The 57671-nt window shown below is 67.9% G+C and carries 47 protein-coding genes, 2 pseudogenes and 1 CRISPR repeat array; of the genes and pseudogenes, 21 read left to right on the forward strand and 28 right to left on the reverse strand.

Features of this window, described 5'->3' with window-relative positions:
• Nucleotides 1–924: 924 nt before the first annotated feature.
• Nucleotides 925–1719, reverse strand: coding sequence for a hypothetical protein (locus ACIRSS_RS23800; protein WP_400898383.1), 795 nt, complete (start codon nucleotides 1717–1719; stop codon nucleotides 925–927).
• Nucleotides 1720–1930: 211 nt separating this feature from the next.
• Nucleotides 1931–2137, reverse strand: a complete 207-nt coding sequence (locus ACIRSS_RS23805) for a hypothetical protein (RefSeq protein WP_400898385.1) — start codon at nucleotides 2135–2137, stop codon at nucleotides 1931–1933.
• A gap of 234 nt (nucleotides 2138–2371) precedes the next feature.
• Here ACIRSS_RS23805 and ACIRSS_RS23810 point away from each other — a divergent pair, with 234 nt between their 5' ends.
• Nucleotides 2372–4690 (forward strand): tetratricopeptide repeat protein, encoded by a 2319-nt coding sequence (locus tag ACIRSS_RS23810; protein WP_400898387.1) that lies wholly within the window; start codon nucleotides 2372–2374, stop codon nucleotides 4688–4690.
• Nucleotides 4691–5357: 667 nt separating this feature from the next.
• Here the strand turns inward: ACIRSS_RS23810 and ACIRSS_RS23815 are convergent.
• Genes ACIRSS_RS23815 through ACIRSS_RS23825 form a run of 3 tightly spaced genes read right to left on the reverse strand, consistent with a single transcriptional unit; the run spans nucleotide 5358 to nucleotide 7788 of the window.
• Nucleotides 5358–5603 (reverse strand): hypothetical protein, encoded by a 246-nt coding sequence (locus ACIRSS_RS23815; protein ID WP_400898389.1) that lies wholly within the window; start codon nucleotides 5601–5603, stop codon nucleotides 5358–5360.
• Nucleotides 5604–5608: 5 nt separating this feature from the next.
• Complete coding sequence (locus tag ACIRSS_RS23820) at nucleotides 5609–6859, reverse strand: helix-turn-helix domain-containing protein (RefSeq protein WP_400898391.1); 1251 nt, start codon at nucleotides 6857–6859, stop codon at nucleotides 5609–5611.
• A complete protein-coding gene (locus ACIRSS_RS23825) occupies nucleotides 6856–7788 on the reverse strand; it encodes a sigma factor-like helix-turn-helix DNA-binding protein (RefSeq protein WP_400898393.1) in 933 nt (310 codons plus the stop codon). Before ACIRSS_RS23825 ends, ACIRSS_RS23820 begins: the two co-directional genes overlap by 4 nt.
• Nucleotides 7789–8337: 549 nt before the next feature.
• Between ACIRSS_RS23825 and ACIRSS_RS23830 the strand changes: the two genes are divergently transcribed.
• A complete protein-coding gene (locus ACIRSS_RS23830) occupies nucleotides 8338–8637 on the forward strand; it encodes a hypothetical protein (RefSeq protein WP_400898395.1) in 300 nt (99 codons plus the stop codon).
• Nucleotides 8638–9274: 637 nt separating this feature from the next.
• Here the strand turns inward: ACIRSS_RS23830 and ACIRSS_RS23835 are convergent.
• From ACIRSS_RS23835 to ACIRSS_RS23870, 8 genes are all read right to left on the reverse strand, one after another.
• Nucleotides 9275–10042 carry a hypothetical protein gene (locus ACIRSS_RS23835; RefSeq protein WP_400898397.1) on the reverse strand — a complete coding sequence of 256 codons (768 nt, stop codon included), beginning with the start codon at nucleotides 10040–10042 and terminating at the stop codon, nucleotides 9275–9277.
• On the reverse strand, nucleotides 10039–10371 hold the full coding sequence (locus tag ACIRSS_RS23840) for a sigma factor-like helix-turn-helix DNA-binding protein (RefSeq protein WP_400899762.1): 333 nt from the start codon (nucleotides 10369–10371) through the stop codon (nucleotides 10039–10041). Before ACIRSS_RS23840 ends, ACIRSS_RS23835 begins: the two co-directional genes overlap by 4 nt.
• Before the next feature lie 391 nt (nucleotides 10372–10762).
• Complete coding sequence (locus ACIRSS_RS23845; protein ID WP_400898399.1) at nucleotides 10763–11422, reverse strand: AAA family ATPase; 660 nt, start codon at nucleotides 11420–11422, stop codon at nucleotides 10763–10765.
• Nucleotides 11423–11540: 118 nt separating this feature from the next.
• On the reverse strand, nucleotides 11541–11771 hold the full coding sequence (locus ACIRSS_RS23850; RefSeq protein ID WP_400898401.1) for a hypothetical protein: 231 nt from the start codon (nucleotides 11769–11771) through the stop codon (nucleotides 11541–11543).
• Nucleotides 11772–12971: 1200 nt separating this feature from the next.
• Nucleotides 12972–15071, reverse strand: coding sequence for a xanthine dehydrogenase family protein molybdopterin-binding subunit (locus ACIRSS_RS23855; protein WP_400898403.1), 2100 nt, complete (start codon nucleotides 15069–15071; stop codon nucleotides 12972–12974).
• Nucleotides 15068–16063 carry an FAD binding domain-containing protein gene (locus ACIRSS_RS23860; RefSeq protein WP_400898405.1) on the reverse strand — a complete coding sequence of 332 codons (996 nt, stop codon included), beginning with the start codon at nucleotides 16061–16063 and terminating at the stop codon, nucleotides 15068–15070. The genes ACIRSS_RS23855 and ACIRSS_RS23860 overlap by 4 nt, the downstream gene beginning before the upstream one ends.
• Nucleotides 16060–16599, reverse strand: a complete 540-nt coding sequence (locus tag ACIRSS_RS23865; RefSeq protein WP_400898407.1) for a (2Fe-2S)-binding protein — start codon at nucleotides 16597–16599, stop codon at nucleotides 16060–16062. Before ACIRSS_RS23865 ends, ACIRSS_RS23860 begins: the two co-directional genes overlap by 4 nt.
• Before the next feature lie 173 nt (nucleotides 16600–16772).
• Nucleotides 16773–17672, reverse strand: a complete 900-nt coding sequence (locus ACIRSS_RS23870; RefSeq protein WP_400898409.1) for an AraC family transcriptional regulator N-terminal domain-containing protein — start codon at nucleotides 17670–17672, stop codon at nucleotides 16773–16775.
• A 555-nt stretch (nucleotides 17673–18227) separates the two neighbouring features.
• Between ACIRSS_RS23870 and ACIRSS_RS23875 the strand changes: the two genes are divergently transcribed.
• Both ACIRSS_RS23875 and ACIRSS_RS23880 read left to right on the forward strand, forming a co-directional pair.
• Nucleotides 18228–19463, forward strand: a complete 1236-nt coding sequence (locus ACIRSS_RS23875; protein WP_400898411.1) for an MFS transporter — start codon at nucleotides 18228–18230, stop codon at nucleotides 19461–19463.
• Nucleotides 19464–19648: 185 nt separating this feature from the next.
• Nucleotides 19649–21028, forward strand: coding sequence for a diguanylate cyclase (locus tag ACIRSS_RS23880; RefSeq protein WP_400898413.1), 1380 nt, complete (start codon nucleotides 19649–19651; stop codon nucleotides 21026–21028).
• A gap of 61 nt (nucleotides 21029–21089) precedes the next feature.
• Here ACIRSS_RS23880 and ACIRSS_RS23885 read toward each other — a convergent pair whose 3' ends face one another.
• The 5 genes from ACIRSS_RS23885 to ACIRSS_RS23905 form a co-directional block, all read right to left on the reverse strand.
• Nucleotides 21090–21608 carry a hypothetical protein gene (locus tag ACIRSS_RS23885; protein ID WP_400898415.1) on the reverse strand — a complete coding sequence of 173 codons (519 nt, stop codon included), beginning with the start codon at nucleotides 21606–21608 and terminating at the stop codon, nucleotides 21090–21092.
• A gap of 109 nt (nucleotides 21609–21717) precedes the next feature.
• Nucleotides 21718–22470 (reverse strand): hypothetical protein, encoded by a 753-nt coding sequence (locus ACIRSS_RS23890; protein ID WP_400898417.1) that lies wholly within the window; start codon nucleotides 22468–22470, stop codon nucleotides 21718–21720.
• Nucleotides 22471–22472: 2 nt separating this feature from the next.
• Entirely contained in the window at nucleotides 22473–22823 is a 351-nt protein-coding gene (locus tag ACIRSS_RS23895; protein ID WP_400898419.1) for a hypothetical protein, read from the reverse strand.
• A 12-nt stretch (nucleotides 22824–22835) separates the two neighbouring features.
• A complete protein-coding gene (locus ACIRSS_RS23900; protein ID WP_400898421.1) occupies nucleotides 22836–23546 on the reverse strand; it encodes a hypothetical protein in 711 nt (236 codons plus the stop codon).
• A 221-nt stretch (nucleotides 23547–23767) separates the two neighbouring features.
• Nucleotides 23768–24397: a hypothetical protein gene (locus ACIRSS_RS23905; RefSeq protein ID WP_400898423.1), complete on the reverse strand. Its 630-nt coding sequence runs from the start codon at nucleotides 24395–24397 to the stop codon at nucleotides 23768–23770.
• A 366-nt stretch (nucleotides 24398–24763) separates the two neighbouring features.
• Between ACIRSS_RS23905 and ACIRSS_RS23910 the strand changes: the two genes are divergently transcribed.
• Both ACIRSS_RS23910 and ACIRSS_RS23915 read left to right on the forward strand, forming a co-directional pair.
• Nucleotides 24764–25300 (forward strand): hypothetical protein, encoded by a 537-nt coding sequence (locus tag ACIRSS_RS23910; RefSeq protein ID WP_400898425.1) that lies wholly within the window; start codon nucleotides 24764–24766, stop codon nucleotides 25298–25300.
• A gap of 655 nt (nucleotides 25301–25955) precedes the next feature.
• Entirely contained in the window at nucleotides 25956–26411 is a 456-nt protein-coding gene (locus tag ACIRSS_RS23915) for a hypothetical protein (protein ID WP_400898427.1), read from the forward strand.
• A gap of 48 nt (nucleotides 26412–26459) precedes the next feature.
• Here ACIRSS_RS23915 and ACIRSS_RS23920 read toward each other — a convergent pair whose 3' ends face one another.
• Nucleotides 26460–26759, reverse strand: coding sequence for a hypothetical protein (locus tag ACIRSS_RS23920; RefSeq protein ID WP_400898429.1), 300 nt, complete (start codon nucleotides 26757–26759; stop codon nucleotides 26460–26462).
• Here ACIRSS_RS23920 and ACIRSS_RS23925 point away from each other — a divergent pair.
• Nucleotides 26743–27777 (forward strand): pentapeptide repeat-containing protein, encoded by a 1035-nt coding sequence (locus ACIRSS_RS23925; protein WP_400898431.1) that lies wholly within the window; start codon nucleotides 26743–26745, stop codon nucleotides 27775–27777. The two genes, ACIRSS_RS23920 and ACIRSS_RS23925, sit on opposite strands and share 17 nt — an antisense overlap.
• A 723-nt stretch (nucleotides 27778–28500) precedes the next feature.
• On the opposite strand, the gene ACIRSS_RS23930 is transcribed toward ACIRSS_RS23925, so the two are convergent.
• Nucleotides 28501–29022 (reverse strand): hypothetical protein, encoded by a 522-nt coding sequence (locus ACIRSS_RS23930; RefSeq protein WP_400898433.1) that lies wholly within the window; start codon nucleotides 29020–29022, stop codon nucleotides 28501–28503.
• Between the two features lie 478 nt (nucleotides 29023–29500).
• Between ACIRSS_RS23930 and ACIRSS_RS23935 the strand changes: the two genes are divergently transcribed.
• The 3 genes from ACIRSS_RS23935 to ACIRSS_RS23945 all read left to right on the forward strand — a co-directional run bounded on the left by ACIRSS_RS23935 (nucleotide 29501) and on the right by ACIRSS_RS23945 (nucleotide 32154).
• Nucleotides 29501–29695 carry a hypothetical protein gene (locus tag ACIRSS_RS23935; RefSeq protein ID WP_400898435.1) on the forward strand — a complete coding sequence of 65 codons (195 nt, stop codon included), beginning with the start codon at nucleotides 29501–29503 and terminating at the stop codon, nucleotides 29693–29695.
• 216 nt (nucleotides 29696–29911) lie between these two features.
• Nucleotides 29912–30058, forward strand: a complete 147-nt coding sequence (locus ACIRSS_RS23940) for a hypothetical protein (RefSeq protein ID WP_400898437.1) — start codon at nucleotides 29912–29914, stop codon at nucleotides 30056–30058.
• An 812-nt stretch (nucleotides 30059–30870) separates the two neighbouring features.
• Nucleotides 30871–32154 carry a pentapeptide repeat-containing protein gene (locus ACIRSS_RS23945; RefSeq protein WP_400898439.1) on the forward strand — a complete coding sequence of 428 codons (1284 nt, stop codon included), beginning with the start codon at nucleotides 30871–30873 and terminating at the stop codon, nucleotides 32152–32154.
• A gap of 11 nt (nucleotides 32155–32165) precedes the next feature.
• Here ACIRSS_RS23945 and ACIRSS_RS23950 read toward each other — a convergent pair whose 3' ends face one another.
• The 4 genes from ACIRSS_RS23950 to ACIRSS_RS23965 all read right to left on the reverse strand — a co-directional run bounded on the left by ACIRSS_RS23950 (nucleotide 32166) and on the right by ACIRSS_RS23965 (nucleotide 37866).
• On the reverse strand, nucleotides 32166–32696 hold the full coding sequence (locus ACIRSS_RS23950) for a hypothetical protein (RefSeq protein WP_400898441.1): 531 nt from the start codon (nucleotides 32694–32696) through the stop codon (nucleotides 32166–32168).
• Nucleotides 32697–33020: 324 nt separating this feature from the next.
• Nucleotides 33021–35204, reverse strand: coding sequence for an Ig-like domain-containing protein (locus ACIRSS_RS23955; protein WP_400898443.1), 2184 nt, complete (start codon nucleotides 35202–35204; stop codon nucleotides 33021–33023).
• Nucleotides 35205–35247: 43 nt separating this feature from the next.
• Complete coding sequence (locus ACIRSS_RS23960; protein ID WP_400898445.1) at nucleotides 35248–37152, reverse strand: hypothetical protein; 1905 nt, start codon at nucleotides 37150–37152, stop codon at nucleotides 35248–35250.
• Nucleotides 37153–37182: 30 nt separating this feature from the next.
• A complete protein-coding gene (locus tag ACIRSS_RS23965; RefSeq protein WP_400898447.1) occupies nucleotides 37183–37866 on the reverse strand; it encodes an IPT/TIG domain-containing protein in 684 nt (227 codons plus the stop codon).
• Nucleotides 37867–38724: 858 nt separating this feature from the next.
• Here ACIRSS_RS23965 and ACIRSS_RS23970 point away from each other — a divergent pair.
• From ACIRSS_RS23970 to ACIRSS_RS23990, 5 genes and pseudogenes are all read left to right on the forward strand, one after another.
• On the forward strand, nucleotides 38725–39213 hold the full coding sequence (locus ACIRSS_RS23970; protein ID WP_400898449.1) for a hypothetical protein: 489 nt from the start codon (nucleotides 38725–38727) through the stop codon (nucleotides 39211–39213).
• Nucleotides 39214–39263: 50 nt separating this feature from the next.
• Nucleotides 39264–39754, forward strand: a pseudogene (locus ACIRSS_RS23975) (DNA ligase D); the annotation flags it as partial.
• Between the two features lie 73 nt (nucleotides 39755–39827).
• Nucleotides 39828–39917 (forward strand): hypothetical protein, encoded by a 90-nt coding sequence (locus ACIRSS_RS23980; RefSeq protein ID WP_400899764.1) that lies wholly within the window; start codon nucleotides 39828–39830, stop codon nucleotides 39915–39917.
• 221 nt (nucleotides 39918–40138) lie between these two features.
• Complete coding sequence (locus tag ACIRSS_RS23985) at nucleotides 40139–40366, forward strand: hypothetical protein (protein ID WP_400898451.1); 228 nt, start codon at nucleotides 40139–40141, stop codon at nucleotides 40364–40366.
• Nucleotides 40367–41382: 1016 nt separating this feature from the next.
• Nucleotides 41383–42336 carry a hypothetical protein gene (locus tag ACIRSS_RS23990; RefSeq protein WP_400898453.1) on the forward strand — a complete coding sequence of 318 codons (954 nt, stop codon included), beginning with the start codon at nucleotides 41383–41385 and terminating at the stop codon, nucleotides 42334–42336.
• 518 nt (nucleotides 42337–42854) lie between these two features.
• On the opposite strand, the gene ACIRSS_RS23995 is transcribed toward ACIRSS_RS23990, so the two are convergent.
• Nucleotides 42855–45167, reverse strand: coding sequence for a hypothetical protein (locus ACIRSS_RS23995; protein WP_400898455.1), 2313 nt, complete (start codon nucleotides 45165–45167; stop codon nucleotides 42855–42857).
• 240 nt (nucleotides 45168–45407) lie between these two features.
• Between ACIRSS_RS23995 and ACIRSS_RS24000 the strand changes: the two genes are divergently transcribed.
• Nucleotides 45408–45608, forward strand: coding sequence for a hypothetical protein (locus ACIRSS_RS24000; protein WP_400898457.1), 201 nt, complete (start codon nucleotides 45408–45410; stop codon nucleotides 45606–45608).
• A 530-nt stretch (nucleotides 45609–46138) separates the two neighbouring features.
• Here the strand turns inward: ACIRSS_RS24000 and ACIRSS_RS24005 are convergent.
• On the reverse strand, nucleotides 46139–47458 hold the full coding sequence (locus tag ACIRSS_RS24005; RefSeq protein WP_400898459.1) for a recombinase family protein: 1320 nt from the start codon (nucleotides 47456–47458) through the stop codon (nucleotides 46139–46141).
• Nucleotides 47459–47668: 210 nt separating this feature from the next.
• A pseudogene (locus tag ACIRSS_RS24010) lies at nucleotides 47669–47878 on the reverse strand (hypothetical protein); the annotation flags it as partial.
• A gap of 1191 nt (nucleotides 47879–49069) precedes the next feature.
• Here ACIRSS_RS24010 and cas3 point away from each other — a divergent pair.
• The 5 genes from cas3 (at nucleotide 49070) to ACIRSS_RS24035 (ending at nucleotide 56684) form a co-directional block, all read left to right on the forward strand.
• The gene (gene cas3, locus ACIRSS_RS24015) at nucleotides 49070–51280 is read left to right on the forward strand and encodes a CRISPR-associated helicase Cas3' (protein ID WP_400898461.1); all 2211 of its coding nucleotides are present in this window, start codon (nucleotides 49070–49072) and stop codon (nucleotides 51278–51280) included.
• On the forward strand, nucleotides 51280–52005 hold the full coding sequence (cas5c, locus tag ACIRSS_RS24020) for a type I-C CRISPR-associated protein Cas5c (protein ID WP_400898463.1): 726 nt from the start codon (nucleotides 51280–51282) through the stop codon (nucleotides 52003–52005). Before cas3 ends, cas5c begins: the two co-directional genes overlap by 1 nt.
• Nucleotides 51996–53921 carry a type I-C CRISPR-associated protein Cas8c/Csd1 gene (gene cas8c, locus ACIRSS_RS24025; protein WP_400898465.1) on the forward strand — a complete coding sequence of 642 codons (1926 nt, stop codon included), beginning with the start codon at nucleotides 51996–51998 and terminating at the stop codon, nucleotides 53919–53921. The genes cas5c and cas8c overlap by 10 nt, the downstream gene beginning before the upstream one ends.
• 13 nt (nucleotides 53922–53934) lie before the next feature.
• On the forward strand, nucleotides 53935–54810 hold the full coding sequence (gene cas7c, locus ACIRSS_RS24030; protein ID WP_400898467.1) for a type I-C CRISPR-associated protein Cas7/Csd2: 876 nt from the start codon (nucleotides 53935–53937) through the stop codon (nucleotides 54808–54810).
• A gap of 55 nt (nucleotides 54811–54865) precedes the next feature.
• A CRISPR array of direct repeats spans nucleotides 54866–55992; the repeat unit is 20 nt; unit sequence CGGCGAGCGAGGATCGCAAC.
• Between the two features lie 293 nt (nucleotides 55993–56285).
• The gene (locus ACIRSS_RS24035; protein WP_400898469.1) at nucleotides 56286–56684 is read left to right on the forward strand and encodes a hypothetical protein; all 399 of its coding nucleotides are present in this window, start codon (nucleotides 56286–56288) and stop codon (nucleotides 56682–56684) included.
• A gap of 294 nt (nucleotides 56685–56978) precedes the next feature.
• Here the strand turns inward: ACIRSS_RS24035 and ACIRSS_RS24040 are convergent, their stop codons facing one another.
• The gene (locus ACIRSS_RS24040; protein WP_400898470.1) at nucleotides 56979–57356 is read right to left on the reverse strand and encodes a hypothetical protein; all 378 of its coding nucleotides are present in this window, start codon (nucleotides 57354–57356) and stop codon (nucleotides 56979–56981) included.
• Nucleotides 57357–57671 lie beyond the last annotated feature (315 nt).

A 57671-nucleotide genomic window follows, 5' to 3' on the forward strand; every position in this document is an offset into this window, starting at 1 on the left:
CCTTCCGTCAGCGCCCGTCCAGGCGAGACCTTGTCCTCCAGTGAGCCCGTTAACCGCAGCGGCTTTGCCGACCGCTACGCGCGCTCCCCGGAGGACCTGAGCAGGGTCATCATCCACAACTGCGCCCGATAGGGCAATTACCCGAGCCTTTTTGTATATCCACCGTGACTCGCATCAAGATCGCGCGATCATTCTATTGTTTATTCCTTGGCTCACTATCAGCCTAGGATGAGAACGCCTCGTCGGGATTCCCCTGGTCAGGCGCATGGCCGGGACCGTAGTTGTTTCCTCTTTGCGTCAAACTCAACACAAAGTCACGTGAAAAGTGGAACGTAGTGCCGTCGCAGTCTCCTCAGCATCACCGTCCAGGCGAGACCACGACACGAGGCGGGTCGTTTGCCGCGGCCCCCCTCATCAGCTTCTGCCCGTGTGCGTACACGGCCGGGGCGGCATGTCCCGGCCGCCCGCACGGACGAGCTCGGGAACCGTACCTGGTCAACGAGCACCCCCCTTCGCTTGACGTGGTCGGTTCCACGTCGGCCAGCGCAGTTCGATACTCAACCCGACTGCGCTGCGGCCGCGCGGCGGATCCTGGTCGCCGCCGAGGCCGAGGGATCCCGCGCAATGAGGTCCTCACCGTCGTCAAGGCGGTGTAGACCGTCCGGACCGGCGGCGTAACGAGGGTGGCGCTGATCGACGGGCCGACGTTTCGGCGCCGGCGCCTGGCCCACGTCGTCGGCATCGAGCTGTACGACGCCACCCTCAACCCCGAGCAGGTCTACAGCGCGGTGGTCGGTGAGCTGCCGCCACGACGGACCTCGACGAGTTCATCGAGGTGCTGCTGGAGAACGTCGACGAGATGCCGGACGTCCCCGCCGCGACCAAGGAGCACGTACGGGTGTGGCGGACCTTGATCGCCCAGCGTTACGTCGAAGCCTTCCGAGGCGAGGCCGGGGTGAACGGCCGGTTGGGCCGGTTGGCCAGTGACCGGCGCGTCGTGGCCACGTCGAAGGTGTGCCGGCCGCGGGAGAGCGCTGCGGCGAGCCGGTTGAACGTCGCCTTGGACGGCAGTTCGACCACGCCTTCGCCGTGCTCGGCGTCCAGGCGCGCCTTCACCCGCCGCCGCAGGCGGTCCCGGGTCCCGGTCGACTCGTCGGTCTCCGCCTCGATCGCGGCCGCCATCGCCGCCAGCAGCCGCTCGTTGGCCCGGCCGAACGGCGAGCGGGTCCGCAAGGCCTGTTGGTCCAGCAGGCCCCACAACCCCTGGGCCCGGTAGCGGCCGCGCATTCGCTGCAAGGACCGCAGCGACGCGGTCTCCCCGGCCGCCCGGAGCTCGGCGTCCTTCGTCCGCTCCCGCTCGGCCAACGTCGTGGCCGCCGGGTCGAACCCCGCCCGCGGCGGCTCGGCTGGGTCGGCGCCGGGCAGCCGCCCGGTCTCGACCTCCACCACGTGCCGCTCCCAGCGCTGCGCCGTGGCGAGCACCGGCTCGGCCACCGCGTCCAGCAGCCCGACCGGCGGCAGCACCGGGCCGTCTTCGCCGCCGGCGACCGTGAAGTCCGGCGCGGTGAACAACGCCATCAGCGTGACCACCGTCGAGCCGCCGAGCAGGTTGTCCAGCCGGACGGTGAACCCGTCCAGTGCGGACACCGTGTGCTGCAACCCGAACGCCGTCACCGAGTCCCCGATCCGCAGCGTCCGCTGGGCGCCGATCGGGTTCACCGGGCCACCGCCGACGCGGTCCGGACCGGCATGTCTTTGCTCGGACGGATCCGGAAGCCTTCGACGTAACCCCGCGGCAGCACGTCCCATGCGGATTCGGCCTGCGCGGACTCAGTTCGGTTGAGATCACCTCGGGCGGGCGGGGCCTCGCTGGATACTGTGGCCTGTGAAGCGTTCCATCTTGATGATCGGTTCGGCCGACGTGTCGTTGTTACAGCAGTCCGGCTTGGTGCAGGTGGATCACCGCCGCGAGCACGCCGCTGCTACCGAGGAGAGCACCGAGCAGGATCTTGAGCAGGGTCATCGCCCGCACGGCACGCTGATGGTCGGTGGTCGTGAGCGCCACCACTGCGGCGGCGCCCGCGGCGGTGAGCAGCACCAGCGCGATGAGGGTGATCAACGGCGTCCACACGATCATGTCCTGTTCTCCCGGGTCGCGAGCCCGGCCAGTCCGTGCTCGAGGACCAGCCGACCAGCCCGGGACGGGGTCCGGCATGCGCTCCGAACCGACCCGGACGGCGGATCGCCCGGTCGGCGCGCAGCGACGGGCTGACCAGGAAGAATGCAGGGACACGCTGGCGGGAGTACGGTGTCCGGCACTGGCCGGCGACTGTCGCCGGACACCGTGTCGAGCAGTACCGCGGGGGTGGGCATGGATCCTGCGGAGATCACGACGCTGGCCCAGCTGGCCAATGCCCTCAAACAGCTGCGTGGGTCACTGTCACTGCGCCAGATAGATGCTGCCGCTGCAGAACTGCCGCTACGAGGCGGGCGGCAACCAGCGCTCCCGAAATCCACCGCCAGCAACTTGCTCAACGCCGAATCCGTGCCCGAGGCCGAGACGGTGGTCACGTTCCTGGCCGTCTGCGGCATCCGCGACACGGAGGCGCAGCGGCCGTGGCTACAGGCACTGCAGCGGGTGGCAAGCCAGCACCACAGGCGCCCGCCGGGAGCGATGCGGGTCCGCGAAGCGCGGCCGCGGGTGCTGGGGGTGCACGCCGCGATCCAGACCACCCAGCCGCCCGAGGACACGCAGTCCGGGCCACTGGGTGAGAGCGAGCTGCCGCCGTACGTGCAGCGGGACTTCGACGCCGACCTCCGCACGAAGCTCACCCTGGCCGGGCAACGAGGCGGGTTCGTGCTGCTGGTCGGCGACTCGTCGGCCGGGAAGACCCGCGCGCTGTTCGAGGCCGTGAAGGCCGTGCTGCCCGACTGGTGGCTACTGCACCCCCGCGACACCACGGTGCTGCGCAAGTTCGCCGAGCATCCGACCGGGCGGACTGTGGTCTGGCTCGACGAGTTGCAGGACTACCTCGACTTCGCCGGGGGCGTACCGGCCGGGCATATCCGCGAGATGATCGCGGCCGGGGTCGTACTGGTCGCGACCTGCTGGCCCGGCGAGTACCGCAAGCGCGTGGCGCTGCCTGAGGAGGGGCGGCCGGACCCGTACGCCAACGACCGGCGCCTACTCGGCCTGGCCGACGTGCTGCACGTGCCTGCCGCGTTCAGTTCCTACGAGCGGCGCCGCGCCGAGGACCTCGCCGGCACCGATCACCGGATCCGGGTCGCGCTCGACACCCTCGACGCTGGCTTCACGCAGGTGATGGCCGCGGGCCCGGAACTGATCCGCCACTGGGAAGAGGCACCCGCCTATGCCAAGGGAGTCATCACCGCCGCGCTCGACGCCCGCCGCGTCGGCGCCCACGCACCCCTCACTCGCGACTATCTCGCCGACGCTGTACCCGGCTACCTCAACGAGCGGGAAGTGGCCACTGCCCTCTCAGGCTGGCTCGAGGATGCTCTGGACTACGCCACCAGGCTGCTGCACGGCGCTACCGCCGCGCTGACCCCCGTACCCGCCGGGATGGGGACCATCGCCGGCTACCGGGTCGCCGACTACCTGCACCAGTACGCCCTGCACGCCCGCCGTGGCGAGCACCTTCCCGACACCGTCTGGCACGCCTTGGTCCGCCATCACCACCCCGACGACACCCTGCGCCTCGCCGACAACGCCTACGACCGCGGCCGCGACCATGAAGCTCTTACCCTTTGCCATCAGCTCGCTGGCAAAGACAACGGGTACTCCGCCGTCCGGTTAGTTGTGCTGCTGGCCGAGCGCGGGCTGGTTGAGGAAGCCATCCAGCTGCTGCGTGAACGCGCCGACAACGGCGACAAGCACGCCGCCTCCCAGTTAGCTGACCTGCTGGCCGAGCAAGGGCTGGTCGAGGAAGCCATCCAGCTATTGCGTGAACGTGCCGACAACGGCGACCGGTTCGCGGCCTCCCGGCTAGCTGACTTGCTGGTCGAGCAAGGGCAGGTCGAGGAAGCCATCAAGCTGCTGCGTGAACGTGCCGACAACGGCGACCTACGCGCCATCTACCGGTTAGCTGACCTGCTGACCGAACAGGGGCAAGTCGACGACGCCAACCAGGTGCTGCGCCCCCATGTCGACGACCGCATTTGGGTGGCCGCCTCCACAAGGGCTCGGCGGCTAGCAGAGCAGGGGAAGGTGGCCCAGCTGCGCGTCCTCGCCGACAGTGGCGACGAGGACGCCGCCTCCCAGTTGGCTGTGCTGCTGTCCGAGCAGGGACAGGTCGACGACGCCATCCAGATACTGCGGCGCCACGTCGACCGCCCTGTTGAGTTCACAAACGGTAATGAGATCGCAGCCGAAACGTGGGCCTGGCTGCTGGCGAGGCACGGACGGACGGAGCAGTTGCGTGACCGCGCCGACAACGGCGACAAGCACGCCGCCTCCCAGTTAGCTGACCTGCTGGCCGAACAGGGGCACGTGGAGGAGCTGCGTGAACGCGCCGACAACGGCAACCGGCGTGCCGCCGACCGATTGGTTGACCTGTTGACCAAAGAGGAACGGCTCGAGGACTTGGAGCGGGAAGTGGCGGCGGGAACGGCAGGTGCGGTCGCCGCTCTGCGTCGTGCCCGGTCCCTTGGGGCGACGCACGGCGATTGACAGCTGAAGCGTGGATCTCGCGTATGACGACGAGAGTTCGTGCGGCGGGCCCCCTCCTGTCTGCTCCGGACTGACCGCTTTCCACACCGACACGTACCCGGCCGCGGAGTCCGTGGTGCGGCGGGCGGTCCCTGCGTCCGTCGTCGGACGACGGATCAGCCGTCGAATGCTGTGCCAGGTGTTGATGACGGCGTCGGTGCTGGTCCTGATCGCGTCGCCGATGGGGTCGTACGGTTCCAGCGCCGCGGCCGAGGCCGCGGTGTCGATGGGCTGGAGTTCGACGCCGTGCCAGGGCGAGGTTGTGCCGCACTCGGTCTGGCAGGCTGCCTTCTTCTCGTCGATGAGGATCAGCGCCGAGAGCGAGCCGGCCGGGCGGGCGAGGCCGAGCTGGGTGAGCCGCTCGACGTCCTGTTGGTGCTGGCAGGTGGTCGGCTGGGTCATGACGATGCCTCCGGGCTGGTCAGCTGACCCTGTACGGGGTGCGGGGCGGGGAAGCCGGGAACTTCACCTGCGGTCGATCTCGTCCAGCCGCTCGGCGAGCTCGCCCGGGTCACCCGTCAGGACGCTGGCGTCGCTGAGGAACAGCTCGCCCGTGTCGCGCAGGTTCTGGTGCGCGGTCGCGGCAACAAGCCGCTCGCGGGCTTTCGGATCGGTGTCGGCGCCCGTGTCACGGACGATCCGCGCGGCGTGTTCGGCCAGCTCGATCGCGATCAGCTCGGCCTCGATCTTGCGTTGTGTGCCACCGCGGGCGACCGGGCTGTGCCTCGGCGATCTCGCGGATCAGCGCCCAGCTGCGCACCCGGAGCAGGGTGACCTCCACATCGAGGCCGATCCGCAGCGAGTCCAGCAGCGCGGCGTCGGACTCCCACAGCAGCTCAGTGATTCCCTGATCTCCGTACTCGGCTGCCGGCATGGTGCTCACCCTTCCCTGTCCCGCTGGTCGCCGAGCGGTGCGGCCCGATGGCGCCGGATGCGTTCCCGCACATGGCGGAGGTTGGAACGGACGTCCGCGGGGGCGATCCGGAGCGCCTGGGCGATCTGGGCGGGGGTGAACCCGTCGAGCGACCACGCGAGCATCATCCGCTGCTGGCCAGTCAGGGAGGCGAGCAGGTCGATGAACCCTGCGTGGTCGTCGACCAGCATGGCCAGCTTCTCGTCGTCCTGCGGGCCGCCGGGCGGCCAGCCCGCGCGCGCGTCGCCCGCAGTGTCGACCAGCCGCCCGGCGACGCGACGGATCCACGCGCGCGGGTCCTTGATGGCCGGCCATGCTTCCAGCGCATTCAGCATCGCCTCGGTAGCGACGTCACGGGCCATTTCGACCTCGTACCCGGCCTTGCACAGGAACGCCACCAGCCGAGGGAACTCGGCGCGGAAGAAGTCGTCGAAGTCGTCGACGACTTGGTCCGAGCTTCCGGGAGGAGCGTCGCTGTCCGGCGCATTCGCCTCGGTTACCTCGGCCGCGATGGGCGCGGACGGCGCCTCTGCATTGTGCCCGGTGATGCCCGTCGCACCTCGGCCGTGATCCGCTCCGTGGTCGCCAAGGGGTGCGAGGTCGTCACGGGCGGCAGACCGCCGCCGGCGTGTCGGCCGCTCGAGCGGTGCCGCCAGCTCGTCTCGCCGGTGCAACCACTGCTGGGCCTCATCGGGATCGGTGATCCCGCAGATCGGCAGCAGCCTCGCGAGGGCCTCACGAGGCGGCACGGCCTTCCCGTTCAGATAGCCGCCGAGAGTGGACTTGGGAACTCCGCTGCGGGCCGCCCAGGCCCGCAGGGACACGCCCGCTTGCTCGCGAAGACGGCGCAGCTCATCGGCGAACTCGGCGCGTGCTTGACGGTAAGCGACCGGGGACGGTTGCTGGCGCCGTTGGCTGCGGCTGACCGCGGCGGCGGCCTGTCCCGGTGTGGTCCGGCGCCGCAGCTCGCGTGCCTCGGAAGTGCCGAGGGTGGTGTCCTCCAGCTGTGCCTTAAAGGCAAGCAGTTCCGATCGTGCGGCTTTGACCTGGATGAACTCTTTGGTGCCGTCGGCGCGGGTGATGACCACGTCATCGATCTCCCGCATCGCCTCTTCACGCTCGGGGGTCGGGTCCGATACCTGCAGGTGCGCGAGGTAGTTGCGCAGCAACACGAATTCGGTGGCCACGTCAGGTTCGTTGTCGGAGGGGGTGCTCATGCCTTCCTCCGGTTGGCCTGCCGGCGCACGAGTTCGGTGCGGTAGCGGTAGAGCCGCTGCTTGACGGCCTGCTCGGTGACGTCGAGCTCGTCGGCGACCTCGGCGTAGCTTTTGCCCTGCAAGATGACCGCGGCGACCGCGTAGGCGGTCGCGGTGGGCTGGTCCTTGAGCACGTGCAGGTGTTCCAGGACCAGGGTGCGGCCGACCGCGACGTCGGCCGGGTCGTCCTCGACACCGGGTTCCAGGGACCGGCGGCGGTCCTTGACTTCCTCGCCGGCGGCGTCGGGCAGCCCGAAGGGCAGCTGGCGTTTCCAGTCGTCGTACTCCCTGACCCACGCTCGGAAGACGTTGGGGAAGGCGAGTAGGCAGGCCCCGATGAAGTAGGTCGCCAGGGACGCGCCCTTCTCCGGTGACCACTGCCCGCCTTCGAGGGCCCGTTCCTTGAACATCCGCAAGGCCATCGCCACGGTCTCCAGGGCGAGCTCCACCCGGTCGCCCTCGCCGGCACGGCTGGCCAGGTACTCGCGCGCCCCGTCGGAGGCCACGGTCGTCATGCCGCGGCCGCGGTTGGCGCACAGACCGTAGATCAGCTGCTTGCTGATCCAGGAGCGGATGACCGGGATGCCGTAGCTCACCAGCATGTTCTGGAACAAGTCGAACTGCGGGCCCGCGAAGCCGGCGGCACGCAGCTGCTCGACACGCGCCCGGTCGGCCTTGAGTCGCAGCAAGTTCTCCGCCGCACGCTGCTCCTCCTCGTCCGTCGGCCCGGGCAACGCGGCGCTGTCGGCGATCGCCTGCTCGATCGGCGCCAACGAGGTCGCGGACAGCTCGTGCTCGTCCTCGTCGGCCCAGGCGCACTGCTGGTCATGGTCTCCCGGTTGTAGGTGCGCAGCCGGACGCAGCGGCTGCCCTGCGGCCTGCTCGCTCACATCCGTCTCCTCCGCGCGACCTGAACTGTAGGACGACCCCCAAGGACCCGGGCTCGTCCACGTCGTCACCCCCGCTGCCCCGGCACTGCGCTCCTGCGTCGCTTGGCCGCGTCCGCGGAGGCGATGACGTACACGACCCCTCGTATGTCGGCGGCGGCCGCCGAGGTAACGGAAAACTTCACCAGATCTACCGTGACCCCCGTCACACCTGCTTTCCGTTACCTGACCTGCGGTTTCCGGACTACAGCCCGACAGAAGGCCGGGCTGAGACCCCGGGCACGACAACCTGCTGGAGACCATGATGACCGGTCGCGACGACGACCCGAACAACGCGTTGCCGCCCGCCTGCAGCACCCCGCTCGCCGACGCGTTGCCCGAGAACGTGAGGTCGATGCGGTGGCTGACCGCCCGACGTTGAGCAACGATCACGACCAGGTCCGCCAGCTCGGCATTGCCGGGCACAGGCGTCCTGTCCCGGCGTCGCGGGAATCCGGCGCCCACCGCTCTCGTGCCGGACGGCGGCGGGCTCGAGCGCGTGCGGCCCCGGCGATGCCGTGGAGCAACGTCGTCGACCGCTGCGCCCATAACGACAAAATTCGTCGGGACGCGCTGATCGCGCTCGGCATGGTGCTGATTTCCGTGATCGCGATCGTCTTCGCGGTCACCGGCGTGCTGGGCCCGCTGGTCCGGGATGCGGCCGGAAGCGGCGTCGTCCGCATCGTGGTCGGGAGCGTGCTTGGCGGTGGCGGGCTTGCGTACGGCGGCTTTCGGCTGCACCGCCACCGAGCTCGTCGCGCCGAGCACGCTACCGACCCAGAGGCGCGACAGGACGAACATGGAACCCGGTAGATCGGTCGCGCATCCGGTTGCGAGATCAAGGAATAGCGCCGCCTGCCGCTGCAGGCCGCTCACCGCGTCACCTCGAGGCGGGACGACGGGCCCGGTGCCGAGCAGCACCACGCTCGACGTGCCGTCCGCGGTCCAGCCGGACGGTGAACCCGTCCAGCGCGGACACCGTGTGCTGCGACCTGAACGCCGTCACCGAGTCCCCCGATCCGCAGCGTCCGCTGTGCGCCGAGGTTCACCGGGCCACCGCCAGCGCAAGTCCGGACCGGCATGTCCATGGCCATCGGCGCGGAAGCGGTGTCGCAGTCCAGCTTCAAGACCGACATCGTCGGCCGCGCGCGATTGCCGCGCGCCCCCTGACCAGGTATCGATCACTGAGGTGGCGCCCCAGAGCACGCCGCCGAGCCGGCGCTTCCCGTCTTTTCTTCCCACGGCCGGATCGGCTGCGCCACGCGTCGGCCTCACCAAGTGCGTGTCAGTGAGGCCCGACGACGAGCCGGCCGACCGCAGTGGCCGGGATGGCCGAGTAGACCGGCGCCTCGCCCTTCCCTGAAGCCTGCCGGGTGCCAACGCTAGGTGCGAGGGCAGGTCGCCGGACCTGCCCATGTGACGAAAGTGGGTTCTCTCCGCGGGGCACTGATCAGCGGCAGCCTGCAGGCGTGGCGGACCAGTCTTCTGCATCATCGAAAAGCCTCTCCACCGCCACGCTGAGCTGTTTGACGAACGCCTGCAGCTGCGCGATGACAGCCATCTGATTTTCGATCGCCACCCGCTTCCGCGTGGTGCACCTGTGGTGAATCAACATGGCGGCGCTCATGACACCGACGAGAACCAAGCTGGCGACGAGGGCCTCGAACGTAGAGCCGTGCTGGTGTTCCGCCTTGGCCGAGACAAAGAACATGCTGATCAAAGAGGCCACAGCGAGCCACGGAACGATGAACCGGAACGTTCCCGTGCGTTCGCGTGTCGCGGCGAGTCGCTCGATCGACGTCCCCAGGCGCACATCCACCTGCTGCAAGACTCGCTGTGCTTCCTGCCGGCTGACGACTCGCTGGGCAAGCTGATGGTCCAACTGTTTCAGGGCCGGGCCGAGGGCGGCGATTTCACGCGCGGTGGTCTTGCCAGCTTTCCCCCTGCCCGAAGGGAACGTCTCAAGGACGTGGAGTGTGGTGAAGATCTGGGCGCTGACCGAGTGCAGCGCCGCGGTCTTGTCTCGCGGTGCTCCGCCGTCGATCGACTCCGCCTTGTGCGGCGTGTTGTCCGGTCGTGAGGCTGGCTCGGTGGCCATGGACGCCAGGCCGGCAGGGATGTCGACGGTGCGGGCGAGGGTGTCGTTGAGGTGGGCGGCGGCTGCGCCGAGGACGGCGTCGAGCTCGGCGTCGCTGATCGGGTGCTCGTTGGCGGTCATCGCTCCTCCTGCGACTGCCGGTCTGCGTGGATCCGGTCTTTCAGGCTCGCGCGGGCACGGGCGGCGGCCTTGGCCACCGCCGCGGGGGTGGTGCTGATCGCCTGCGCGACCTCGCGATGGTTGAAGCCGTCCATGAGGTAGGCCATCACCATTCGCTGCTGTTCGGGCAGCGGCGCCAGCAACGCGCGGACGCCCTGGGCAGCCTCGGCGACCTCGGCGTAATGCTCGGGCGACAAAAGCGCGGAGGCCTCCAAGTCCGGCACGACGTCGGCAAGGTCCTCGTGCCGGGCCGAGAGCGGCTTCTTGACTCCGCCAGCGTACGAGCGCAGTGATCGTCGCGCGGTCGAGCCGAGAAGGCAAGATCACCGGCGCGGCCGGGCTAACGGCTTCGGTGGCTGGGGCCGGTGGGCGGGTTGAGTACGGCGTGGTCGTGCCAGCGGCACAGCAGACGTGCACGGTGCTTTCGGCCGGGAAGGCGCTCGCCGGACACTGCAGGCTGCTGGCAGATCCAGAAAAGCCACCGGTGGCGGGAACTCGCTGGATCCCACTTCGCGCGGCGCGGTTCCGGTCAGGGCGATCATCCTGGCGTTGGCCGGCATGATCGCGGGCAGCCATCCGATCGAGCGACCGGCCGTAGCGCGGACTTCTGGAACCCGCCCGGTGTCGGCGTGCTCGTCCGCGCGAGGCGCTGGTCCGATACGCGCGGCGGGGGATACCGGGTCAGGTGCCGGACGCGTCCCGCTGATCGCCGTCCAGGTGCGAGACAATCCGGTCCACAGAGGCCTCGGCTGACGAGGTGGCAGCGATGATCCGCTCGCCGTGGACATGGAGGCGTCCGCTCGCTGCGTACCAGCCGCGCATGTCCGCAGGAGTGAATTCGGTGGCTTGGGGGCGGGTGGCGTGGCGGCGTACGGTCTCGTCGAAAGGCACGTCGAGGTAGAAGAAGCTGGTGCGGCCGCGGTGGTCGGTGGCGAGCTGGCGCAGCATCGTCCCGTACCGGGCTGCGGTGAGGATGCCTTCGAGGATGACGTGGTAGCCGGCGTCGAGGCTGAATCTGCAGACCGTCGCGATGAGCGCGATGTTCAGGCCGCCGGGGACGTCGCGCTCGCGCAGGACAACGCGGCGTAGGACGTCCTGCTGGACCAGGGCGACGCCGCGGCCGAGGCGTGCGCGGACAGCGGTAGCGATCGTGGTCTTGCCGGCGCCGGACGGGCCCCGGAGCACGACCAGCTGGGTGTGTGGTGAGCCAGTCGGGCCGCTCGGCAGCTTCTGCGACGATGCTGCCGGCGGCGGTGTAGCTGCGACAGGCGCTGCGGCATGAGCCCCGATCGATCCGGCATCAGCGGGCTCGGGGTGCAGTTTGTCGCTGCGCGCGGTCACGATGCCCACTAGTACCCGACGAGCCGGAAGACGGTGGACGGGACCGCCTCATCCGCGCCCACGCGATGCGCGAGTCTCGGCGGTGGCGCCGAGCGGTGCAGGAATCCGCGCTGGCCGCTTACGCGCAGGCTTGGCGCCACTGCAGGGCTGCGCGCCAGGTCGCGATCAAGGCTTCGTCGTCGGCGAAGCTGGGTGAGGTGCCGGGCGGTACCCAGGTCTGCTCGACCGGTTCCCCGTCTTCGACGTGCACCACGCTGATTCCTGGGTAGCGCAGCACCTCACTGTCGGGCTCGGCGGAGATGCTGACTTCGCGGCTGGTCACCACCAGCCGCACGTGCCGTTCACTCATCACACGCCCCTGCCCACCTCGTAGTCGACATCATCATGGCGCAAGGATCGCCATCGGTAGCACGTTTTCCTCTCGTTGTGGTGTGAATCGCTTGCAGCGGTGCAGCAGCGAGACCTGCAGGCTTGACGTCCGGATTCCCGTCCCGGAAAGCCGGGATCGTGTCGTTAGGCGTCCGGCGTGCTGTGCAGTTGTTGCCGACAGGACGGGAAAGGGCCTGAGGCGGCGGCAGACTCGGGGGAGGAAAGCTGCCGCCGGTCTCAGGCCCGCGGCTGATGCCGCAGTGCCGATGTCGACCCGCCGTTCTCGGTTGTTACTGCGTGGATGCGTCGACGCGATGCCCGCGAATGTGTGCTGTACCGAGGTTGTTGCCGGCGAGCGCGTCGGCGGTGGGAAGCCGGGCGGTGTGCCGGGCCCGCCCCCTACGCGAGCCCGGCACGCCGTATCCCCTGGTGGCGACCTCAGGCTCCCCAGCCGTCGAGGACGCCGGTCCCCGCGCGCGGCTCCGACAACCGCGCACGCCGGTGAAACCCGCACGGCAGCGTCGCGTGACGAGACTGCAGATCATGAACACCCGGCCGGGGGATGTTCGACAGCTACGCGAGCCGGCGGTCAGGCATCGCTCTGCACCGACTTCCCGCAGGTCGACCGCGGTAACGCTCCATGACGAACCCCGCAGCAGACTACGGTCGTCGGAGGTGGGACTGGTCCATCCGGGTTACGGTGGTCACCTGCGGGAACGTGTGGTCTGTCGACCTTCGGGAACTGGTGGCCGGGACGGAGGCGGTTATGGCGGCGCGAGGTGATGCGATAGGCCGGGTGCCGGGCTGGGTCGAGCCGATGCTCGCGACACCGGACGGCGACCGGCTGCCATCAGGCCCGGCGTGGGCGTATGAGTACAAGCTGGATGGCTATCGCGCCTGCATGCGCATCGGGCCCGAGGGCACCACGGTGCTGACCAGCCGCAACGGCATCGGCTTCACCGGCGAGTTCGCCGATCTGGCCACCGTCCCCGCCCCTCCGGGTGGCGAGGTTACTGCGGGTCCTTGCGGTAGGGAGTGGTCCGGGGCCGCGACGCGGGATCTGCTCCGCGCGAGGGGAATGGTCGGGCCTGGACTGCGAGCACGGGAATCCGGATGCGTTCAGCGCGTTGCTGCTCGATCCTTGACAACGGCGGGTCGCGGTGCCGACGGTCGCCAGGTCTCACACCGCACGACGTTCGCCTGCGACGGCGGTGGTCTGCTCCAGTACGCGGTCGAGGCGGATCGGGAGGATCCGCTGGCGGGTGCCGGTGGCGTGCCACACGGCGTTGGCGATCGCCGCCGCGGTGCCTGCTGTGCCGATCTCGCCGAGGCCGTTGAACCCCGACGGGTCCTGGGGCTCGTAGTCCGGCACGAAGCCGGCCTCGATGTCGGGCACGTCGGCGTGCGCGGCGATGTGGTAGCCCGCCCAGTCGCCGTTCGCCAGCCGGCCGGTGCGGGGGTCTCGCACGCTCTGCTCGTGCAGGGCCATGGACAGCCCCATGATCATCCCGCCGACCACCTGGCTGCGGGCCAGCAGCGGGTTGATTACCCGGCCCACGGCGAACATGCCGAGCAGCCGGCGGACCCGGACCTCGCCGGTGGCGGGGTTGACGGTGACCTCCGCGAAGACGGCGCTGTAGGTCTGGCGTTCCCGGGCCGGCTGGAAGTCGATCAGCGTGGTGGTGTCCACCGTCGCGGTCGTCGGCCGGACGGGATCGTCCCGCAGTTTCTTGGCGGCCTCGGTGATGGCGAAGGACCAGGACGTCGTGCCGCGGGAACCACCCGCGCCCCACGCCATGCCGAGATCGCTGTCCCCGATCCGGAGGCGGATCCGCTCGGTGCTGGCGCCCAGCGCGTCGGCGGCGACCGCGGTCAGCGCGGTCCGGGCGCCCGTGCCGATGTCGCTCGCCCCGATCGACACCGTGAACGTCCCGTCCGTCTCCGCGGTGATCGAGGCCTTCGACGGGAACACCCCGGCGCTGAACGACGTGGCGGCCATGCCGCTGCCGATCAGCAGCGGGCCCTCGCGCCGGGAGCGGGGGCGCCGGTCGCGCGCCGCCCAGCCGAACCGGCGCGCGCCCTCCCGCATGCAGGAGACCAGGCGGCGCGTGCTGAAGGGCTTTCCCGAGGCGGGCGTGACCGTGGGCTGGTTGCGCAGGCGCAGTTCCAGGGGGTCCATGTCCAGCCGCTCGGCGACCTCGTCGATCGCCGACTCCAGGGCGAACGAGCCGGGCGTCGCGCCGGGCCCGCGCATCGAGGCGGGCGGCAGGACGTCGATCGGCACGGCGGTGAGTTGGGTGCGGATCGCCGGCGCCGAGTACAGGATCTTGGCCTGCTCGGTGCACGCCTCGATGTACTCCGAAAGCGGCGAGAGGGCGTAGGCCGCCCGGTGGTGGATGGCCCGGAGGCGGCCGTCGGTGTCCGCGCCGACGGTCAGCACCTGGTCCGTTGGAGGCCGCGACGAGGTCGTCTCGAAAACCTGCGCCCGGGTCATGGCGATCCGCACCGGGCGTCCGAATCGTCGGCTGGCCATCGAGGCGAGCACCACCTGCGGGCCGCAGGCGCCCTTGCCACCGAAACCCCCGCCCACGTGCTCGGAACGAACGTGCACCCGTTCCCGGTCGATGGACCACAACGCGGCGAGGACCTCGGACACGCTGAACGCTCCCTGGTTGGAGTCCACGGCGTACACGTGGTCGGAGTCCCACCACACGGTCGCGGCGTGCGGCTCCATCGCGCAGTGGCTCTCCTCCGGAGTGCGATAGCGCTCCTCGAGCACGACCGCGGACGCCGCCAGTTCCGCTTTCAGGTCGCCGATGTCCGCCTCCGGGCCGAAGGCGGTCGACGCCGGCCGCGCGGCCGGGTGCTCCAGGCTGAAATCGAGGTCGTGCGGCTCGCCGTCACAGGTCACCCGCAACGCCGCCGCAGCCGCTCTGGCCTGCTCGGGCGTTTCCGCCACCACCAGCGCGAGCGGCCAGCCTGCGTAGGGAATCACGTCGTCCTGCAGGAGCCGGAGGCTGCCGTCCGGGCCGAAGTAGTTGCCGGCCTCGGGGTTGAGCCGGGGTGCGTCGCGGTGGTCGAGTACTCCCAGCACACCCGGCATACCGAGCGCGGTTGACGTGTCGATGTCGCGGATCCGGCCTCGGGAGAGGGTGCCGGTCACCATCCAGCCGTGGGCCAGGTCCGGTATCGGGATGTCCGCGGCGTAGTGGGCGGCGCCGGTGACCTTGAGCCGGCCCTCGATCCGGGGGCGTGGGGTGCCGACGGCATCCGCGTTCATCGATCCGTCTCCGTTCCCGTGAGTTCACCGAGCACGGCCTCGATCAGGTTCCGCGCCAAGGTCACCTTGTACCTGTTGTCGGGCAATGGATTCGCTTCGCTCAGCGCCTCCTCGGCGCAGGTCCGGAGCCGGTCGGCAGTGGGCCGGGCGCCGCGGAGCAGGGCCTCGGCGGAACCGGCCCGCCAGGGACGCGACGCCACGCCACCCAGCGCGATGCGCACGTCGCGCACCACGCCGTCGCGGATGTCCAGCGCGGCGGCGACGGAGAGGGTGGCGAAGGCGTACGACGCGCGCTCACGGACCTTGCGGTAGCGCGACCGCAGGCCCGCCGCGGACCCCGGCAGGACGACGGCGGTGATCAGCGCGCCGGGCGGCAACGCGGTCTCCCGGTCCGGCCGGTCACCGACCGGCAGGTAGAACCGGGACAATGGGACCTCACCGGGGCCGTCGAGCGTCTCGTAGCTCACGACCGCGTCCAACGCGGCGAGGGCCACCGCCATGTCCGAGGGGTGGGTCGCCACGCAGTGCTCGGAGTGGCCCAGTACCGCGTGGTTGTGGTGCACGCCCCCGATCGCGGCACATCCACTACCGGGCGCCCGCTTGTTGCACGGCTGGGAGAGATCGGCGAAGTAACCGCAACGGGTTCGCTGCAGGAGGTTGCCACCCACCGTGGCCATGTTCCGCAGCTGACCGGACGCACCCGCGAGGACGGCCTGGGTCAGCGCCGGGAACCGGCGGCGCACCTCCGGATGCGCGGCCATGTCGCTGTTGGTCGTGGTCGCACCGATGACCAGCCCGCCGTCCGGTGTTTCGCTGACACCGTCGAGCGGCAGCCGTCGTACGTCCACCAGCCGGGTCGGCTCCTCGACTCCGCACTTCATCAGGTCGACGAGGTTCGTGCCGCCGCCCAGGTACCGGGCGCCGGCATCGCCGGCGACGGCGGTGAGCGCGTCGCGGACCTGTGCCGCACGCTGATAGGCGAACTCCCTCACAGCGCACCTCCCTCGCGTGCCGCGGTCTCGAGCACCGCGCGCACGATCGACGGGTATGCCCCGCAGCGGCACAGGTTCCCGCTCATCCGCTCGCGCACCTCGGCCTCGTCCAGTTCCGGCGCGCGGTCCGGTGCGTCGCCGGCGGTGACGGCGCTCGGCCAGCCTTCGGCGTGTTCGGCGAGCATCCCGACCGCCGAGCAGAGCTGCCCGGGCGTGCAGAAGCCGCACTGGAAGCCGTCCAGGCGCACGAACGCCTCTTGGATCGGCCGCAGCTCGCCGTCGGTGGCCAGTCCTTCGACGGTCGTGACCGAGGTGGTGTCGGCGGCGACCGCGAGGGTGAGGCAGGAGACCACCCGGCGGGCGTCGCAGAGCACCGTGCAGGCGCCGCACTGCCCCTGGTCGCACCCCTTCTTGGGGCCGGTGAGTCCGAGGTCCTCCCGCAGCGCGTCGAGCAGCGTCCTGCGGTTGTCCACGGAGAGCCGGTGGGTCTTCTCGTTGACTCGCAGCGATATCTCGCTGCGGGTGTGCTCGGGCATCAGCGTCCTCGTTCCGGGGTCAGGACCCGCTCGACCGTCGTTTGTTGTCGGTCACGAGCCGACCGCGAACCGTCTTCAGGTGCCTCTGTCCGGGGAGGCTATAGCGAGTCTCCGCAGCGAAACTCGTCTGCAGCGCAACCGAGCAGGATGGGGCAAGAAGTCGCGAGTTCTGGTCAACCGTCGCGAGCGGTTCGGACGTTCGCGCCCAGGCGGACCGCGTCCCGGCGCGGCGGGTCACCGAACTGCCTGCGGTAATCGCGGCTGAACTGGGCGGGGCTCTCATAGCCGACCTGACGGCTGATCCCGGCGATGTCGCCGGGATCCGCGGCGAGCAGCAGCCTGGCTTGCTGCAGGCGGATCTGCTTCTGGTACTGGATAGGGCTCATCGAGGTGACGGCCTGGAAATTGCGGTGGAACGCGGAGACGCTCATGCCCACCCGCTGTGCCACCTCCTCGACGCGGAAGGGCAGCGCGTAGTGGGCGCGGATCCACTGGACGGCCCTGGCGATGTGGCTGAGGCTGCTGTCGGGCAGGCCGAACTGACGCAGGATGCCGCTCTGCTCACCGGTGAGCAGCCGCCAGATGATCTCCCGCTTGATCAGGGGCGCGAGCATCGGGATGTCGCGGGGCGAGTCGAGCAGCCGCAGGAGGCGGACAACGGCATCGAGCAGTTCGGCGGAGGCGGTGCTGACGGCCAGACCGGCCGGCGCGCCGGGGGCCAGGTCCGGCAGGTCCCCGGCATCCGCGGCCAGCAGGACTTCGGCGACGGCGGCCGGCGGCAGGTCCAGGCCGAAGCCGAGCGCGGGTTCCCGCGGGTTGGCACGGACGAACTGCGCGGTCACCGGCAGATCAACCGAGGCGACGACGTACTGGCCGGCGCGGTATTCGTACAGGCGGTCGCCCAGCGCGAACCGTTTGGTGCCTTGGGCGACCAGTGCCAGCACCTGGCCGTAGGTGGTCGGCGTGGGCGGGCTGGGTCGATCGGCACGGAAGATGCGCACGGCATCGATGTCCGTGCTCAGATCGGGCCGGGCATGGCGGGCCAGCAAGGCGCGTAGCTCGTCGAGCGACATGGCCGTCATTCAAGCACTGCACAACGCGGAGCCCCCGGACCCGGGGAGCAGCAGAGGCGAGCACGCGCTGCCGGACGAGCTTGCCAGCCCGGTGTGGGCGGCGAACAGGGCCGCGCCGAGTCGTGGGGTAGGGCTCGGCGGCAAACGGGGGGCGTTTTGCCGCCGAGCCAAACTGCCGACGATCGGGACGGTCGGGGGGCGTGCCGGACCGATCACCTCAGCATCAGACAAGAGGGCGGGCTGCGGCCGGAATGACGTTCCGGGCCGGAGATCACTGAGTCGAGTGACGCGCCGGTGCCCGGAGCTCGGCAGGGCTTCGGCCCCCCGAACCTGCCGAGGTGCCGGACACCGACCGGCCCCTTTTAGCGCCTCGGGACCGGAAACGGTGCCACGGCCTGGCGACCTCCCTCGAACGAGTCGGTGAAACCACTCGACAGGGCTGTCCGAAAGCGTCGAGGTGGGATGGTCAAGCCGTGAGTCGGTGGCGGAACGCGATTTCGGGTACTACCGTCGGCGTTCTTTGATGGACTGTGCGTGACAGCCTGTGGGGTGGGGATGGCTGGTCAGCGACGGGCGGGGACGCTGCGGGCGTTCGCTGTGCCGGAGTTCCGGCTGGTGTGGCTGGCAGGGCTGCTCTCGGTCGCGGGAGACCAGCTGGCGCGGGTCGCGTTGTCGATCCTGGTGTTCGAGCGCACCGAGTCGGCGGCGTGGAGCGCCGCGACGTACGCGCTGTCGATGCTCCCGGCGCTGGTATCGGGAGCGTTGCTGTCATGGCTGGCTGACCGATTCCCGCGTCGCCGGGTGATGGTCACCTGCGACTTGGTGCGCGCGGCGCTGGTGGCCGTGATGGCGGTACCGGCGGTCCCGTTATGGGGACTGGCGGTGCTGCTGGTGCTGGTGCAGCTGGCCGAAGCGCCGTTCTCGGCGGCACAGGGCGCGGTGCTGCCGGAGATGCTGGGAGCCCGGTACGAGGCGGGTCAAGCGGTGCAGCAGGTCACCACGCAGTTGTGCCTCGTCCTGGGGTTCGCGGCGGCCGCCTTCGTGGTCGTGGGTGTCGGCGCGCACGGCGCGCTGGCCATCGACGCCGCCACTTTCGCCATCTCGGCCGTGCTGATCAGAGCCGGCCTCGGGCCGTACCCGCCGGCCGTCGCTGACGGCGCGCCCGCCGTGACATCGTGGTGGCACCGCATCGTCGCCGGCGCCGCTGTGGTGGCCGGGGACCGCAGGCTGGGGACGCTGGTGTGGCTGGGGTGGCTGGCGTTGTTCACTGTCGTGCCCGAAGGGCTCGCCGTGCCCTTCGCCCGGCAGATCGGCGCGGCCGGCGGATGGATCGGCGTGATCCTCGCCGCCGAGCCGGCTGGCGCGGTCGTCGGGGCGCTGCTGCTGCGCTGGCTTCCCCGGCAGACGCGAATCCGGGCGCTCGGGTTGCTGGCGATCGGCACGTCCGCCCCATTGATGGCCTACTGGGGGCAGCCGCAGCTCGGGGTCGCGCTCGCGCTGCTGTTCATATCCGGGTTGTGCTCGGGGTACCAGGTGACGGCGGGCGCGACGTTCGTGCAGCTCACGCCGGCATTGGTGCGGGGTCGGGCGCTGGGGTTCGCGCGGACCGGGATGATCGCCGGGCAGGGGATCGGGGTCGTGCTCGGCGGGGTGCTCGCGCAGCAGGTCGGTGCGTCGGTGGCGATCGCGTGGGCGGGGACCGCGGGAGCGCTGGTCGCGCTCGCCGCAGCCGCGGTCTGGTCGCGCCGGGAACCGGCGGCGATCTCAGCTGTCCTCCCCGCTGAATCATGATCTCGAATCTCGTGGGTCGTCGGGGTTACCAGCCCTTGTCGCTCATGGCGCGCTCCTTCCGGATGGGGTGCGGGAGACGGGGCAATTCGTGGCGGTTCACCAGCCCTTGTCGCTCATCGGCTCACCTTTCCGTGCAGTTTGTCCGGTGACAGATACAGGGGAATGGTCTCAGCCGCCTGGAGGCGTTGCGTTCGCAGGAATCGGCTGACACCCGACTGCAACGCGACTACGCTTGGCGAGCATGTGATTACCGGCACAGAGCGGCGCGGGGAGGCACTGCGATGAGCGACCACGAGATCACACCCAGAGCCTGGTCGCCACCACGGTGGAAGCTCTGGACGCTACCCGGACGCGTTCAGGTTCTCGTCCTGGCCGTCGACCTCGCGGCACTCGGTGTGCTGATCCTGGCTGTGCGCACGACGTCCTCACCCGCGGCTGCCTGGGCCACGGCCGGGTGGCTCGCGGCCGCGGCGATGCTGCACCTGCACGCCTCGCACCTCATCGAACGCCGCCGACGCGACCGGTCGAACTCACCGTATGTCGACTTGTGCAGCGTGTGGATCTTCGCTGGCGCCATCGCGCTCCCGCTGGCCCTGGAACTGGTGCTGGTCGCCGTGATCTACGGGCACCGGTGGGTGCTGGTCAACCGGTTCGACGCGTTCCGCCCGCCGCACCGCACCGTCTTCACCGCCGCCACCCTCGCCCTCTCAGCCTCCGCAGCGTTCGCGGTGCTGCAGCTGACCGGCACCCACGAACACCTCGCTCATCTCGCCGCCGGGGCCCGGCCGGGCTGGAGCGACCTCGCGGCCGTGGTGGCCGCGGGCGGCGCGCAATGGACGGTCAACACCGCCCTCGTCGGCACGGTCATCGCCTGGACGGTGACCATCGAGCATCCCCGCCAGGTGGTCGGCAGTGCCTCGGACAACCTCCTTGAAGTCGCCCAGCTCGCCCTCGGGGTGTTCGTCGCGCTCGCGCTGCTGTGGTGGCCGCCGGTGGCGTTACTGATGATCGTCCCGACGTTCGCGCTGCACCAGTGCGTCCAGCTCGACCAGTACAAGCTCGCCGCCCGCACCGACCAGCGCACCGGCCTGCTCAACGCCATCACCTGGCACCAGCAGGCCCGGCACGCTCTGGACCGCGCCCACGCCACCCGGGGCCGGGTCGGCGTCCTGATGATCGACCTGGACTGGTTCAAGCGCATCAACGACACCCACGGCCATCCCGTCGGCGACGACGTCCTCGAGCAGGTGGCCGGCGTGCTCACCAAATCAGTCCGCCGGGGCGACGCAGTCGGCCGCTACGGCGGGGAAGAATTCGCCGCGCTGCTGCCCGGCGTCGACGAGCACGAAGCCCGTGCGATCGCCGAACGCATCCGTGGCCGCATCCGAGCACTTCGCATCACGGCGCCGACCGGTGAACTCATCCCGGTGACGGTCACCGTCGGCGCCGCTCTCTATCCAGCGATCCCCGAACCCGATCTGGACGGGCTCGTCGCGGCGGCCGACAACGCGCTTTACGCGGGCAAGCGGGCTGGCCGCGACCGGATTGCCCTCGCCGGCCCCTGAAGCGGTCACAGCAGGTGTCCGCTACGCGCAGTTCATCCCGGGCCACCGCGCGGAACGGGCATCAATGCGGCTGCACCACCTCGAAGAACGCCTGCGCGATGGCTTTCACCCTGTCCTTGCAGGCTTGTGCGTCGTCCCCGGGCATCTCCCAGTCGGAGACCCCGATCTTGAACGTCGCGTTGCTGTCCAGGACGACCAGTTCGCACATCGTTCCCCGCGCAGCCGGCGCCCACGCCGCGCTCTGGCCCAGGCGCACCGCCGGGTCGAGCACATAGCCGCCCGAGGAGGTGTAGACGCCGAATCCGGTGCGCTGGCGCTGCACGCTGTTCACCTCGAGGTCGAGGTGGACCGTCGCCGCGTTCGCCGGATCCGTGAAGGTGCACAGCCAGCCTTTGCTGCCTTGCACCTGAATGTCGGAGCTCTTCGGCGGGAGGTTCCCGGCCCGGCCGGCGACGTCGTCGCAGCTGGCCAACGGTGCGGACCCGTACTTGCCGTCGACCTCGTCGTAGCTGCTGCCGCGGTGCAGCACGGCGAACACGCCGACGGCGGCGCCGACCACGACGACGATGCCGACGGCCACGAGCGCGATGATCCAGCCCGTGGTGAGGCCTCGTTTCGGTGGCGGACCTCCGCCGTGGTTCGGCGGGAAGCCGTGGGGGAGCGGTGCGTTCACGGCTGCGTCTCGCGCGTCACAGGTTGACCGCCTGGGGCCACTGGCCTGCGGGCAGCCGGGGATCGTTCATCAGGCTCTTGGCATTGCGGATCTGGTCCAGGGTCTGCATCAGCCGGGTGGCGATCTCACCCAGCCGGGCGATCCCGGCGGTGACGATCCCGCCGACGGCCCCGGAGACGTCCATGACGGCGGCGGGAATCTCGACGACCGTCGCGGCTTCGATCGCGGCCGCCACCAGCGCGCCGAGGAAGTCGGCGACGATCTTCACCAGTCCGGTCATGAACTCGACGTTGAGCTGGGCGATGTCCATCAGCCACTTGCTGATCGCGTCGGCTTTTCCGCCTTGGCCGCCGATCGCGTCCACCGCGTCACGCTGCACCTTGGCGCGGTTGCGATACTCGGTCGCCGCCGCGCCCTCCCAGTAGGCGAGGTTGGGGTCGGCGGGGGCTTCCACCGAGTTCACCATGGCGGAGACGTCCTTCTGCACGTGGTCCTGCCAGTTGAAGCTCTGCACGATGAGCGACACGACCGGCATGTGGTGTTCAGCGGCGTAATGCACCAGCTTCACGACCTTGTCCAAGGCGTCGCGCAGCTTCTTGATCCCGTCGGAGATCCAGATCAGAGCCGGGCCGAGGACGTACTTCCAGTCGTTGATGTGCCCGACCGCGGCGTTGAACTTGTCGATGATCTTGCGGATTTCGTCCTCGACCGTGCCGAACATGGTGTCGAGGGGTCCGGTGTAGGCCTCGGGGCCCGATGGTGTGGTCATGTCTACTTCTGCGTCGTTCCGTAGATTGTCTTCAGGTCGATTTCGGTGACCTGCTCGGCAAGCTCGTACATCCCGGCCGTCTTCTGCAGCGCGTCGTCGATCTGGTCGAACTCCAGGGCGGCACCGTCGAGAGCCGTCTCCACGTACTTGCGCAGCGATTCGTAGGTATCGGCCAGCAGCGACGCGTTCAGCAGTTCACTGGCCAGGGTGAGGGGATCTCCGACGAAAAACGCCGTCGATCCCAGCGTCGCGTTCTTCACGACGGGGTTGACCTTGTTCACGGTGTCGGCGAACCCACGCCATTTCGTTCCCTCGACGCGCACCGCCGAGGTGATCACCTTGTAGCCGACCATGGTCAGTGCCCCCTAATCGTCGTAGCGGAACTCGAACGGTTCTTCGTCGTCATCGGGCATCGGCTGCCGCGCGGACCGGGCCGGCTCGTCACCCGGCGAGGCCAGTCCGGCGGCCGCGAACACCTCGAGAAGATCCAGCCGGAGCCGGTCCGAGCCGGCGTTGGCCAGCGCGTTGACCGAGCCGGTCAAGCCTACGGGGCTGCCACCCCGCAGGTGCAGCACGAAGAACCCGCGCGGACTTCGGACGTCGCGAGCCACCGGAGCCGGCCGGTTCGCCTCGAGGCGATGGATGCGCTCCAGTTGCTCGTCGATGTCGCTCATCCGCGCGCGGATCACGGCGTTCCACTCGTCGAACGACCGAGAATCGGCACTGACAATCGGGGTCTCGCTCGCCGGCAGAGGCGCGGCAGGTGGCCTGGCATTCGCGAGTTCGACGACCATCGCGCGCTGAATGGCGGTGACGTAGGTCTGGAACAGCACCCCGGCGAGCTGAGCAGCGGGAATCCGGGACATCCACCTGAGCTGGATGTCGACGTCGGTCACCTGGCGTCGAGCGTCAACCGTGATCCTGATGGTGCCGGTGGCGTCCCGGGCTTCGTACTCTGCGGCGGGCTCTACTCGCTGACTGCCCGGCTGCAGCAGCTCGTTCAGCTGCGCGTTCGTGGTGGCAACGTCGGGCAGGTCGAGCTGCGCGAGCGCGACGTGGTCGAGACTGAATGCCAACGGTCCTCCCCTTGCGGCCATGGCTGGCTACACCGTTGCGAGGACCATACAGGTGGTTGGTTTCTTTCGCCCGGTTTTACCGGAAAGAGTGACTTGAGGAAGGTGCGGTGCCTAAGCACCACCAAGCGCCCCGTCGTCGCCATCCCCGTGGGCCTGCGGCCAACCTCGGCCCGCGTCGATGTGATCGCGGCGGCGGTTCGCTGTGCCCAATTCGCGGGACGTCAGTTGCCGTCCTCGTCACCGCGGTGACTGGTCACGCAGCTGGTGGGTTTGTCGCGCAGGCACACCTTGCCGTTGGCGATACGTAGGCCGACGGTGTCGAACGCGGTGACCCAGTTGCCGGCGATGGCTTTCTGGGCGGGTGCGAGCTGGATCAGGCCGGAGCACACGGCCGCGTGCAGCTTGTTCTCCACCGCGTCCTTCGGGTTCGGGATCGTGCCTGGCTCGACCCACAGGTTGCGCGGATCATCGGCGGCGCCGCCGAGTTCCAGGCTGATCAGGTGGTCGTACTCGCCCTTGTCGCTGGGTGCGAGGTTGTAGGAGCGGGCGGACGCGGCCTTCATCTTGGTCGTCTTCGACGTCGGCGGCCGGACGGTCTTGGTCCATCCGGTCTGGCAGATCGTGTCCTTGATGGTGTTTTGGCGCACGGCGGGATTCACCGCGCCGGGGGTGCAGTTCGGGTCGGGCAGCGGCTGGCCGTCACGGGTGCCCAGCTTGCAGGTCCCCGGTCCGGGCATCGCCGCAGCGGAGTTCCCGACCGGCAGGTCCCCGGGAGCTGCCGCCGGCGTTGATGTCGGGGTTGCCGCGTCGGAGGCATGGCAGCCGGAGGCAGCCAGTGCGGCGGCGAGCACGGCAACGGTCCACCGGCGTGTTCCGAACCGGGTAGAGGGCACGGGAAGCTCCTGTGTCAGCAACGGCGGCGGGGACGACCGACCCGCCTGGCATGGGACGGGATTCGACAGTGGTCCGACTTCTACCCGCTCCGTGGGCGTTGACCTCACCGCCACGCCGTGCCGGAGAGCGGCCGGCCCGCCGAAGGTCGGGATGTTCCGGACGGTGCGACAGCAACCCGACGCGGTGAACGGTTTCGCGGTGGCATGGACATCTGGTGGCTTCTTCACTGTCACCGTGTCGTCGCCGACTCCTGCGCATGGTGATGACCACCGAACGCCGCCCTTGCTCGCCAGACCCGCTGTCGTTCTGCGAAAGGACCCAGGATGAGCCGCCCCGTACTTCGCGTCTGCCTCACCGCCGCCGCGGTCACCGTCTCGGTCGGCCTGATCGACGCCCCCGCCTACGCCGCCGGCCCGATGGCGGCCACGGCGTCGTGCTCGCAGGCATACCTGCCGCTGCCGGACCCGGCCTGCACGCCGGGGGCGAAGAACCCGGACGTCACCCAGTCCACGATCGGCTCGACGATCTGCGTGTCCGGCTGGACGGCCACGATCCGCCCGTCGACGACCTACACCAACGGGTTGAAGAAGCAGGGCATCATCGACTACGGCTACAGCGACACGAACATGTCGGACTACGAGGAGGACCACTTCCTGCCGCTGGAGCTCGGCGGCGCGCCGAAGGACCCGCGCAACCTGTGGCCGGAGCCGCACGCGGGGAGCCCGAACTCCTCCAGCAAGGACTCGGTGGAGAACGCGGTGAAGAAGGCCGTGTGCGCCCACCAGGTCACCTTGTCCGCCGCGCAGACGGCGATGCTGCGCAACTGGACCACCGCGAAGTCCGTACTCGGCATCGGCTGAGAGAAACCCGGCCGCACCACCCTTCAACGGCTGGACGGTGCTGCGCGCCGCTGGCTCGTCTCAGGTGCGGGTGTGCTGCGCCGCAGCGGTGGACGGTGGTATCGAAGCTGTCTCCGGGCGCCGGGTGGAGGGTGAGATTGCCCGCCGGCTCATCGGCGGCCACTGGCTGATGTCCAGGTTTTGGCCAGTGGCCGCGGACGGGGTGACTGGATACCGCGGGGCCGCGTGCATACCGTCACGCCACCGCCCTAGTGCCCGGGCCTTGCCGTGCCGCCGTCTGCCGTGGAGGCTCAGCGGCGGCGTCACCATTCGGCCGGCGGGGATCGCGGCACCTCGGGTCAGGTGCCGGGCAGGTGCTGCGAACTCGATACCGGTCGGTCCCCGGCCACAGCGACACGTCCAGGTACTGCTCGGTCCGGATCGCGCCCGCTCCACCGCCGCTCGCGGTAGCCGATATCGTTCGGTGTGCAGGCGCGCCGTGCCCGCGCGCGGTCACGACCGGGGCATTCGCCGAAGGAGGCTTTCGATGGAGTCGACGCACACCGAGCGCCCGATCGGGAGACAGCCGTCGAAGTCCTCGGACGCACGGCGTTCACCTGTGACGGGGGCAGCCGCTGCCGTGGAACCGGGCTGGCCGCGCCGGCGGTCACGCTGCATGGCCGACCTCGAACCCAGGGGTGTGCTCGGTGCAAGCGTGCGAGCTGACCGGGCGACACCGTGGGCGGCGGCCGTTGTGGCCACGGCCGCGGGCGATGTCTGGGATGCGCTGGAATTCGATGATGAGCGATGCACTCGGCTGCGCGCCGAGGACCTGTGCCAAGTCTGCGGGCGCCCGCGCGGGGAGCAGGTGTACTTGCTGGCGGCGGAAAACCGCGCGCACGAGACAGTCCAGATGTATGGCGGCGCGCTGTGTTCCTTGGCGTGCGCGCGATTGACGGCGGTGGAGTGCCCGCATTACTACACCAAGAAGGCGCCGATTGAGGTGTTTGTAGTGCCTCGGCAGGTGCGGGTCGATCTGTTCGGTGGCGGGTTCGGCAATGACGACGAGCACAACCTCGCGGGATTGCAGCCGATCGATCGGGTCCGTCTCGTCCAGGCGGAGAAGCCGTGAAGTCACACCGGAAACGTCGACGCTGAGTCCTTCTTGCGTGTCTGGCGGCTAGCCGAACGCCCCGCAACCCGTGACCGGGACGAGCGGAAGGAATTCGGTGTCGACGATGTACTCGTATTCGTCGCGGTCGGTGTTGCGGGCCAGCAGCCGTTCGGGTTCGACCAGTGCGGTCCAGATCGCTCCGGGGAGTCGGCCGCCGAAGCCGCCGGCGGCGTAGGTGCGGGCGACGTCGCGGGAATCCGTCCACGACCAGTTGCCGCGGTGGGCGGCGACGGATCCGCGGTAGAGCGGGGCGGCGATCGTCTGCTGACCCTGGAGCGGAGGAATCGTGATGACCGAATACGGCATGGAACGCGAGCGACGCCGCCGGGCGAGTTCGCTCATCGGCTTACTCTTCTTGGCCGCCCTGTCCGCGTCACTCGCGTTCAAGGTGGGCTGGGTTGCCGCGGTGGCCGGGGCGGTCGGGTTTCTGGTGCTGGTGTATGTCGCGTTCATGTTCGTCGTGTGGCGCGACAGGCGGGCCGAGGCGCGGCGGCGGGCGTCCGGTGCCGCGCCGTCGTGGTCCGCGCAGCTGCCGGTCGCTGCCGCCCTGCAGCTCGGGGCCAAGGCGCCCGGGCGGCATTCGCGGCAGCAGGAGGTCGGTGAGCTGCTCGGTCGGCTTTCGTTGGTCGACGGCGGATTGCGCTGGGAGCCGCGAGAAGGTGACCGGAAGCGGGGAGTGGGGCCGGTCGTCTGGGACCGGTCGTGGACGCCAGAGGTCGTGTCGCTTTGGGGTCCGGGCAGTCAGGGATGCCTCACCCTGACCCGTCCCGACGGGATGGCGGTCGACCTGTGGATCCGGCATTCCGCGGACCTGCGCCGTGCGCTCGGCTCGGCGGAACCGGGTAGCCGGCGGCATGCGCACGGAAATTCGGAGTCATGGAACCTGGCGGAGGTTCCGGTCGACGAGCGGGAAGTCCCCCGATTGCCTGGGTGCCAATCACCGTGGCTGCGTCGGCGGCAGCCACCAGGTGTGGGTCGAGGCCTTGGTGTTGGGCGCGGCGGTCGCATACGGCGACCACGCTGCGGCCAGCGGGTCGCGATGAACCGCGCGGATCTGCGCGGCGTGGACCTGGGCAGCGCGAACCTGGGCGGCGTGAGGCTGTCCAAGGCGGACCTGCGCGGCGTGGACCTGATCGGCAGGGATCTGCGCGGCGCAAACCTGGGGGACGCGAACCTGGGTGGCGCGAGGCTGCTCGAAGCGGACCTGCGCGGCGTGGAATTGCGCGGCGCAGACCTGCGCGGCGCAGATCTGAGCTTTGCGAAGCATGATGCGAATACGCGCATCGAAGGGGTCGCCACCGATCTCAAAACACTGTGGTGGTGATCGCCACGACGAGTTCGGATCTCTCCGCCGAGACGGTTCACGGTAGACCAAGCACCGGATACCGCTTTCGCTAGTTCGGTGACGGCGAGCGGAACCGAGTACTCACTTCGGCGAAGACGCGGACATTGCGCAGCAGCGGTGGTGCTGACGGAGGCTAACGCTACTACTTCGAAAAGGGCCAGGTAGGACGACCACCTCCGCGCCGCAGCGGTCATGGCAACTGGCATCGCCGCAGGTCGACGCGCAATTCTGGGCCAACTTTAGCGCCGCCAGACAGACGGTGTACGAGGTGGCCGAGACGCCGTCGATCGGCGGCGGCGGTGGTATGTCCTTCCCGACGACAGCACGTACTTCATTCCAACCTAACGGGCTGAGGGCCGTCAGCGGCGCACTAAGGGCGTTCTGGTGGCTTGCCAGAGGCTCGGCGCTGACTCCGCGTGCTGATCTGGCATGCAATCTGCTGTCCGCCTGAGCTCAGGTGGACTACTACTTCCAAACAATTCCATAGAAAAGATACGGCTCCGGTTCGTGTATTTCAAAGACAAAGTAGTCATAACCTTCAAGTGGAGATGCGCCTGACGTATGCGGTGACGTGTCGGCTGATTCCAGCCTGCCTGAAAAGCCGTATATGCTAAAAGGCTGGTCGGACCTGTCGATCCAATCAGTAGGATGAGGTAAGTTGAAGCCGTTATCAAACTTTACGATCAGCCGGATGATTTCATATCATTTAAGGGGGCGCACGGCCAATTTGCCATGAAGATCGGGAGTGGTTATCATTGCGAGTTGGGTGGTGTATTGGCGAAATTCTTCCATGGTTCTAGCCTCTTCGAACTCCTTCCATACGCGGTAGCCATAGCGATACTGCTGACCGGCTTTAAGGTTGCTGAGGCGAACCCACGGCCATTGCTCTTGGCGGAGAGATTCTGAAACAGACCTGTTGTAGTCTTCGTATGGCATGTTCATGTTAATGGGCACGTGCACTGTTGCGGATGCTCCGTATATTGCTTCAACTGGCCGTTGGTAATTATATACCGCTTCCCAGTTGACGAACTCGCCATTCGGCTGCGGTATGTCGAACGTGCCCGTGGTGTTCGGCGTCATTTCAAATAGAAGTTCCATGCGGTAGGGGGACTCGTAGCGCGTGTGCACGAAATAGGTGATCTCAACGGTCTCCTTTGTTGAAGTGTGTGACATCTCCACAAACCGCTTTGCTCTTGCAACCAGCTGGTTGGCCAGAATTCTCATCAAACTCAGCTCTGCGCCACTGAGTTCGAATGTGCGTGGCATTATTCTCAGGCCTAGGATCTGAATTGCCTTGTGGCGCCTGTCTCGGGCCCTCCTGAATCCCGGCCTCTGGCGCCACTCCGTATGTAGTAGGACTTCCAAGGCTTGCCGTATTAGGTCTGCTGACAGGTATTTTCCGGCTGGTGGGTAGTCGTACACGCCTTCGAGTTCGCCTACGGCGTTCCAGATCTCTCGCACTATTTGGTTACCGGAGCGGTCGAGACCGAGCTGGGGTAATTCGGTTAGTTCTGGGTGCAGAGCGGCCCGTGCTGGCTGCGCGGCGTAGCCAACCAACTTGTGGAGGCACTCCGCGATTGCTTCCACATCCTCTGACCAGCGCATATGACACGTCTCCGACCTGACTACTCGTTCGAGGCTCCACTGAGCAGCCTGACGGATCGACTGTGGGTGGTGCAAGCCAGTTCGGAAGGAGAAGCCGATGACCGAGTGGTTGGTCGCCAGTACCGTCATCATCATCTTGGCCTTGATCATGCTGGCCGGCCTGGTAGCGGTCATGCACCACAACGGTAAACGGGCGGAACGCGCCTACCGCGTACTCAGAATTCTGCTCTGGTTCCTGGCAGGTTCGCTAATTGCCGCCATCATTAAGCTCCATGAAGCGGGCTTGCTGTAGCTGGCTCATTCGACCGTCGGGACGGGGACGCCCATCGGGCGCCCCTTTTTCATGTTCGTTCGCGCGCTTCTCGATGTAGTTGGCGCATGTCAAGTAGTCGCCGTGGGCGCTGTTCGGCTGCCACGGCCCACCGAAACTCAGCAGCGAAAAGGCGTGCACCACCTGCCGGCAATGCGGCGGGCCGAGGTGTCCAGGAACTTGGCCACGCACGCCGCGATGAGCCTGATTACCGACGTCCCCGGCCCGACCCGCAACCGCGAATACGCGCTCAGCCTCGTCACCCTCGACGGCTACGCGGTGTCGGCGCTCGAGGAACCCCGGCCAAGCTGCCCAGCCTGCGGGCCGCACACCGCGACAGCCTGAACCACCGGCTCCCGCCGCCTGGCCGCTCGCCGGTCAGGGCGGGAACCGGCGGCGATGTCGGCCTCTAGGCCGGCCTGCGCCGGGCAGGTCACCACCCATCCCGACCACCACGCCGTCGAACACGTCTCATCCGCCACTGCGAAAGCCGATGCCCCCGACCACCCTGCTCCCCAGTCGACTCATCGGCCTCGGCATCGACCGCGGCCTCCCTCTCGGCGCCACGGCCTGCGGGCACTCACCGTCATCATCTGGACACTTCAAGCTCACCTCTGGGGCCCGGCCACACTCGCCATCGCGACCTAAACCGGCCTCGTCCGCAAACCCACCTGGCCACCACCGTCTCATCCAAGGTCTCGGGCCTGCGCAAACAAATACTGCACGTTCGAATACCGCCTCTCCGCCAGTCGGCGGGCAGCTCCGCCCGTCGCTGATCCCAGCGCACACCCTCCGCGATCGACCCGCCTGGACCGAGGTGACCGGCGGCTGACCCGAGGTAGACCGCCTCACTGAGCACGATCCGCTGACCCAAGAGTCACCCCCGCCGTCCCGGCGGGTGCGACGGCCGGAGACAGCGGGGTAGCAGGCCCGGTACAGCGCGTCGTGCAGAACGCTGATCAGCGTTTCTCCGTCGGCGAACGACGCATGGTCGCCCATCGGCGGAGAAGCCGAGTCCCCGGCAAGGGTATGCCACCGTGACGACCGGCGGTAGTTGTCACAAGCAGACCGTGGTCATCCTCAGGAGTCCTGACGGCTAGCCCTGCGGCGCACGAGTTGTCGGTTACGTGCGGCGGCCAAAATGCGACGTTCTGGCCATGAACGCGAACGACGACAAGAGCCGGTTCGGTGGGCTACGACGGTGGTGGGGTCGGCGCGGCGGCACGTGGTGGTGGGCAACGCTGGTCATCGTCCTGCCTGTCGCGCTGATCACCGCCACGGCGCTGATCACCCTGCTGACCTTCGTCGATGTCGGGCATGACCCGAAAGACCGGATCGAGGTCATCAAGACCGGGTTGACCGTCGGTGCCGGTACCGGCGGCATCGTCGCTCTCATCCTGACCGGTCGACGGCAGTGGGCCACCGAACACGACAACCGCGAACGCCGTCTCACCGAGTTGTACGTCAAAGCCGTCGAACAGCTCGGCTCGGAGAAGGCGCCGGTTCGGCACGGCGGCCTGTACGCGCTGGCCCGCGTCGGGCAGGACAACCCAAGCCAACGGCAGAACGTGGTCGACGTGCTCTGCGCCTACCTGCGCGCGCCCTACGTGCCGCCCGGCGACGCCCCGGTGCTCAGGCTCGGGCTGCCGCGCCCCCTCCTGCGCACAACGCGGCCACGAGATCGTGGAGCAGGATCGGCGGCCCGCGACATCCCGAAGCTGCCAACCCGCGGTGCCGTCGAGGACGAAGCCCGCCAAGAACGCGAGGTACGGCTCACCGCGCAACGGCTGCTCGCGCGCCACCTCCGCCACGGCGACCAGAAACATTCGCCCGCGACGTTCTGGGCAGGCATGAACCTTGACCTGACCGGAGCGGTCCTCATCGACTTGGACCTCAGCGGGTGCCGCGTCCGGGACGCCATATTCACCCGAGCCAGATTCAGCGGGTCAGCAGATTTCGCCGTGACGGAGTTCGGCGGAGTCGCCTGGTTCGGCGAGGCGAAGTTCGGCGGACCCGCCGAGTTCAGCAGGGCGAAGTTCGGCTCGTTCGCCGGGTTCAACGGGGCGAAGTTCGGCGGGGACGCCGGGTTCAACGAGGCGAAGTTCGGCGGGTTCGCCGAGTTCGCAGGGGCCAAGTTCGCCGGGTACGCCACGTTCGTTGGGGCGGAGTTCGCCGGGTACGCCGGGTTCAACGGGGCGAAGTTCGCCGGGTACGCCGGGTTCGACGGGGCGAGGTTCGGCGGGCACGCCGAGTTCGGCGGGGCGAAGTTCGGCGGGTTCACCAGGTTCGCCGGGGCGGAGTTCGGCCGGGACGTCCGGTTCGCCGGGGCGGAGTTCCCCGAGGGGGTGCCGGCCGAGGTGGCTTCCTACCTCGTATCCCGGAGCGACGACGCACAAGCTCCTGCGATCAGCGACGACGGTACGGGCGCTCCGGATTCATGATCGACCTTGTCTCAGGAGGGACGAAGTTGGTTGGCCGGCGCGCGGCAAGGCCAGGTATATGCAGTCGTCACGGTGAGTCTTCCGGTCGAGTGCGACCAGAACGGTCGCATCGTTCCCTGCTGCCTGTCCGGGGTTGCGGGCGCTGTATGAGGCAGCTCGCTACAGCACACGACCCAGTAGAAGACCGCGAGCGGCAAGTCTCGGCCGGGGGAGCGGCGTAGCTGCTGTCTGAAGTCGATGCGGCCGCGGACGGTGTTGAGCCGGTCGTGGCGATCGCGGTAGCCACGCAGGACACCGGTACGTGTAGCGCGGTCACCCAGTTGGGTGAAGAGCAGGGCGACGGCCTCCGTCAGTGACATCTTCTCCTCGAGCGCGGCGTCGCCGGTCCATGTGGGGTCGAGAGCATGGGCGATGAGAAACAGGACCCGGGAGATCGCCAGCTTCGGTGCCACGACGATCGAGGTGTCCTCGACCAGGACAGTGCCGACCCGGTCGGCAGCGTGCACGTCGTAGAGGCCCTCGCCGGTGTCCGCGCGGGTCACGGTGCACCGGAACCTGTCCCTCAAGACACCGACTTCAGCCTGGGTGGCTCAGGTTGCCGTCGCCGAATGATCGCCAGACGAGTTCAGCGCAGAACATGCAACGCCATGCTCGTGGGCGCCCAGGGAACGGAGCGGACTGTGGCTCCTGCTGATTGCATCGACTTGCCGAGCCGGGCCCAGTTGTTGTCGCGTACGACAAGAATCAGGCGCCACCGCTGACCCATCGGCATTCGGGTTTCTGATCCGGCGAACCGCGCGCAGAGCCTGATGCGCTGAGACGGTCTCAGGCCCGTGCGCCGTGACACACACGGGCCGGATTGAACCTCAAGCTCCCTGGCGGGCGTTCTGATCGTCGTCGGTGGTGGCCGGCGGCGGGAAGACGGTTGCGAACACTGCGGCCTTGGCCGAGTCGCCGGCGGTGGTGAGGGCCATAGCCTCGGTGACGCGCTCGATCTCCTTTTCGGCTTTGCCGGCTTCGGCTTCCCTGCTTCTGGCTAGGGCGGTCTGCAGCCGTTCTCCGTAGCTGTCGAGCGCATTGCCGCCGCCAGGGAACACGTCGGTAACGACTGCGTCGGCACGTAGGGTGTTTGTGGTGATAGCGAGGATCACACCGGGCACCGTGATCGACGTGCTGGCCCCGTCGGCCGGGGGATCAGGGTAGGTCATCTCCAGGTTCGGGTCGAACCGGTTCCAGGACAGGGTTTCCATGACGGGAGCATTCCCCTGGGCGGGGTCGGTGCGGATCTTTCCGGTCAGCGGGTCGCGGGACGGGACCTGGCGGCTGACATTCTCGACGACCTTGTGCCACTGGCCGCGGTAGTCGAACACGGCGTCCAGCTGACGCCGGATGGTGGCTTCGGCGAGGTTGGCGTTCTCGGCGTCGGCGCAGATGGTCTGCAGGAGGGCGTGCAGTTGTGGCAGGGAGACCTCTTCGTAGTCGGCGAGCGGGAGTTGCCTCTCCGGGTGCTCGGCGTCGGGGGTGACCATCGAGCGTGTGCCGTCGGGTTCGAACCACTCGGTGAGGTGTGCGACTCGGATGTCGACCAGGTGCAGTATGGACACGAACTCCTGTGTCATTTGTCGGAAGACGAAGTTCAGGGTGCGTGAGAGGCTGGTGTTGGCCAGATTGCGCAGGACCGTCTGCTCGTTCTCGACGGTGGAGGACACGGTCTTGGTGGTGTCGACCTTGACGTCGCGTTTCGACGACTTGTCTGCGGCGTGGCGGGTCGTGCCGTTGGTGACGTTCTTCGTGAGCTGCTCGCGGGCCGACGACGTGCCGTAGGCCAGACCTGCTTCGACGGAGGCTGTTCCCCAGCCCCAGTTCGCGCCGGCCTTCACGTTGACGGTGTCCTTCAGGCTCTGCTCGTCATGGCTCTTGCTGGTGTCCTCGGCCGTGATGGCGGTGGACAGCTCGTCGCCGGTGGTCTGGCTGTAGCTGTCGAAGATGCTGGACGTGTCGGTCGCGGTGCTTGACTCGGTGTTGAAGGTGCGGATGGTGATCGTCGTCTTCTCGCCAGGGAGGAGGCTGAAGGTTTGCACGATGCGCCCCGCGCCGTAGCGGCCGAGGAAGTTCGACAGCCGCAGGCATTCCACCAGCATGAGTCGATGCCGAGGTCGGCGCGGTGAGGCAGTGGTGGTGAACTGCCGAGCGGCCTGTCCGGATAGGCCGGCGTTGTTTTTGACCAGCACCACGATCTGGTGATCGCCGGCGGCGGTGAGCGTCAGGTCGATCGAGTATGAGCCGTCGGCAGCGACGGTCACTGGTTGCGAGGGTGCCCCGTCCACGAAATAAACGCCCGCGGCCAGACCGGAGTTCGGATCCTGGGCACTGCCGGTGACAGTCAGTGTCACCGCGCCGGCGCTGGACAACGGGATGTGCATCCCGGACGCGGGGTAGTCGATCGAGACGGTCGGCGGAGTCGTGTCGGGCGCTGGGGGCGCCGCCGCCAGCCGGATCTCGATCTGTCGCGGAGCGAGTGTCGAGAAGCCGTTTTCACTCAACCGGATTCCGGCGAAGACCGTGACCGTGCCCGGCTTCACCCGCACGGTGGTCGCGTACTGCCGCACGCCGGAAGCCGGCTCGCCGACCTCCGGGGCGTCGGTGCTTGCGCCGTTGACCGTCACTGTGGCAGTCGGGGGCCGTTCGGACGTGTGCGAGATCGTCGCCTGGACGATTACCTTCAGGTCGAAGCCGTCCGGGCCGCTCTCCACGATCAGTCCAGCGGCAGGCTCGAGAATACTGAGCACAGCTTGTGGCTCGGGCGGGTCGTGTGGTGGGTTCGCGCCGGGGTCCGGACGCTGTGGCATCAGCTGCGGATGTATTCCCGGCGCCGGCTGTCCCGCGCCCTCGGGCGCGTTTTGGCCGAACGGGTCATTGACGCCAAAATCCAGGGTGATATAGCTGCGGCCCGGGAAACTGGTCGGGTCGGGCACGTTGTAGGACAGGCCCGGTGCGTTCGCCGCGTCCGCGGCGTCCAGGTGCGCGAGGGGTGCGACGTCTTCGGCCATCGTCGGTGTCGTCCTTTCCGGGTTAAATGAGGCACAGCGCGTGCTATCCGATGGGCGGCACGCCATAGCGGGTCGTCAACCCGTATGGCATGCCGGTCTCCGGGTCCCTCGGGATGGGCAACGGCACCATCGGCGCCGCGCCCAGCGCTACATCCTCGGCGAGGACGCCGAACCACGTGGCGACCCTCGCCAGAGTTTCCGCCAACTTGGCCGCCCCCGCCGTGACGGCGGCCGTTCCCACGGCCGCGCCGGCGAGCCACTGCGCGATGTCCTTGCCGTCGGCCTTGCTGTCGCCCGCCGCTCTGGCCAGCGCCTCCACTTCGGGGGCGCCCTTGGTGTTGTTCGCCGCGTCAGCGAGGGCACGGGCAATCACCAGACCGAGCAGGGCAAGGGCGACGGCTGAGATTTCTACCGGTTTCGCCTGCTCTCGTTTCTTCTCGTCATCGCCTTTCATCTGGTAGCACAGCAGCCCGGGTATCGGTACCTCGACGTCCATCAGTCGCATGGTCCAGGTCAGGACTCGTCTGGGGGGAATCCAGGAGCCGGGAGTCCAGAAGCTCGCGGTGCCTATGTCGGAAAGGTCGACGTTCGAGGGCGCGTGTTCGCCGACGTAGCAGGTGAACTTGGCGACGACCCGGACGGCCATGATGATGGCACGGCGGGCCGTGGTGCCGGTGATGGTGCTGTAGCATTCCCATGCGTTGAGGAAGAGCAGGTAGCGGCCGTACAGCTGCTCGGCGCCGTCCACCGCGTCGCCCTTGGGTTTGATCTCGTAGACCTCACGCAGGGCGGGGTCGAGTATGTCCGGGCGCGCGACGCTTGGGAACATCGCCTTCGGTGGCAGCAGGAAGCTGGTCAATGCGGTCCTGACCGTTTCCCATACCGATCCGGCTGTCGCGGCGGCTTTCAGGGTCTTTCCACCGACCCGAGTAGAGTTCAGGACTTCCTCCGCGTGTCGTCCCCGGGCAAGGAGATAGAGACTGAAAAGTGCTTTTTCGGCCTCCTTTCCGTCCTCAGACGAGTGAGCCTGGATTTCGCCCGACCGCTCACGTTCGCGTACCCATGCCCGTAGCTTCCGACGTGACTCGCGCGGCAGGCCGTACTTGAGCAGGCGCTGGTAGTTCAGCTTGCCGATGGGCCGGGTCAGGATTCGGAACAGGTTGGTCGGCACGGCGAGTGCGGCTATGGACGTGCCGGGGGAAGTGTCTGTGCGGTAGGGGGCCCAAGGGTCGGTCGCGGGAGGGTCGGGTTCGGACTCGAAGGTTGCGGGATCGGCCGCGTTGTCGTCGTTCTCGTTCCAGCATTCGTCTGCCGCCTGCTGGATGGGGCCGCCTTCTTCCGGATCGGGTGTGTCATCGTCGCTCTTGCCCGGCGGTTGGGTGCCGACGAGCCACGTCAGCGCATCGCGGTTCAGTTCGAGTGAGGTCAAGGTTCGCTGCACGATCTGATCGCAGAGTTGACCGGCTTCGTCCCAGGTCGGTGGGCCGGCGCGGGAGACGCCGTTGGCGTCGCGGAGCAGGGTCGTGAGGGCGCCGGTGGCGTCAACGCCCGCGACGGGTGCGGTGGCCAGGCGACCGGCCGGCACTGCGAGTGCGCTGCGATAGACGTCGCGCACCAGATCCATTGCGAGCGAGGCCGAGTCCGGCGCAGCGCGTTCGACGCCCACGGCGGTGAGCAGCACGTCCACGAGAGTGGTCACCGTGATCAGGTCGGGGTCGTAGGACCGTGGCTGTTCGCGGTCGGTGGAGGACTCTCGAACAACTACCGATGATCCGTCGAGCGTCGTTTCGCGCTGGATATCGAATTGGTTGTCTTTGCACAACGCTGCGGATTCCGTTGCCGGACAAGCGAGCAACTGGTCCTCGCCTCCGGTGACCAGTGCCGTCGCTGGCGGCTCGTCCGTGTCGGTTGCTCCGGTCAGCGATGGCGCACCTACCGACAATGACATGACGTTTCCCTAGCGTTTGTCGGTTCGAAGCTATGAGAGAGGCTTCGGTTCAGCAGCAGTCGCGGTGCCTTCGGACACGTGAGTGAATCGTGCCGGCTTCGACGTTCCTGACAGTGACACGGCGACGATGTTCACTTTGTCTGCGTAGCCGGGTGGCCACGCGGGGACCTTGACGGTGACCTGGCTGTCTGTCGAGGTTGCCGGATCGGTCTCGGCGGGCAAGGTGCCGAACATCATTCTCGCCGAACGAAGCCCCGTTCCGGTGATCGTGATCGAGTCGCCCGAGCGTCCGGAACCAGGGGTGAGTCCACGGATCGTGGGCTCTGCATCGGCCGCTGTGAATGCGCCGCCGAGCCCGGGCGAGGCCTGACCGGAGGTTTGCGCCGTTCTAGCCCCGAAGTAAAAGCCGATCACAATGCCCAGCACGGCCAGCAATGATGTGATAATCGTTTTTCGCAGGTCGGCGGCGTCGTTCGCGCTCGAGAAACTGGTCACGCCAAGAGCCAGTCCGGAAAGGGTCAACGCCAGAAACGTGACCGTGGTGCGCGTCAGGTTGGTCGTGCCTTGAGGCCGAGCGACCACGTGCAGGGCGTCGACGACGTCGCCGCCATGGAGCTGGCCGGACTTGATCCAGTCGGTAACGCTCGTGCGCCATTCCGCTGCTTTGCGCAGGTCCCAGATGGTCGGCAGGAACGCCGCGGCGAGCAGAACCACGATAAGGATGCCTAGCACCCACAAGACGGCTCCCGATGACGCACTCAGCAGAGGACCGGGCGGGGGAGTGGTAGTGGACGTGGGCACAGTCGCCGTGGTTGAAGGCCCACCGGCTGCCGAGGGCGGACTGGAGGAAGTCGGGACCTGCGACAAAAATGATCTAATCAGAACACTGTCATCAAGCACGGATCGCCTCCGTCTCTGGCGAGCCCTGTGGTTCGGCCCCCGGTGAGTCGCGTGGTTTGCTGAAGTCGTTACAACTCACGTGCGATACCCATTCAGGACGGAGTCTGACCTGTGATGTTAAGTGGCTCGGCCTTCGCTAGGTGTGGTAAAAATTCTCGGTTGCGTGCAGTCTTCGTGTGCGAGCGCTGGAATCGCGAGTCCGTGCCGCGTGCTCGAACTCCCCGTCAGCGGCGTCCGCCGGGTGGGCTTCTTCGAGAAGGGTGTCGTCATCCCGCCCTTCAAGCTGTACCGCAAGGGCGAGCTGGCCGAGGACGCACTGCGGCCGTGCCCAGCTGCAGGAACGAGCCCGTACAGCGATACTGGAGGAGTTAACGGCTTTGGTTGCGCCCGTCCGCTGACGCGCCGACAGCTTGCCGTACGACGCCTTAGGTGATCGGTGCGCCAACCAAGGAATGCGGTCGGGCCCAGCGACGCGGCTGATGATAATGGGTAGCAACAGGCGGCCAGGGCCGTGCGGCAGACGTCGTGCCATGATCATGGCGCTCGTCGTGGTCGCCCGGACTGACGCCGCCGTCCGGTCGGGCCAGCCCAGTGCACGTCCGATCGGCTCACCAGCTTGCTTCGCCCTTAAGCCGGTATTACTTTCGGTCTTCGCGCGTATCGTTTCCGTACATGACTGCAGACACGAGCAGCGCCGAACCGAATCGCGTCAACGTAACTCAGGAGAGGGCTGCGAGGAAGCCGTTCACGATCGAGGATCTCCAGCAGTTCGTCGACCACGCAAACCGCCTCGGACTACCCGATGACACCGGCGTCTACTGCGAGACGCAGCGCCTCAGCGAGGTGGTCAGCCTCACCACCTACTCGACTGAGCGACAGCGGCCGGGCAAGCCGATACCCACGCCGACCCCCGCGGCGAAACAGCGATCCGGTGTCCGCACCGAGATCGAGCAGCCACCATCCGGTCCCATCCGGCAGTACCGGCGGCGACTGCGTCGCCGCGAAGGCCGCATGCTCCTCCTGGGCGACGTGCGTGCCCTGCTAGCGAAGATCTACGATATGCAGCTGCCCACTGAGTCGTACCAGATCGATGCGCTGGCGCGCCCGGGCGCTAAGCCCACGCTGCTGTACTACCTCAGCGCGCGACCACGCATCCGCTGACCACGGCCTCGACACCCCACCGTGCAGCGGCCATAGCGCGAGCAGCGCCGGTGACGTTCATCCGCATCGCCGACGGCGTCGGCGGCCAGCAGTTCTTCGAGAAGAACGTGCGCAACGACGCGCCGGACTGGCTGCCGACCGCGGACCTGCCCTCGACTGGGTCCCGTTTCGAGCGCGGGGAAGGGACGATCGCCTACGCGTTGATCGAGGAGCTGGCGGCGCTGGTGTGGGCGGCGAACATGGTCGCGCTGGAGCTGTACGGCCCGCAGTGGCAGATCACTCCAGGCCCGCTGGCCGGGCGCGGGGTTCCGGTCCGGCTGGTGTTCGACCTCGACCCGGGCCCGGGGACCTCGATCGTGGAGTGGTGCGGGTCGCCGAGCGGTTGCACGACCTCGTAGCCGCCGACTCTCTGACCCCGTTCGCGAAGACGCCGGGGTCGAAGGGAATGCAGCTGTACTGCGCCATCGATACCGCCGGCCCCACGGCGCCGTCGGCCTACGCCAAACGCCTCGCCCAGCGGCTGGCCCGCGAGACCCCGGACCGGGTGACCACGGTGATGGCCAAAGCCCAGCGCACCGGACGGATGTTCATCGACTGGTCGCAGAACAACCCGGGTGAAGACGACGATCGCGCCGTACTCCCTGCGCGGCCACGACGCTCGGTCCGTGTCCACCCCCATCACCTGGGAGGAAGTCCGGGCCTGACGGAACGCCGCGCAGCTGGTGTTCACCGCCGTGGACGTCCTCGTGCCCCGTCTCCCGGCCAGCTAAGCTGCTGCTTGGCAAGCATGACGACGTGCCGGGCAGGGCGCAGCAGCCCGAACAGCCCCAGTCACCGGACCTGACCTGCGTGACCGCCTACGCCGGTTCCCGGCAGCCGTGGCCGAGCAACGGGCCGGTGGCAACCCAGACTGGAGGACGACCGGATGAACGAAGAGGTTCACGCGTTCAAGACCTACGGCGGCAGGCCAGTACGTGCTCACGTGTTCGTGGACGAGCAGAGCGGAATGCTGACCCTCGAGATCGCCGATGATGCTGGCGGTGAGACGCAGGCCGAGGTCATGGTTTCCACCCTTGCCGAGTTAAACGATCTCGAGAACGTGTTCACCCGGGCGTTCGAACAGGCGCGGCCTCTACTGGCCCAACGTCGTTAGCTGGGTGCTGGTCGGACGAGCTTCCGGCGCATCTACCGAGCGAGTGCGAATGGGACGCTTTATCGTTGTTGTGGTGAGAACCCAGCGGAGCGGCTCCAGGAGCAAGCCGGTCCACTCGTCAGACAAGATCGAGTAGCAAAGGGGCTGGCTGCCTTCCGGCGACCTTGCGAGCTGGTTGACGGTTAATGGGCCGCGCGGCCGGAGCTCCTTCCCGCCGCGGACAAAATTTGGCATTGCGGACATGCGATGAGGCCAGGTACGGGTCGAGATGGAGCGGAGGTAGTTGCGGACGTAGTCTTCGAAAGTGAGGGCTGCGCGGCAGCTCTGTGAGAAGGCCCAGCGCTATGTCACGCCGTTCACCGCCGCATGCGGTTGCGCAGTCGCGGGCCGACGCCAGGAGGTTGGACAGACGTCGTCACCGTTGCGGGCCAGTGATCGTCTGCGACTTCAAGCTGAAGGTCGCGGTATGATCTCGCTAGCTCGTCGCAACGCGACGGAGCTTGAGTAGTACGGCCCGGTCCCGAGTCGCTTGGTGAACTCGCGGCATCGAGTTCTGCGAGCCAGCTATTGACAACTCGATGCAAGCGATCTTCCCTGACTGAGATCGAGTGTAAATGTGCCGGTGGATTACGCCGTCGCGTCGTACGCAGCGATGGTAGTGGTGGACGCCCGTCGTCGAACTTTCCATCTTGCGGTCACAGACAGTGCAGCGGATTAACCCCTGGAACAGCTACTTGTGACGAGTGCGTCGCCCGTGGCGCTCGGCCCTGCTTCGTCCGGCGACGGTCTTCGCGTGTCGGAGTAGTTGCACCAAAGTGAACCGCTAAGCGGTCACGATTGGGGGATGTGCCGGCAGCCGGGAGCATTGTCGCCACCTTGCCGACGACAGGCCCGAAGCAACTCCGCCCACGCCGAAGTCAAAGTGTCCGCGGCCGGCCTGCGTGGGTTGTGCTGTGTCGACATGTAGACGCCCCGCAACTGATCCAGCGTGGTGGCGTAGGTGCATGATGCTGACCATGGCCGACGAACACGACTACGGAAAACCGACTTTCGAGGAGGTCCTCGAAAGCGAGATACGGACCATGCGGTCTTTCCGGAAACCTGCGCGTTACCCGAAGGTGCTGGCCGGACTGATCCGGCTCGGTGGCCGCGGCGCCGCGAGCTTCTATCACCTGATTTTCCTGGCGCGCCCGTCGGAGCAGCGATATCTGAACGCAATCGGGGTCAGCGAAGACGCCGAGGGGACGGCAGCTGTCGCCATGATGATGCAGGCTTTCACCTACTGGTTCGGCGCGGGAACTCTGATCTTCGGCGGCGTTGTCGCTCCGAACCTGCTCTTGGGCGCGTACCCGGAAGAGGCCAAGAACATCATCAGCCAGGTACTGATCCTGATTGTCATGCCTGCTCTGTCGACATTTGTGTGCGCACTGCCCGGGTTCACGATGGAGAATCGGCTCCTGGCCTCCGCTTTCCGGGCTGCCCGGCTGCTGCGGGCCCTGAGCCCGGACCCGATGCCAAGCCCCGCCCGCATGACCGTCGAGACACTCCTGTTGCGACGGCGCCCTGGCACTCACCGCCGGGACGAGGTCTTTCAACTGCTCCTGCGCAACGCTCGTCATCGACGGCGAGTGGTTGCGGGGGTGGCCTGGGCGCTTACACGGGATACCGCGCGCATCACCGGAAAGCCTCCCGAGGCGGGGGCGACCGGTGGGGAGCTATTGCTGTGGTTCGCCGAGAATCCGCAGGACCGCCGGCGCCGTCCGATCGTTTCGGCACATCTGGCTGAACTGATGAACGCCGTCGCGTGCGACGAGCCGCTGCCGCATGCCCAGTTCACCCCGGCGAGCCGGTTCCGAAATCGATCACCCCGCGAGCGGTTCGCAGGCCGGGTACGTGGACTGGCAAGCGGTGCTCTCGTGCCCGTTCTGGTGGCGGTTGTCACCGCGGTCTTGCGGATCTGGTTCAAGTAGGCGGTTAACCTGGTTACCCACCTGGTCCGCCGGGTGCGTCATGTGCCCGACTTTCCCATCCTGGAGAGGGTCTATCCCATGATCGGCTCTGGCGCAATTTCGGTGGTGGTGTGGTGGGTCCTCCGGGGCGACTGCCCGTGCCGCCGCCGCCGACAGTCCTGCGCGACACCATCCCGGCGATCGTTCGTGGCGCCAGCGATCACGATGTGGTGGCAGTCGTTGCCTTTCTCTCTGAGTCGAATGCTGATCTCCTCGACGAGATGGTCCTCGCGGATGCAGAGCGTCTTCGGGCGTGGCTGGTTCGCGCATCGTATGCTCGTGTAGCCATGGCGGCAGCGTTAGGTAGGGCGTCCGTGTTCCAGTGCGAGTCCAGTCTCCGGTGGTGGACACCGCAGTGGATCGGCGCGGCCAGGGCCATCATTGGCCGGCCGCGCCGCTCGGATCTGCAGCGCGGCGACGAAGTCCTGTTCCGTGACGAGCGCCGTGACCGCAGCCTTCGCGGATAGAGGTTCCACGGTTCAGCTGTCAATCGCCATGGACGAGGCACCGAACCGTACGCGACGCAGAGCGGCGACCGCGCCTGCTGTTCCCGCCACCACTTCTCGTTCGAGTTCCTCGACCTGCCCCTGCCTAGCTAGCAGATCACTCAACCGGCGCGCGGCGTACCAGTCGCCGTTGTCGGCGCGGTCGCGTAGCTGCTCCACCTGCCGCTGTTCGGCCAGCAGATCAGTCAACCGGCGGGCGGCGTGCCCGTCGCCGTTGTCGGCGCGGTCGCGTAATACCTGAATGGCTTCCTCTACCTGTCCATGCCCGGCAAGTAGATCAGCCAGCCGGTGGAAGGCGTGCTCGTCGCCGTTGTGGGCGCGGTCGCGCAGGCGCTCCATTTGCCGCTGTATGGCCAGTAGGTCAGTCAACCGGTGGTCGGAGTGCTCGTTGCTGATGTCGGCCAGGTCGCGCGGCACTTGTTTGGTTTCCGTGATGACCTGTTCCTGCTCAGCCAGTAGATCGGCCAACTGGCGAGTGGCGTACTCGTCGCCGTTGTCGGCCCGGTCACGCAGTATGCGTTTGGCTTCTTCGACCTGCCCGTCTTCAGTTAGGAGGGCGGCCAATCGGTGGGTGGCGTACTCGTCGCCGTTGTCGGCGCGATCGCGCAGTAGCTGTTTGGCTTCCTCGACCTTCCCGTGTACAGCCAGACGGTCAGCCAGCCGGAGGATGGCGTACTCGTCGCTATCGTCGGGGCGGTCGCGCAGTACCTGGACGGCTTTCTCAACCTGCCCCTGTATGGCCAGCCGCCCAGCCAACCGTTCGGCGGCGTATCCGTCGCCGTTGTCGGCTCGGAGGCGCAGTTGCTCCACCAATCCCTGTTCGGCCAGTAGGTCAATCCAGCGGCGGGCGGCGTAGCGGTGACCGCGCTTGGCGAGCTGTTGGAAGAAGGTGGCAGCTTCGTGATCTCGGCCGCGTCGGTCGGCATTGTCGGCGAGGCGGCCAGTGTCGTCGGGATGATGGTGGCAGATCAGGGCGTGCCAGGCGGTGTCGGGGAGCTGTTCGCGACGACGGGCCTTTAAGGCGTGCTGGTGCAGATAGTCGGCGACCTGGTAGCCGGCGATGGTTCCCATGCTGGCGGGTACGGGAGTGAGCGCGGCGGTGGCGCCGTGCAGCAGCCTAGAGGCATAGGCCAGGGCGTTCTCGAGCCAGTCCGAGGGTGCAGTGGCCACGTCCCGCTTGTTTAGGTAGCCGGGCGCGGCGTCGATGAAAAACTCGCGGGTGAGGGGCGCGTGTGCACCGACGCGGCGGGCGTCGAGCGCGGCGGTCATAATCGCCTTGGCGTAGGCGGGTGCCTGGTTCCAGTGTCGGATCAGTTCCGGACCCGCGGCCATCACCTGTGTGAAGCCGGCATCGTGGGTGTCGAGCGCGACGCGGATCCGTGGATCGGTGCCAGCGAAGTCCTCGGCTCGGCGCCGCTCGAGAGGGCTGAATGCCGCGGGCACGTGCAGCGCGTCAGCCAGGTCGAGCAGGCGCCGGTCGTTGGCATACGGTTCCGAATGACCGTCGTCCGGGAGCGCCATGCGCTTGTTGTGCTCGCCGGGCCAGCAGGTCGCGACAAGCACGACCCCTCGCGCGATCAGCTCGCGGATCTGCCCGGCCGGCACGCCCCCAGCGAAGTCGAGGTAGTCCTGCAGCTCGTCCAGCCACACCACCGTCCGTCCGGTCGGACGCGCGGCGAACTCCCGCAACGGCTCGGCGTCGCTGGGGTGCAGTAGCCACCAGTCCGACATCGTTGCCTTCACCGCTTCGAACAGGGCGCGGGTCTTCCCGACCGACGAGTCGCCGACCAGCAGCACGAACCCGCCCTGTTGAGCAGCCAGGGTGAGTTTCGTGCGCAGGTCGGCGTCGAAGTCTCGCAGCACGTACAGCGGTAGCTCACCTTCACCTAGACCGGGCTGCGTGTCCTCGGGCGACTGGGGGGTTTGGATCGCGGCGTGCACTCCCAGCATCCGCGGCCGTGCGTCGCGGACCCGCACCGCTCCCGGCGGGCGCCGTTGGTGCTGCGTGGCCGCCCGTTCCAGCGCCTGCAGCCATGGCCGCTGTGCCTGCTCGTCGTGGATGCCACAGGCGGCTAGAAACGTCATTACCGTCTCGGCCTCCGGCACGGATTTGGCGTTGAGCAGGTCACTGGCGGTCGACCGCGGCAGAGCCGGGCGTCGCCTGCCTCGCGCCGGCAGCTTCGCGGCGGCATCAGCAAGTCCCTGCAGGGACAGTGACCGGTCACGGCGCAGCTGTTCGAGGGCATCAGCCAGTTGGGGAAGCGTGCTGATCTCCGTCGGATCCAAGCCCACCCCCCGTCTGCCCGCGCGTCGCTGTCCGGAGAAGGCTGCCTGACAGCACCGGACACCGTACTCAGCCAAGCGGTAGCACCGCATCCTCCCTGGGCTACCCGTCTCAGGTTGGCGCTCATCCGGCAGCGGTGTCCGGATCCGTATGGAGCCCCTGCCGGACCCCGTCCCCGGATGGTCGGCTGTTCCGCGAGCGCGGGCTGGCCGGGCTCGTGACCCCGAGGACAGGACACGATCATGTGGACGTCGTTGATCACACTCATCGCGCTGGTGCTGCTCGCCGCGATCGGCGCCGCCGTGGCGGTGGCGCTCGCGACCACCGACCACCAGCGCGCTCAGCGGGCGCTGACCCTCCTCGAAATCCTGCTTGGTGCCCTCTTCAACAGCAGCGGCATGCTCGCTGCAGTGATCCACCTGCACCAGGCCGGACTGCTGTGACGTCGCGACGAGGGATACTGTGCCGAGATCGGCGGGCACATTGCTTTACCGTGATTGCATTTGTCTCCGTGCAACTTGGTCAGGCTATTGGTGTTGATGCGGAGGTCGAGAAGGTGCGTCACGACCGGACTTTCGGAGCGGTACTCGCGGGATTGTCGAGTGTCCAGCTCGACATCGCAGGCGCAAACCCACCGCGACCTTCGTTGGCGATGTTCTCCCTGGTTAGCTTGCCGGGAGACGTCCTCGAGCCGGGGACTGCAACGGATCGCCTCTGGGGCTTTCTGCACTGCTGAGGGGAGGGCTGCCCGAGAGGAATGCCCGCAGCCTCGCGTCCCGTGATCAAGCCGGGTCGCTGCCGTTGAGCCGGCCCTCGCGGGGAGGGCACGTGCAAGAGCCGTGACTCTGCGCTACCATGGCCGCATGATCTCCCCAAACACGGGAGATATCCCACGGGTGGGGGTTCAAGTCCTCGGACACAGTATTACCCCACGGATCGCGAAACGCGATCTTGAAGCGTGGGCGTTCGTAGTCTAGCTCGAATCGATCTCTTCCAGTCGCCATCCGGCGCTGTCATAGACGATGATCTTTCCTGAGTCGCGCAGCGCTGCTGCCACGCGTCTGTGTCGTATTCGGTCAAGCTCCGGTGTGGCATGGCCCTCCTTGCCTTCATCTCTGAGCCGGATGCTGATCTCGTCGACGAGATGGTCCTCGCGGATGTAGAGCGTCTTCGCCCGCCCTTGGCCCGCGCGTTGGGTGCTGGTGTGACCGTGGCGGCACCGGTAGGTCGGACGCCCATGGTTCCAGTGCGAGTCCAGCCGCCGGTCGCAAACACCGCAGTGGATCAAACCGGCCAGGGCGAACCGGCGAGTCCGGCCGTCCGTGGCTGGTCGCGTCGCGCGTATCTGCTGCGCGGCGACGAAGTCCTGCTCCGTAACAAGAGCCGGATGGGCGGCCTTCGCCGACAGTGCCGGCGTTGCGGCTGGGCCGCTGGTGTCGGTGGCGCGGCGGTTCCAGGTCTGGCGGCCGGTGTAGCGCGGGTTCGCCAGGATCACGGCGACCGTACGCAGGGTCCAGGCGCCGCGGGTCCGGTGGCGGTTGCGGTCGGGGTCGGCGCTGGACGGGCAGGGGACACCACGCTCGTTGAGGTGTCGCGCGATGCTGGCGACGCTGTGACCGGCAAGACGTTGGCGGAAGATCCAGGCTACGTGCGGCGCGGTGCGCGGGTCAGGAGCGAGCCGTTGCAGCCGCCGTCCCCAGCGGGCATTGGCGGCGTTGGGGTGCGGGCCGGCGTCGACGAGACGGTAGCCGTAGGGTGGGCGTCCGCCGAGGTAGCGGCCTTGCTGGGTGGCCTGGTTGTGCATCGCCGCCAGCACCCGGTGCCGGGCACGGAGCACTTCGCGCTGCGATTGGGTAGCAAGTAGCGACAGCAGTGCCCGGTGATCGCGGTTGGCGAGATCGACGGGGCCGTTTGTTTCGGGCAGCCACAGCTGGAGGCCGTGCCGAGTGCACCAGGTGTAGAGGGTGGCGAACTGGGTGCCGGTGAAGGCGCGTTCGTACTCGCCGATCACGATCGCATCGACGACGGGCTCCGGCCCGGAGACCTCGGCCATGAGCCGGGCGGCCTGCGGTCGCTGTCGCCATGGGACGCGGCGTGAGGTGCCGGCGTCGAAGTAGGCGGCGACGACCTGGCCGTGGCCCGCGACCAACTCATCGGCCATATCGCGTTGCCAGCCCTGTGATGACACTCGATCTTGATGGCGGGTGGTCGATGTGCGGCCGTAGAACGCGAACCGCAGGCCGTCGCCTTTAAGGTCTGTGGATGCTGGGCCGGTCTGGTTCTTTCTGCTCATCCACTGCGCGAGTAAGTCCGCAGTGTCGTCCGCTGGAGGAAACTGAGCCGGGTGTGGTTGATGCCGATGCACGCTGGACCGATGGCGAGGTTGGCGTCTTATGACGGCGTGTTCGAGTTCGTTCGCCCGTTCGGCGCAGCGGATCGGGTGCTCACAGGCCGTATAACGATCTATATGACGAGGTTGACGTGATCAGCGCATGAATGACGCGGCGTCGTCGACCTGCTCGGTTGCAAGGCCGCGGCGCCGCATCGGTACGCCGTGCCGGTGGAGGATGCGGCTGGCCGTTCGCCGTTCGATGACGAACCGGTCACCGAGCTCGTGCATCGTCGCGCTGGACCGGTGGTTGGCGATCAGCCGCTCGACTTGTTCGGAGCCGAGTTGCGAACGCGGCCTGGTCACGGTCGCTGCACCCCACAGCCAGCGAGGATCCCAACACGACCGCGGTCACTGCGACGGTGCAGTGGGCGGGCAGCGCTGGCCGCCCGGCCACCGAGGATCGTAACAACCTGGGTATCGAGGGCATCCTGCTGTTAGGCGGCAGCGCTGACCGTCCACGGTCAGCGAGGATCGCAACACGTACGAGGGCTGCAAGATCAGCAAGTGGGAGCTGGCAGCGCCAGCCGTCCGTGGCTGGCGAGGATCGCAACCTGGGCCGGGCTAAGAAAAGGTCGGTGTCCATCGTGCAGGGCCGGCCGTTTCTCGGTCAGCGAGGATCCGCAACCTCGTCTCAATCGGGCTCCGTTGGGGTAGGTTCGTCGACAGCGCTGGCCGTACACGGTCAGTGAGGATCGCAACAAGCAGGACGGTCCGTTCACCGTGATCGACACGGTGAGCAGCGTTCGCCGTCCACGGCGGGCGAGGATCGCAACGACTCGACCGGCACGATGCCGACGATGGTCGTCGGGCAGCGCTCGCCGTCCGCGGTGAGCGAAGATCGCAACCTCAACGTCACGCTCTACGCGATGGCCCAGAAAGCTCCAGCAGGGCTGGCCGTCTGCGGCTGGCGAGGATCGCAACGACGGGGTGCACATGGACAACGCCCTGTGGACCCGGCAGCGCTGGCCGTCCGCGGCTGGCGAGGATCGCAACACGCACTCCAGTACGCAGAAGCACAGCGGAAGCTTCGCGTCGCGCTCGCCACGGCGGCGAGCGAGCATCGCAACTGGCTCGTGCCGGTCCGGACCGAGCCTGGCCCGGGGTAGCGCTGGCCGTCGCGGCCAGCGAGGATCGCAACGTCGTGGTCGACATGCTGGAGTACGTCATCGGTGGGCAGCGCTGGCCACCTGCGGTCAGCGAGGGTCGTAACATGATCAAACGCCGCGAACGGATCGGGATCCCGGTGGGCAGCGCTGGTCGTCCGCGGAGAGCGTGGATCGCAACGGTTCTATCCATCCATACTGCTGAATCCGTACTCGGAAGAGCGTTCGCCGCGAGCGGCGGACGAGGATCTCAAGAATGCCGACAAGATCACGTACGGGATCCGGTACCAGGCTGATCTTCCGACCATACTCGTGTGGTTAACCCAATCGTGTGAACTGCGGCGGCCTCATCGGCTCTGAAGGGGGTTGACGTCGGTTTTTGTCGGTGCCCGGGAGTATGCCTACCGCCGTGTTGTCGAAGGAGATTGACGAAGGCTGTTTGTGGTCGCACAGCGGGAACGCTGCCGGCCAATGGCATGGCCTGGTCGAGCACCTGACCAGTGTCGCGTCTCGTGCTGCCGAGTTCGCCGATGCCTTCGGTGCTGCGGCGTTGGCGTGGTGGCTGGGTCTGCTGCATGACCTGGGCAAAGGGGCCGAGACCTGGCAACAGAGGCTCGTCGCTCTAGGGGCGGACGGCGGTCGGGTCGGGATCGACCACAAGGCGGCGGGCACCCGGTTCGCTGTTGAGCGGGTGGGTTTGTGGCGGCTCGCGATGGCCATTCACGGTCATCACGGCGGCCTCGAGAACCCGGCCCAGCTACATGCCTTCCTGACCAGTCCGGAACGTGATCGACTTGCCGAGGACCAGGCTGTTAGCCAATTGTCAGGACATATCGCCGAGCTTCGGCAGCCGACCCCGCCGACGTGGCCGAATTGGGCACGCGAGGGACCAGAAGCGGGCGAGATGTTGCTGCGGATGCTCTTCTCCGCGCTCGTCGACGCTGATCACCTTGACACGGCGGCACACTTTCGCGGTATTGAACGCGTGTCAACAAAATCGGCTGTGGGGATGGCTGAGCTGCTGAAACGCTTCGAGCGCGAGCGGGCACGTCTCGTGGCTAAACGGGAGCCCTCGTCGATCGACGACCTGCGCGCCCAGGTCTATGCGGACAGCGTTCGAGCGGCTGCGTGCTCGCGTGGGTTCTTCCGGCTGGAAGCGCCGACAGGAGCGGGTAAAACGCTCGCTGCGGGCGGGTTCGCGCTGCACCACGCCGAGCGCCATGGCCTGCGGCGTGTGGTCTTCGCGGTGCCGTTCCTGTCCGTCACTGATCAGAACGCGAAGGTGTACCGCGACCTGCTCGACCCGGACGGGACCGGCGGGGTGGTCTTGGAGCACCACACCGCGGTGAACCTCGACGATGACCGAAGGAGTGCACGATGGCAGCGGTTGGCGGCCGAGAACTGGGACGCCGAGTTCATCGTCACCACCACCGTGCAGCTGTTCGAGTCCATCCACGCGCGGACGCCGGCGCGGATGCGCAAGGTACACCGGTTGGCCGGCGCGGTGATCGTTCTGGATGAGGTCCAAGCAATCCCGGTGCACCTGCTCGACCCCGTCCTGCTCGCCCTGCGGCAGCTCGTGGAGCACTTCGGCGCCACGGTCCTTTTCGCGTCCGCGACACAACCAGAGTTCTGGCACCTGCCCGTGCTAAAGGGCGTAACACCGACGTCCATCGTGGCTGATCCGAGCAGCCTGTATGCCGCGTTGCGGCGTGTCCGGTACCGGTGGTGGCGGAGGCCAAAGCCGCTCCTGGCCGACGTGGCCGCCGAGGCCGCGAAGCACCGCCGGGCGCTGGTAGTCGTGAACACCACCGACCATGCGCGGGTAGTGCTGCGGGCCTGGAAGGAAGCCCACACAGGATCGGCGGCGATCCGGCATCTGTCCACGCGGATGTGTTCCCGGCACCGCCTCGACACCATCGAGGACATCCGACGGCTGCTCCCCGGTGATGGGGACGTGCTCGTGGTGTCGACCCAGCTGGTGGAGGCCGGTGTGGACCTGGATTTCCCGGTCGTTTTCCGTTCGTACGCGCCGGCCGAGGCGATGCTGCAGGCCGCGGGCCGCTGCAACCGTGAAGGCCACTTGGGCCGCGAGGGCGGCTTGGTCGTGGTGTTCGATCCACATGAATTCGGCCGGCCGCCCTCCTACGAGGTGCCGCTGCACGAGACCCGACGCCGCTTCGGACCGGCGCCCGGCCAAGCCGAACCGGATGACCTAGCGGCGCTGGCCGCCTATTTCACCGGGCTGTACGCGACGCTGGGACCGGAGGTACGCGGTCAAGCCGTGATCGACGCCCGACACGAATGGGATTGCCTGCGCGTCAGCGAGCTGTTCAAGATGATCAGCGACGAGTCGGTACCTGTCCTGGTCGACTACACCCCGATCGCCGGTCCCGAGGCGCGTGCCAAGGCCGATCGTGTGGTGGCCGCGCTCCAGCGCGGCAGGCCGGTGCGGCCTGACCAGCTGAGGCACCTTCAGCCCTTCCTTGCCTCACTGCCACGCTCGTTCGCCGAGGGGCAACGAGACGCCCGCCTCGTCCGGCTGGCCGGCGACTTGCACATCTGGACAGGCCGCTACGACCCGCTCTTCGGCATCGACCTCACCCCGGAGGACCAATAATGGGACAGCTACGCAAACCCGTCACCACCGACACCCCTATCGTCCTCGACGTGGCGGGGGACTACGCCTGCTTCACCCGGCCCGAAGCCAAGGCCGAGCGGATCAGCTACCCCGTGATCACACCCAGCGCCGCGCGCGGGGTGCTGGAGGCGGTGTTCTGGAAGCCGCAGTTCGAATACCGGATCAGAAAAATCGAACTGCTGCGGCCGATCCGATGGTTCCGAATCCGCCGCAACGAAGTCTCCTCGGCACCGGCCCTCTCAACCATTCAGCGGCAAGGCGCGAACTTCCGATACGACGCGGCAGCCGACCGTGACCAGCGATTCACGCTGGCCCTGCGCGATGTCGCGTACCGCATCCACGCGGACGTGGCGCTGCGTCCCCACGCGACCGACAGCCTGGGCAAGTACGTCGCGCAAGCTCGCCGGCGGATCGATCGCGGTGCCTGCTTCAGCCAGCCCTACCTCGGGTGCCGCGAGTTCTCGGCCACCGACTTCGGCGCCGCGGACCCCGCCGTCGGCCCCGTTCCGCACGATGAGTATCTGGGGATCATGCTGCTGGACGTCGACCACACAACCCGACCGCCGCGCTCGACCTGGTTCACCGCCTGGCTGCGCCAGGGCGTCCTCGACGTCCCGCCGGAAGGCATCCACGACCCCGCGCTCGACGAACAGGCGACCATCAGGCCGAGCATCGCAGCTGAGGCGGACCGGACATGTTCCTGACCCGGCTGCGCGAGTTCGCCGAATCCAGCGAGGCGATGCCGCCGCCGTTTCACGCCCGGCGCAGCATCCGATGGATGCTCGACCTGCATCCCGACGGCCGGCCCGAGGGCGAGCTGGTCGACCTCGCGGTGCCGGACGAGTCGGCCCGCCGCAACGGCAAGCGCGAGCTCGTCCCGAACCTGCAACGCTCGGGCACCGCGCCGCAGCCGATGCTCGCCTGCGACGACCTGAAGAACGCCCTCGGATGGCCAAGCCCAGGCAAGAGCGGTCGCCCCGCAGACCCCAAGGACGTCGAACGAGCTCGGCGGTGCCATGCGGCGTTCACCACGCTGGTGGCCGATTGGGCCGAGGCCAGCCCGCGCGATCGCGGAGCACGGGCACTGCTGACGTTCCTGCGAAGCGACGGCCAGCAACATCTGACCCGCCCGGACAAGTACTCCTCAAGCGACCTGGTCGCCTTCCGCGTCAACGGCCGGTTCGTCCACCTCTCGCCGGCAGCAAAGCGACGATGGACCCACGTCGCCACGGGCCGCAAGGCCTCCGACGCCACCGGGATGTGCCTCGTTTGCGGCAGGACGGGACAACTGATCGACACCTTCCCCCGGCAGGTGACCGCCGGCCTGATTCCGGCGATGGGATTCGACCCCGATAGCCGCAGCAAGAACCGGCCCCAGCCCAACTCGGTGGCGCTGGCGAGCGTGAATAAGGAGTCCATGGGTTTCGACCTGACCATCCAGCTCGCGCATTCACCCATCTGTGTGTCCTGCGCGGAAGCGAGCGTGGCCGCACTCGACCACCTGCTGCGCAGCCGTGACCACCACCGGCGGATCGGTGACACCGCGCTGGCCTGGTGGCTGCTGCACGCCGAACCCGGCACGGCCGCGCCGATCCAGCTCGTCTTCGACCCCGACGAGGCAGCCATCGATGCGCTGCTCGCGGAAACTCCCACCGCCTCCGGGCCTGATCCTGCGTGGCTCGTCAAAACGGCCGGAACGATCATCGACGCACCGAAATCCGGACGCGAACCCGGGCGAGTGGACACCAGCCTGTTCTGCGCAGCGGCGATGTCGGCGAACAAGACCCGCCTGGTCCTGCGCGACTGGATCGATGTGCCCTTACCCGCGGCCAAGCAAGCGGTCGCACGGTGGTTCACCGACCACAGCGTGCTGGACCCATGGACCGGCACAGCGCGGAGATTCTCTCTGTACCGTCTCACGCTGGCGTTCGGACGATGGGACCGGCAACGCGGGGCGTATCTGCCCCTGGGTGATCCTGGCGCACATCGTCCGCTGTGGGCACAGCGAGATCTACTTGCCGCAGCGCTCCACGAGAACCCACCCCCAGTGACTCTCGCCCATCACCTCGTACAGCGGCTGCGGGCCGACCGGCACCTCGACGGTCCCCGCCAAGCACTGCTCAAGCTCCTCATCAGGAGGACCTTCAGACCGGATAAGGAGACCCGATTGGCACTCGACGAGACCGACGACACACCCGCATACCTCGCCGGACGGCTCTTCGCCGTCCTCGAATCCCTCCAATACACCGCCACCAGACTCGACAGCAAGGACAAGAAGCTCAACACCACCCTGGCCGACCGATACCTCGCCGCCGCATCAACCAGCCCAGCACGGGTGGTCCCCGAGCTCCTTCGCGGTTCCCAGGCCCACCTGAAGAAGCTGCGCAGCCGCAACCGCGACGGACTCGCCGTCCACTACGCCAAGCAACGCGACGACCTCAGCGCACGACTCAAGCCGATACCGCTGGCGCTCGGCTTGGCTGACCAGTGCTCCTGGTTCAACGGCTACGCAGACCAACGCAACCATTTCTTCGCACTCGCAGCAGCCCGCGGCCAGCGAACGGACGACAACATCCCGGCGATTCCCGACACGGACGCCGACCAGGCGACCGACAACTAACCCAGGAGGAACCATGAAGCAGCCCCACCTCGACCCACAGCGCCGCCACGACGCCGTACTGCTCTTCGACGTCATCGACGGCAACCCGAACGGCGACCCCGACGCCGGCAACCAGCCCCGCACCGACGTCGAAACCGGCCATGGCCTCGTCACCGACGTCTGCCTGAAACGCAAGATCCGTGACCAGATCCCGCTGCTCCACCCCGGCGAAGAGCGCTTCAAGATCTTCGTCGAAGCCGACGTCGCACTCAACACCAACATCAAACGCGCGTTCACCGCCACCGCTACGCCGCTGACCAAGAAGACCAGCCCGCAGCAGCGCACCGATGTGCAGCAGTGGCTCTGCAACGAGTTCTTCGACATCCGCATGTTCGGCGGCGTCGTCGGCACCGGCGACGGCAACGCCGGACGGATCCGCGGCCCCCTTCAGCTCACCTTCGCCCGCAGCGTCAGCCCCATCCTTACCCAAGCGCACGGCATCACCCGCATCACGCAGACAACCGAGAAAGACATCGAAAGCGGCGAATCCACCGAGATGGGATCCAAGTGGACCGTCCACTACGGACTCTATCGCGCCCACCTGCACTACAGCGCCCCGCGGGGAGAGCAAACCGGCGTCACCCAACAGGATCTGGAGACGCTGTGGCAGACACTGATCAATCTCTTCGAGCACGACCGAGCCAGCGGGCGCGGAGAAATGGACGTCAAAGGCCTGTACATCTTCAGCCACGACGACGCGTACGGACGAGCACGCGCCAGTCAACTGTTCAAGGGAATCGACACCGCCCTGCTCGACGGTGTGACCGCACCGAGGTCGATCGACGACTACAAGGTCACTGTTGAAGACGAACTGCCCAAGGGAGTGACACTGACCCGAGTCGTCGACTGAGTACAATGCCGACGACGCGCAGGCAGTTTCCTTGGCGATCCGGATCCTCAACCAAGCAGCGCTGGCCATCTGCAGCTAGCGAGGATCGCAACGTCACCTCGTCCAAGTAGATGCCGAGCGGCGGGCCGACGCAGCGCTTGCCGCTTGCGGCCAGCGAGGATCGCAACTGCGCTGAGCGCGCGGAGTACGTCACCGTGCTGCGGCAGCGCCGGCCGTCCGCGGCCACCGAGGATCGCAACCCGATCTCGGACTGGAACACCAGCGGGTACAGCCTGTAGCGCCGGCCGTCCGCGGCCGGCGAGGATCGCAACGCGTGAACGGTGCTGACGAACAGCCCGGGCGAGTTGGGCAGCGCCGGCGGTCCGCGGTCAGCGAGGATCGCAACGGCACCAGATTGCGGCCCTCGTAGACGCCGTAGGCAGCAGCGCTCGCCGCACACGGCGAGCGAGGATCGCAACCGATGGATGCCGATGCACCTCTACCGCGCCAGCGGGCAGCGTTCGCCGCGCACGGCGAGCGAGGATCGCAACGACATTTGCGTGGAGGCCGGGTGGATCGCCCCGCACAGGCAGCGCTGGCCGCCCGCGGCCAGCGAGGATCGCAACTGGTACAACCAGATCGTCGCGGCGGAAGACGCCTGGAGCAGCGCTGGCCGTTCGCGGCCAGCGAGGATCGCAACGGGTAGCGGCTGGACCACAGCGGCGGCAGGCCGGCCGGCAGCGCTGGCCGTCCGCGGCCAGCGAGGATCGCAACAGGTGGTAGTCCACCAGCACGCTGGTCACCGCGTCGGGCAGCGCTCGCCGCACGCGGCGAGCGAGGATCGCAACACCGGATCAGCACGGGGGACCCGATCGGGACCTGCAGCGCTCGCCGCACGCGGCGAGCGAGAACCGCAACACCGCCTGGATCGAAGGTCACGCGGCCTACCAGGACAGCAGCGCTCGCCGCACGCGGCGAGCGAGGATCGCAACATCCCGCAGGGCAGCACACTGACCATCGACGGCCGGCAGCGCTCGCCGCACACGGCGAGCGAGGATCGCAACGCCGAGGGGCGCGGCCTGGTGACCTATCTCGTGCTGGGCAGCGCTGGCCGTCCGCGGCCAGCGAGGATCGCAACTCGCCGGTCAGTATCAGCGCGACATTCAGGCCGGCGGGCGAGGCTTGCGGTCAGCGGCGAGCGAGGATCGCAACACCGGGATCGACTGGGCCCGTAACAACGAGACGCGGGCAGCGCAGCGAGGATCCGCAACTCGAAGTGCCGCCGCAGCAGCAGATGGGGTGGATGGTGCAGCGCTGGTCGTCCCCGGTCGGCGAGGATCGCAACGTCAACAACCGCATCGAGATCGATGTGCTGACCGGCACGGCAGCGCTGACCGTGCGCGGCCAGCGAGGTTCGCAACGACGACAGGGTTACCCCAGGCACCGGCGGCGGGTCCCTGCAGCGCTGGCTGTCAGCAGGGAGCGAGGATCGCAACATGATCGCGATGTCCATTCCTGTCACCACCTTGGTGTCGGCAGCATGGCCTTCCGCGGCCAGCGAGGATCGCAACACCAAGCTGATCGGTCGCTTCCGTCGGCCGGCCAGCAGCGCTGGCGTCCGCGGCCGGCAGGATCGCAACCCGCACAATCCGCATTTCCAATCCGCCGCCGTCGGGCAGCGCTGGCCGTCTGCGGCTAGCGAGGATCGCAACACCAACTACCGGGCCGTGGTCTCGGTGCTACGCGACATGCAGCGCTGTGCGTCCGCGGCCGGCGCGGATCGCAACCGCGTCCGGAACCGGGCGCGCGCCTCGTGTACGCCGGGGCAGCGCTGGCCGCCCGCGGCCAGGGGGATCGCAACCCGGGCGAGCCCAGCCCGACGCAGCGGACGATGAAGCAGCGCTGGCCAGTGCGGCCAACGAGGATCGCAATTGGATCACCTTGAGGCTCGAGGGCAGCGGCCCAAGCCAGCGAACGGGGCCGTCTTCGCGTCCGAGCTCCGCTTCGTACTAGAGCTAACTTGCCCCTTGTGGCAGCCGTCGCGCGGGCGACGGGCGACGCCTCTGACCTGTGGTCGACGTCCGCGGTCAGCCGGTCGTGTGAGGGCAACTGGGTGCGAGACGCTGTGACCTGAGCTACCATGAGTGCATGATCTCCCCAAACACGGGAGATATCCCACGTATGGGGGTTCAAGTCCCCCCTCGGACACTTGCAATAACCCCAGCCGTGCGGATCGACATTAGTCTCGATCCGCACTTGTCGTTCACGGGGTGGTAGGTCGCGTGCAGCTGGAGCTGCCGGTAGACCTCCGCTTTGCGGTCGATGTCGGCTCCGGCTTCGAGGGCTGCGCGGTGGCGTTCGAGTGCTCGGTCGCATTTCTCGACGGCCTTGACGGCGGCCGCGGCGCCGGGATCGACGTTGAGTTCGGGCTGGGCTGCGTAGAGGTCGTCGATGGTCTCGGCGAGGCGGTGGGGTGCGAAGCAGGTGCTGAGCCAGCTGTCGAGCGGGCCGATGAGGTCCTGCTCGGCGAGGTAGACGTTGCGGGGGTGCTCGGTCTTGTCGGCCAACCCCTACTCGTTGGGTAGCGGCGGCGGTAGAAGAGCTGGTCGCGGCTCTTCTGGCCCTACCGGGGTCAGTACCGGGTCGACGTCGTCGAAGCGCGCACCGGCCGGCCGGTCGGCTCGTTCCCGATCGAGGCCGGGAAGGCCCGCTCCGGCTGCGGGGAGCAGCTCCTCGCCCCGGCCTCCGAAGCGGATACCAAGGGACGCAAGGACTACGACCTCCCCGAGAGCGAGAACCTCGGCTCGCACCTGTGCCCGTTCGTCGGCGGGGCGCCGCGCTGACCGGGGACCGCTCCCCGGCGCGACGCCCCAAGCTCGGCC

Source organism: Amycolatopsis sp. NPDC101161 (assembly GCF_044768185.1).
Taxonomy (GTDB): domain Bacteria; phylum Actinomycetota; class Actinomycetes; order Mycobacteriales; family Pseudonocardiaceae; genus Amycolatopsis.

Coding starts and splice junctions, on each gene's coding strand:
- ACIRSS_RS24035 (WP_400898469.1), top strand. CDS start 56,286: ATGATCGCGATGTCCATTCCTGTCACCACCTTGGTGTCGGCAGCATGG.
- ACIRSS_RS24005 (WP_400898459.1), bottom strand. CDS start 47,458: ATGAGCAGAAAGAACCAGACCGGCCCAGCATCCACAGACCTTAAAGGC.
- ACIRSS_RS23830 (WP_400898395.1), top strand. CDS start 8,338: ATGCCGTGGAGCAACGTCGTCGACCGCTGCGCCCATAACGACAAAATT.
- ACIRSS_RS23835 (WP_400898397.1), bottom strand. CDS start 10,042: ATGACCGCCAACGAGCACCCGATCAGCGACGCCGAGCTCGACGCCGTC.
- ACIRSS_RS23895 (WP_400898419.1), bottom strand. CDS start 22,823: ATGGTCGGCTACAAGGTGATCACCTCGGCGGTGCGCGTCGAGGGAACG.
- ACIRSS_RS23945 (WP_400898439.1), top strand. CDS start 30,871: ATGAACGCGAACGACGACAAGAGCCGGTTCGGTGGGCTACGACGGTGG.
- ACIRSS_RS23875 (WP_400898411.1), top strand. CDS start 18,228: ATGGCTGGTCAGCGACGGGCGGGGACGCTGCGGGCGTTCGCTGTGCCG.
- cas7c (WP_400898467.1), top strand. CDS start 53,935: ATGAAGCAGCCCCACCTCGACCCACAGCGCCGCCACGACGCCGTACTG.
- ACIRSS_RS23890 (WP_400898417.1), bottom strand. CDS start 22,470: ATGACCACACCATCGGGCCCCGAGGCCTACACCGGACCCCTCGACACC.
- ACIRSS_RS23970 (WP_400898449.1), top strand. CDS start 38,725: ATGACTGCAGACACGAGCAGCGCCGAACCGAATCGCGTCAACGTAACT.
- ACIRSS_RS23850 (WP_400898401.1), bottom strand. CDS start 11,771: ATGAGTGAACGGCACGTGCGGCTGGTGGTGACCAGCCGCGAAGTCAGC.
- ACIRSS_RS23920 (WP_400898429.1), bottom strand. CDS start 26,759: ATGCCGTATTCGGTCATCACGATTCCTCCGCTCCAGGGTCAGCAGACG.
- ACIRSS_RS23805 (WP_400898385.1), bottom strand. CDS start 2,137: ATGATCGTGTGGACGCCGTTGATCACCCTCATCGCGCTGGTGCTGCTC.
- cas8c (WP_400898465.1), top strand. CDS start 51,996: ATGTTCCTGACCCGGCTGCGCGAGTTCGCCGAATCCAGCGAGGCGATG.
- ACIRSS_RS23985 (WP_400898451.1), top strand. CDS start 40,139: ATGAACGAAGAGGTTCACGCGTTCAAGACCTACGGCGGCAGGCCAGTA.
- ACIRSS_RS23915 (WP_400898427.1), top strand. CDS start 25,956: ATGGCCGACCTCGAACCCAGGGGTGTGCTCGGTGCAAGCGTGCGAGCT.
- ACIRSS_RS23925 (WP_400898431.1), top strand. CDS start 26,743: ATGACCGAATACGGCATGGAACGCGAGCGACGCCGCCGGGCGAGTTCG.
- ACIRSS_RS23855 (WP_400898403.1), bottom strand. CDS start 15,071: ATGAACGCGGATGCCGTCGGCACCCCACGCCCCCGGATCGAGGGCCGG.
- cas5c (WP_400898463.1), top strand. CDS start 51,280: ATGGGACAGCTACGCAAACCCGTCACCACCGACACCCCTATCGTCCTC.
- ACIRSS_RS23815 (WP_400898389.1), bottom strand. CDS start 5,603: ATGCCGGCAGCCGAGTACGGAGATCAGGGAATCACTGAGCTGCTGTGG.
- ACIRSS_RS23960 (WP_400898445.1), bottom strand. CDS start 37,152: ATGTCATTGTCGGTAGGTGCGCCATCGCTGACCGGAGCAACCGACACG.
- ACIRSS_RS24000 (WP_400898457.1), top strand. CDS start 45,408: ATGTGGACGTCGTTGATCACACTCATCGCGCTGGTGCTGCTCGCCGCG.
- ACIRSS_RS23870 (WP_400898409.1), bottom strand. CDS start 17,672: ATGTCGCTCGACGAGCTACGCGCCTTGCTGGCCCGCCATGCCCGGCCC.
- ACIRSS_RS23930 (WP_400898433.1), bottom strand. CDS start 29,022: ATGAGAATTCTGGCCAACCAGCTGGTTGCAAGAGCAAAGCGGTTTGTG.
- ACIRSS_RS23935 (WP_400898435.1), top strand. CDS start 29,501: ATGACCGAGTGGTTGGTCGCCAGTACCGTCATCATCATCTTGGCCTTG.
- ACIRSS_RS23910 (WP_400898425.1), top strand. CDS start 24,764: ATGAGCCGCCCCGTACTTCGCGTCTGCCTCACCGCCGCCGCGGTCACC.
- ACIRSS_RS23820 (WP_400898391.1), bottom strand. CDS start 6,859: ATGAGCACCCCCTCCGACAACGAACCTGACGTGGCCACCGAATTCGTG.
- ACIRSS_RS23940 (WP_400898437.1), top strand. CDS start 29,912: ATGAGCCTGATTACCGACGTCCCCGGCCCGACCCGCAACCGCGAATAC.
- ACIRSS_RS23810 (WP_400898387.1), top strand. CDS start 2,372: ATGGATCCTGCGGAGATCACGACGCTGGCCCAGCTGGCCAATGCCCTC.
- ACIRSS_RS23990 (WP_400898453.1), top strand. CDS start 41,383: ATGGCCGACGAACACGACTACGGAAAACCGACTTTCGAGGAGGTCCTC.
- ACIRSS_RS23955 (WP_400898443.1), bottom strand. CDS start 35,204: ATGGCCGAAGACGTCGCACCCCTCGCGCACCTGGACGCCGCGGACGCG.
- ACIRSS_RS23865 (WP_400898407.1), bottom strand. CDS start 16,599: ATGCCCGAGCACACCCGCAGCGAGATATCGCTGCGAGTCAACGAGAAG.